Consider the following 54,147-nt stretch of genomic DNA (forward strand, 5'->3'; position numbering starts at 1 on the left):
ACACGGATGAGCACTTTCAGAGATCAGATCTGGGCACTTTCACTGAGCGCCGTCACTTTACCCGTGATATCTATCGGGTTCGGCTTGTTGAGTAAATCCTCGTAGTCACCTGTCGTGGCTACCTCAGCGAGGTCAGGTAGGACAGGAATGACCGTTGTGTCGGGTAGAGCGTGTACGTCAGACGCATCGAGCACCACGTCGCCGATCTGCCCGTTGACCGTGTTGATGGCACCTTCGCCACCTGGCGCGCCGGGAGGGCCTTGCTCGATGGCTGAAACAACTGTGATGGTCTCGCTGTCTACAACGACACTGCGTACATCATCACCGTCCTGTATCTCGACGATCGTTCGACCGGATTCTTCTACGACGACAGTGTCACGGTCATTCATTCCGCGTCTCCGCTGGATCAATGGTCACAATGCCCTTGATGAGACGGCGGTCCTTATCGCCTACCAGCTTGAGGTCGTAATTCGCTGTGTCCCAGTCGTACAGCTCGGTTATGGCGTCGGGTATCGCAAGCTTTACTCGACCGAGTGTCGGCTCCATGGTGAGGTAGGTACTCAAGTCTTTGAGAAGTTTGCCCTGCTTTGTACGGACCTGCATCTTCGGTACGTAGCCGGTGATGTCGATTGGTGAGTCGTCCGGATTCTTCCACGTGAAGGTCCGCTCGAAGTATGTTCCCTGTTCAATGGTGAAGTGGTAGATGCCTGCTGTCATATCTAGTTCTAATATGAAGCAGACATGTCCACACTTCAAGTCTAGATTGGATCAGACACCCTGTAATAGACTTCCTGCGCGATGATTCTATGAACAGCCTCAGCCAGCCTGGGAAAGTACGGCTCCAAGTATATGACCTGAACGGCATCCTGACCGAGCCCAAGATGCGCAGTCAGCCAGAATAGATCGGAGGATGAATTAAGACCCACTATCTGCGCACTTCGAGCCCTGTTTTGAATGCCGTGTGAGAGCGGGCTCTTAGCTTGAGTAGTGCCTCTGTTAACTTGCCACTCCGCAGTGAGGATCGGGAGAAAATCTTGCGCGTCCACTCGCTCCTGCGCGGCACTTTTAGGTACCACCAACGCTTTGTCGTACTGGTCTACACCCGTAGCGTCGAATAAGCGCGAGCGCCACTTGTCGGACTTGAATTTCTCAGCTGTTCGATTTTTGCGGAATAAGGTCGAGTCGCGATTATTCTCAATGATGGACGTTTTCTTCACATAAATGATGCCCCCGTTGATGTCACTAAGGAAGCCATTGCCAGGCCCCAGGGTCCATGCATGTCCGATGTACCGTGAACCAACAAAGCTGCCCTCCCCCAACTGTCCTGAATGAAGGGGGTAGTCTGCCGTTATAACTGGTAGCGACGGAATGTTTGCGGACTTGATCTTCGCGATGGCTGAGCCAAGGTCTTTAGCAAGCTGTTGAGACGCTGCTGGCGCAAGCTCGCGTGAGATCCGCACACCGTCGGATACGCGTGAACTTTCCACTCGGGCACGGTCTGCGTGCTCGTAGGAGATCTTCTTGAACTCGTCGTCAAACCCCACCAGCTACTCCTACCTGTGCACTTCGTCCCTATCGGTCTAAAAGATATCGCAGATCAGTCTCGGAGTACCGGCAACAGGACACATCTGCAGTTTGCGTGGAGTGGACTTCCCTGCACATCGTCGTAGTCGAGGTTGATCGTCTTGCCATCGTCCCCCTCGAACACGTCGCCCTTCGTAAAGAAGTTTTGCTTCAATCCAATCACCTGGCCGTGCATCGGACGACAGAACTTGCACACACGTTCGTCTAACGCCGTGTACCACTCCTTCGCTTCGACAACACCGCTCTGTGTCCATGACTCCAAGTCTGCGAATGACTGCGCCCGTGTGACTTCGGTGCGAGCGATGCGATCCGCCCTATAAGTCAGCGCCGATCCAAACACCTTCTCGATACGGGCACGAAGCTCGAAGCTGGTCTCTCCTGCCTGGATGCCCTGACTCAGCTCTGCGCGAAGCTGCTTCTCCGTCTCGTCGTTGACGTCCTTCGCGATCTTGTTACTGCGGTTCTTGTAGTAATCCTGGATTGCCTGGTTGAACGTGTTGAAGAGCGACGGATCGAGAGCAACCTGCTGCATGGCGACCTGGCCGGTCTCAGCGATGATCGCGAGGAGATGTGGTGCAAGCACACGTGCCATCTCGATGTCTAGGCCGTCCCAGTCGACGACGTCCGAGAGCCAATCCTTCTTGGTATATCCCTTTGTCGGTGTGGGCGTGGTATCGAGTTTTCCCAAGACGATCGACCGCTGCACTTCGAACTGCTGCCGAAGCGTCTGCATCACAACACCCTCGAAGTACCCACTCCGAGTGCGGTATTGATCTACCTTCTCGTCAGGACTCAAGCTGCGCGTGACGGTTTTGGGACGCTCTTCTTACCCTCAGCCGGTGCATCAGTTGGAGGTGTGTCTTTATTTGCGCTCTGTGAAGCCGTCTCAGGCGCTGTGGACGCCGCGAGCACGTCAAGGGACCTTAGAGTGCCCGGTGCGTAGATCTGCGCGCCCAGGCCTCCTGGAAGCTCGTCCATCCCGTACTGCTCGCGAACCTCATCGATGGTCATCCATGCATTAACGCCAGCGGATGCCTCTTTGAGCTTGGCTTCCTTGTCCTCAGGGACCGGGCTGATGAAGTCGAGTTCCAGTGTCGGATCGAAGACTTGAATCCAGCTCGTGTTCTGCAACTCGACCCAATCCTCGATGCGCGGTAGGACGTTGTTGATCGTGTGCGTGTACATCGCCCCGTCCATGATCGAACGGTTAGCGTTCTCGATCATCCCGACCACGGCCGGCGATGTTTGGAACATGGCGAATATCTCGTCGCGTGTGAACTTGCGGCTTGCGAGGAAGTCGAGATCCTGCTGGGACACCATGTACGGCTTAGCTTCACCGTTCTCGACGAGGAGGTTCTTGTAGGCGTTCTCGCTACCCGTGTGCTGGTCGCTGAACTGTGCCTTCCAGCGCTTATATGACTCGTCGCTCATCACTTCTTTGGTCGAGAAGATCAAGCCTGGTCGAGCGTTGTTTGCGAAGAAGCGACGGTTCCAGTCCTTCATCTGCTCGTCGGTATCGATCGTTGCTGCTGCGGCTGTGATGATCGATTGCCCGTAGTACGGGTTGCGAGGGTCAGGGTTCAGGTCACGCATGACGGAGGTGATCGGGTAGGTCTTGTTGTCGAACTTGACCGTGCTCTGGCTGAACGTCTCACCTAGTTTGAACTCGACGAGATGCGCCGGGAGTACGTGGAGCGAGTCAGGCAGTTGACCCTTCTTCGGCTCGAATGGCTGATCGCCCTTCATCATCAGCTCGTAGCTCTCACCAGCGAAGTTCATGTAGCTGAAGTGCAGACGTCGCATCTGCTTGCCCTTGAGTGAGCCGTTAGGACGCTTCAGGAGATTCAGGACCGGATGGTCGAAGAGTTCGGTCCGATCGCCGTTCTTGTCCACCTTGTAGAGGGCGAGCTTCACGCGTGCAGTCGGGCGCACGATCGCATCGTTAGCAGTAAACGCCCATCCGAGGTTCGCGGTGATCGCCTCTTGCTTCGTGCGATAGTTCTTGATGCTGTTCCCACCGTCGAACGCCTGAAGCGTGTCGTTGAGGTGAGGGATGAAGGACTTGTTCTTGCCCAGCAGTGCTGCTGCGAGGCGATACCGAATTGGTGTGTTCTTTTTGGCCATGTATGAAGTTATGGAGCTCTATGGTTGTTCTAACTTTGATATTAGAACAAAAACAACAAAGAGCATAGACCAAACGGGTGTACTAGCCTTAGCGGTAGCTGCTGTTAGTGCTCCAAACATCAGCGTTTCCCTTGCCATTAAGCTTCTCAAGGAACCGAGTCGAGGAGTAGACAGCATTACCCGGAACAACATTAGGTCCAATCCGAAGCGATGGCCGAGGCTTGGAGGGGAACCCTGGATGCGTGGCGTCAAGGAACTTAAACTCGATAAATGCCCGTATCCCCTCTCGTCCGGGCGCGTATCGAAGGTCGGCTGCATCTGGGTCATGGTCAACCTTGAGAAGACGCCACTCCTTCTCATCCTTGAACGACTGGTTTTTTATGAAGTGCCCATAAAAGCGAAGATCGGCCAAAATTGCATCGCCAGAAGAGACAGTTGCTTTCGCAAAGTCCCCAGGATTACTTAGATGCCTGGTAGCCGTTCGATGTTTATCTAAATGGTAATCAAAGATCTCATTGACTAGGACCTCAATTTCGTCGTGATCGTAAAGGCACGGCGCGAGAAACCAGTCCTGTTTAGTCGCTGCAGAGGAGATTACGTCTCCCGGTATACCCACGCAGTACCCGCCAGAACGATCGCAGTACGCCCGCCACTGCGAGAGGGAGTCGCCTTCTGGCGTTAAAGAAACAATAAACGATTTAGGGCTATTCTTTAAGAAGTAAGCGTAATCACGCTCATACACCCACTTTGCAAACAGGCCGTCATTTCCAGTCAACGTTTTGTACAAGTGATGACCGCCAGCGACGTTTTGGAGATGTTGATAGGCAAGCTTTAGTTCTTTTTCGTCGTTCATTTGTTCAGGCAGACCCGCCCAAAAAGACCGACTCTCTATGATTGACATTGCCGAAGCAGCGCTAGTGTACTGATACAACATGTCGGGAATGGCAATACCAAGTAGCGCCTTCGTGTTGGGTAGCTGCTCTATCGGAATCAAGGTATCCGCTCTCTGGTCGTTTTAGTCGTGACAAGCATACAGCTCTACGCTTGCCGCACCCTGAACTCCTTCTTCTGGGGATTCGCGACCCGCTCGTAGATCGCGGCCAGTACGTCAGGGGCGTCGTCGTGCTTGTTCTTGCCCTTCTTCTGGTAGCTGGTTAGCTGCTTGTAGAACTCTGGATACTTGTACTTCCAGTTGTGCGGCATGAAAATGTGGCGGCTGACCCACGCACTTGACGTGAGGATGCGGGCTTCCTTGTTCTGCGTCTGTGCTTGCCACCGAACCACGCATCGCTTGTTCCCATGGACGTCTTTGAGTAGCCGTTCTATGTTGCGAGCGAAGCCTCGGCCACCGTTGTTGCTCTCGACGATCGCCTCGTGTACCTCGTCTGCATCGAGCATTGCGGCCACGGCAGGTTCTGTCTCCTCCATCCCCTCGTCAGTCATCACCACGTCGGTCACGTACACATCACCATCGACTTCGATGTAATCGACAGAACACAGGAAGTCAGTGCCCTTGTCCGCGGTGTCGGTGTAGTTCGTTTTCTTGTGGTCTCCTGCTGGCAACGACTCGTAAAGACCAAACTCCCCGTACAGACGACCCTTGATGTCTATCGGCTTCTGGTTGTAGTTGGCCTCCACGATGTCGGTGTTCATCTCTTTGGTCTTGAGCTGGTAGTCCGACTCGTTCAGGATGTCTTCGCAGAGCATTGAGCCGTCGTCGTTAACTGCCTTGTAGGTGACGTGCTCGACATCCTCGTATGAATCTAGGACTCGGCCGGCTAGATCATTGGTCGCCCACCTGGTCATGATGATGATGATCTTCCAATCCGCACCCTCGGTACGGGAGATCATCGTGTTAGTGAGCCAGTCCCAATGCTTCTCGAGAACCATCTCGTTGTAGGCCTCGTCTGAGTTCTTGATGATGTCGTCGATGAGTACGACCTTCGCCCCGAAGCCGGTGGCTGTGCCTGTAGGTGACGTAGCGAGGTAGCTCTTCTCGTTGCTTCCTTCGAGCGACCAGATGCTGGCACTGGCCTCGCCGTATTTGACCTTGGTCTTTGGGAAGATCTCACCGTAGACCGTCCGACCACCCGCGCTCTGCTCCTCGATCGTGTTGCGGACCTGGCGAGCGAACGTCGTGGAGAGTGTCTCGTTGTAGCTCCCGGTCATCACCTTGAGCGCGGGGTCTTGGCCGAAAAGCCACTCGGTGAAGTTCTTCGCCGTGAAGCTTTTGCCGTGGCGAGGGGGCATGTTGACCACCATGAAGCGCTTCTCGTTCTGTTCCATGAACCCCTGCAAGCGGCTACAAAGGTCTTCGAGGTACGGGCGATCATTCGTGTAGAACTTGGAGTACTGATTGCAGCAGTACTCGTAAAAAATGCGCCGTGACAGCTCGTTACGAGCCTGCACCCGAACAGCGTCGGGGATCATGCCTATGCGCCCTTGGCGAGCTTCTTCAGATCCTCGACACTCAGCTGCTTGTACGGCTGGATCGTCTCACCGTTCGTGGTGTGGTCGAGTTCCTGCTTATCCTTCCAACCCCAGTTGTTCTTGAGGCTGAACGCAGCCCCGGACGATGACTTGCCGAAGAGTGCTTCCTCTGCGAAACGATGCACCTTCTCCTTGGCGTCCTCTAGCGTGTCAAGAAATTCTTCGCGTTCACCGTAGTCAAGCAGGGTCTGGCGAGACACACCTAGCGCGTGAGCCAGGCCAGACATCGTGTAGGGGCGCTGGTCAGTGATGGTCTCATCGTCAGCCCAGAACTGCGTGCCATCTGCTCTGGTTTGCCTGACTTTGATTTTCGCAATATGCGGGTCACATGAAAAGAAATACTGCTCGATCTTTTGCTGCAGTTCCTCGACAGTCTTAATCTTCATAGGTCGACCGACTTTATTCTTTTCCTTAGGGTCTATTGGCTCAGCTATCATATGGATTAATATTAACTCACATTATCCCGCATGTCACGATTCGGTAACGGACTAACGCGTTTCAACCGGCCCCGTCGGTAGCGAGTGGTATTGTTCTTCTATCGAGGCAGCCAATCCCGGCTAGCCCGTAGAGAGGAGGCCAACAACGAACCAATGGAGATAGTACTCCTAGCTGCGGGAATATGCAGCACAGTAGTTTCGCTAATTCAGATTGCGATAGATATCTACAAGATCAAAAATGGTCTTTAATTCTAATATAAGTCTGACAGGTCATTATTCCCGTCGGGATTGAGTGGCGTGGCCGAGGTATAGCACCAGCTCAGAGCTGGGAGCGCCTCGGCCACTTTCATGCGGGCCTCAACACCTATACCGACACCCAATGGCTCACGGTCGACTTCTCCCGTGCGTACTGGATCGCATAGCTCACGTAGGCCAATTTTTCGCCCTCAGTCGTGATCCCCCATTGACTCACCGTTCCCTCGACGACCTGGCGCACGTTCATCCCCGCTGCGATGTAGTCGGCGCTGTGGTGCGGTGAGGACGGATACAGCACGCGTAGGTCGATGAGCACGCGTTCCGGTGGAGAGACGCGCTTGATGGGGTTGAACTGATTAGATCGGACCACCAGTCCAGAGTAGAACAAATTTTCGATTCTTTGGTACCGTCATCCATGGCAGGTCCGATGGGCAACCACTCCCCTGGTTGTCTAGCTGGGAAGCGTCGGGCCTGCCATTTTCGTGTGTTGAAACGGTCTGAGTGGTTCGCTCCGCTAGGGTTCTCGCCGTGGAGAAGAACGAGCTGTACTACGGAGACAACCTCGAAGTCCTGAAGCGATACATCAAGGATGAGACTGTTGACCTGGTCTATCTCGATCCTCCGTTCAACTCAAACCGCAACTACTCGGTCATCTTCAGTCGGCAAGACAAGGTCGATGACGAGAACTCCGCACAGATTGAAGCCTTCGAGGACACATGGCACTGGACATCTGAGACGGAGATCCAGTTTGACGAGTTCGTGAACGATGCACCTCCGCGAGTAGCGGACGCAATCACGGCCTTCCGAACGCTGCTCGGCGAGAACGACGCGATGGCGTACCTGGTCAACATGGCTCCGCGCCTCAACGAGCTTCATCGAGTTCTCAAGAGCACCGGGTCTCTGTATCTGCACTGCGATCCGACGATGAGCCACTACTTGAAGATCTTGCTTGACTCCATCTTCGGTGCTCAGTTCTTCCGCAGCGAAATTATTTGGAAACGAACCGGTTCTCATGGCTCCGCGAAAAGATACGGACCTGTACACGACGTGATCCTGTTCTACGTGAAGAGCAATCAGTCGACATGGAACAAGATCTATGGCCCCTACGACGACAGCTATATAGAGGAAAAATTCAATAAGGTTGGCGATAATGGACTACTCTTCCAAGACATTTCCCTGACTGGTCCTGACGTCCGGAACGGTGAGAGCGGTCTACCATGGCGTGGCATTGATCCGACACAGCTCGGTCGCCATTGGGCGCTCCCAGGGTTCCTGGTTGCGAAAGGGATCATCAGCGGAGAGGGAACAACGCAGGAACAGCTCGACAAGCTGGATGAGGTTGGCCGCATCTACTGGACGAGCAAGGGTAATCCTCGGCTGAAGTTCTACGTGGATGATGCCCAGGGCATGCCCCTATCTGATGTATGGACGAACGTTGCGCCGATCAACTCGCAAGCTGCCGAGAGACTTGGATACCCCACCCAGAAGCCACTCACTCTGATGGAACGGATCATCAGTGCGAGTAGCAACCCGGGTGACGTAGTCCTCGACCCATTCTGCGGATGCGGCACCACGGTCGACGCTGCGCAGAGACTAGATCGTCAGTGGATCGGCATAGATGTCACCTACATCTCGATCGACCTGATCAAAAAGCGCCTGCAACACACCTACGGCGACGGTGTTCTGGAGACATTCCGTACGAACGGCATTCCGTCGGACCTTGCAGCTGCTCGCGCACTATTCTCGCAGTCTCCCTTCGACTTTGAGCGGTGGGCGGTATCGCTCGTCAATGCGAAGCCTAATGAGAAGCAGGTGGGCGACCGGGGAATCGATGGCGTTGCGAGGTTCCCCCTAGGACAGAAGGGGAAGATCGGCAAGGTGCTCGTGTCGGTCAAGGGAGGCAAGAACATCAACCCAGGCATGGTTCGCGATCTACTAGGAACAGTCAACACGGAGAAGGCAGCCATGGGCATCTTCCTCACACTGACTGCACCCACTAAGGGTGTCACCGACGCTATCAATCACGGCGGTGTCTACACCCACCCCGCAAACAATCAGACCTTCCCCAAGCTTCAGACATTTACGGTCGGCCAACTATTGCAGGGACAGAAGCCACAAATGCCGGCTACCTACCTGCCCTACATTGAAGCTAAGCCCAAACTGGACACAGCAAGCGATGAAGGACTGTTTGAGGTCTAGGTGATGGGATTCGTGACGTTCATAGCGTTCTTCGGTGCGATCTTGGCTGGGATGGTGGTGCTGGTGGCGATTTACCAGGTGCTCAGAGAGTTCAGCCTTACATCGGCAACGAAGGCGTCGAAACGAGATGCGCTACAGGTGTCGGGGTGGTTCGTCGCAATCTTCGGATGTATCACTGCGGCGTGCGTGCTGTACCTGTATTTCCGGTGGACTTAGTTTGCTCGCTGAAGCGCAGTAGTCTGCTCACTCCAAAATTACTGCTGTACCGCTTAAAATCGTTCTGCGAGAATTAGTTTCATGGGAACACGGGATCTTCACGGTTCGCACTCTCACCGCGGCCATACCTTCGAGGTGGAGATCGCAATTGTGGACGTAAGGCGGTCGTTGTCAATCGACCTTGCTCGTCTCTACTCACCAGCGCGTACAACCGACTGGCTCGTACGGAGCTATTCGTCGGTCGGCGTCATGCCGCCAGTGCATTGGACGGGACTCACCGCTCGCTACCGTGGATACGGCGAACTCGCGTTCCGATGCGAGCACTTGCCTGTGGAGGCGTGGAACAACGGATATCGCTGGAGCGGCCTGTGCTCGTGGATACAGATGAACGCCTGGGGTGCAGGCGTGTCGGAGATGAACTGACATGTCTCCTGTGCGCCACGTCCTGCTCCGCGTCGATCGGGATGGGCGTTCAGTGCGGTATGAGCTTTACGCTGAGACAGTCCCTAGGGCGTGGGGTAATCGTTCGATCAAGTTCGTCGATGCGTCGGAGGATATCGGTTGGGCTAAGGGAAAGATCGAGGAGCTGCGTATCCGCAAGATGGACGCTCGGATCTACCCGCCGAGAGGATCGCGTCATCTGCATGTGGTCGAGGAACAAGAAACCGGCTCACTGTAGAGCCGGTGTGGTGGTTAGCTAGATTTCGTGTTCATCATCTCAAGCTTGTTGCGTACGTAGCCTTTGACTACCTCAACTTGGTTGGCGTCTCCGTTCAGGAGAGTGCCGATCGTTTCGAGGGTGGCACGATCGGCGTCGATGCGTCCTTTTTGTTCTCCACGTTGCTCAGCCTCTTGTCTCTGGGATTCAATGTAAGTCTTTAGCTCATGCTCAATGCCATCTAACTGCTTAAACGTAGCGTCGAATGCTGCCCTTTCCAATACTTCTCTCACAAAATCGATCATAGCCTTCTTCCTTGTTTAGATATATACCCGTTAGAGATGACCAGCACCGCCATTAACATGGCTTCCACAATCAAGGCCGTCCAAGTTGAGTCTTTGAAAACAGCGATTGATAACACAGTCCATGCAATAGCTGCGAGGATAACCACGGTTTGAATTCGCGCAACCTTGCGCCAGAGCAAAGCTTGTTCGCGTAGCTCATCTTTGCTCATGTGTGTATCTGGGTGGGGCGTATAAAACCTGTCTAGATCGTCCGCATGTTCTTGTGGTGTCAAGCTCATCTCTACTCCTCCTCTTTAGTTTCGTTTAGGGTTTGTTCTAGCTCTGCGTGCCTATCAAGCAACTGCTGAGGAGCAGACACACCTACATCCCATATACCTATTGCTCGACGGACTTCATCCAGCCGCGCCTCTGTCTCTCTGCGGGTAATGTAGTCGTTGATGAGTTGCGTCAGGGTAGTGAGTGAGTGTCCACCATAGCCACCTTTGAATCCGAGTAGAGCCTTCTCAAGTTCGTTGTCTTCGATAGGAGCTGGCTCTGGGTTATCTACTGACATCTTCGTTTAATCCCTTACCAAATTCATTATGTTATCGAATATTTCTACTGACTTCTTTCCGCCGATAACAATAAACGGAATACCGAATAAGTACATTATTGCTAACCCCACTAAAATAAATGGTAAAAATATCAAAGATACTATAAGTCTTAAGTTACTCATCTTCATGCTCTCCTTCTGTCTTATTGTTAATAGGTGCAGGATTCGAGACTCTTATCATCTTTGGATTTTGCACCCTTACTCCGAGTGGTCCGTAGTTCATGATTTATATACCCTCCTTGCTATATCTTTCCTGCCGTGACAACTCAAACAAAGTGTTTGTAGGTTCGACAGTCTGTTGTTTTTTAGGGTTTCTGGTGTATTCCTACCGGCCCCATCAATATGGTCTACTGTAATGTCTCTGTTGAATGCTTTGTTATGTTGTTCGCGTGTCATACTGCACTCGACGCATTTCTCTCCATCCCTTTGTATGACTTTTTCTCGGTTTCCTCCAAATTGGTGGGCTTCTCTGCTGATCTTGTATGCTTTTTTGGCTTGTAGCCTGACCTTTTCTCGATCACGCATCCTGTAAGCCATGGTAGATTTGTGTCGACATACTGTGCACCCACGATTACCTTTGGGACTAATGTACGTGTTTACCTTATCAAACAAATGTCCCCGCTTGCATACGTCATTCATCACGACTTCCTGTTTGGTTTCTTAGGCGCAACTTTCGTCGTAGTGAATTGCGGGCCATTGCACCTTGCCGCTGGGTTACACCGTCTTGCGAGTATTCCAGCTCGTCGACGCCAATCAATTTATCGCCGTGCGCTTGCTTCTGTTGTTTAACGATACTCTCCAGCCACAATACAAAATCACCTGCTGCAACAGTTGGTGCTCGTGGGTCTGCTGGATGAGCGATCACTTTTGATAGATCTGACACTTTCATGGCTAATCTTTCTCGTAGCTCTTCATCACTCAATAGCTTTGGTTCTTCTGTAGTACTGCTACTCATCACGTGTCTCCTGTGGTCTCCCCGCCTTTAAAATCTCATCGCTCGCTTTGAACACCTGCCGTATTGCCGCGTCAATAGGATTCTCGCTGCGCATGTAGTGCTGCACGTATCCCCGGCTCTCAGCCACGTTCATGCGCTCCTGCAAACCCAGCTCGTTCAGCACAATCACTGCACCTGCCTCAGCTTGAAACTCCTTGAGGCCCCGGTGCGTCTTGTACTCGGGCAACTGCTCTGGCGTTGTATGCCCTTGTTGTATGTGTTGCAGCTCGTGGAACATCGTCTTAAGTGGATACGGTGCGATCTCTGATACTGCGAACTCACGGCCGGTTGAGTAGCCAGCGGTGTCCCCGTCGAACAGCTCGAACTTCACCTGCTTGATCGCCAGTGCACCGAGCGCTCGTTCCTTGTCCCACCCAGTCGGTTCCTTCTCGGGAAGTACGTCACCCTCGGTGTCACACAGCGGGAACACCCGGTTGCGCACGATGAAGCCTGTGAGCCGACTTTCCTCTTCCCCGGTCTTCTCGTTCTCTACCTTGCGCATCGTGGGGATCATGATCGCTTTGGCTTTCGAGCCCTTCTTCACACGACGGCCTAGCTCGTTCCACTTGCTGAATGACGCTACGGGTTGAGGAGAGACGCCTTGTGACATGAGGAGCGCGAGGTTGCCCATCGAGTAGGAGTGGAAGCGCTGGTAGTTCTCAAGGCTGCCTGGTGGCATTGTGAGAAGGTCGTTCAGGAGTGAGGCCCAACGGATCTCGGGTTCAGCCTGTGTACGTTCGGCAGTTGGGGCGCGGTTATAGGAGCGCGCCATCTAGCTAATGGCCCCTAGACCGCGTAACACAATTTCAGGTCTAACAATTGCTAAAACGTCAAATATCAGGAGTGCGCTGGCTATGAGCGCAACGATCGGTAGGGATCTGGTAGTCGGTTGTCGTCGTGGTTCGCGTGCTGACATCTATACATTGCCCTCCCCGTTCTCAGGATCAAGCGGACACCCTGACGCATGGGGTTCTGCTATGTGAGCCGAACAAGCTTTGCAGCGATCGTCACTATCTTCCTGGTACTCGACCGGCGCAACGATCCACAGTTCAGACCAACCATCCACCCCGTCTCTGTCCTCCCGCCCCTTCACATACGCGTCTAGGTACGCAAGCGCCTGCTGGTCGTCAGGGTCTTTCGCTTCCCGGATGTTCGCCTCGATCTCGGCCTCCAAGCCTTCCCCAATGCGCCCGGTGGTCACGAAGCTGTGCATGTCGCTGGTGGCACCCGCGTCCCACTGTGCAGCGATAGTGCGAGCCGTAGCGTGGTCAATGTGCTTCTGGCTCATCTCAGCGGTCATTTTCACCATGAAGGTGATGTTCTCGTGGTCTCTTAGCTTTCTGTTGAATGGATCTTCGTTCACATCACCCTGTCTTTCTTGGTTAGTTGTTGTCTTCTGTTGTGCGCACCAATGATTCGTGACTTACACGGGTTACAGCGTGCGTCCCTGCCGTCCACGTTGCGGCTGTTGCTCGTGTACCGGTCTGGCGGTTTCGGCTCGCTACAGACGCAGCAAATGCGTTGGCCGGTAACGGGATCGAACGCTGAGGTATGACGTCCCCTGGTTTCCACCGGAAGATCACTACGCGCTGCTTCGATCTGCGGTGTCAGCGTGATCCCACGGCTCGCGAGGAGCTGTGCGTAGTAGCTCACTCGCTCGTCTCCCCCGCACCCTGCGCCGGGTCGTACACCACCACCTTGGGGTTGAAGAAGTCGTCTGACCACTTCCAGGAGAGGGCACGTGCACCGAGACGGCGAGAAAGCTCGACCTCTTCATTGTCGTAGTCGAAGTCGGCCGCACGTTCCATGCGGGCCATAAGTTGGCGATCTGTCAGGTGGGCGAAGCGTTCGGAGGTCATGACTGACCCTCGGGTGGTAGTTCTGCTCGTAGTTCTTTCAGACGTTCTGCTATCGGACGGACGTGCATCAATTCGTCTATACGTTCCCGAATAAGTAGCTCTTGAATACGTTGCTTCGCTTGTAGTTTCGCCTCATCCCATCGATGCTCGACAGCGTCTAGTGACTCAAGGATGTCGTCGAGTTCTTGGTCGGTCATCCCTGAACCTCGCTCATCACCTTCCCTGCAACCATCTCGATGATCGCTGCCTCTGCGCGCTGCACAACGACGTTGTGGGTAGCGCGGGCATCCTCGTCGTGTGCGAGACGTAGCCAGGAGCGGAGGGACTGGGTCTCTTCTTCGGTGAAGTGAAGTGTGGTTCCAGTGCCTTGCTGGCTGACAGCGAGACCTCCCTCGATTTTCCGGACAAGGGCTCGTTCGATGGAGTCATAGTCTGCGGGTTTTGATTTGCGGCTAACAAGACTCATCGGATTCCCCACAGGTTCGCGATGTCATCCGAGATCTCGCTGCCTACTCCACTGCACCCTGCCGCCTGCAACACGTTGATCACCTTGCCGGTCTCCAGCGTGTACGTGCACGACGTGACGTGCTCCTGCACCTCGATCTGCACTGCCACGATGAGTCGCGGGTTCACTGTCTTCACGGGAGCAGGTTGAGGCGCTGGCGTAGGTGCAACAGTGGCCGGCTGCGACTGACTCGCTCGGTTGCTCTGCGCTTCTACCTTGCCGTCCACGACGACTACCTGTTTCTGGACCTCGTGGATCGTCTCCGTGTTGGCCGCGGTCTGCTGTTCCACGCCGTCTACACGGTCCTTGGTCTCGGCGATGTCGTTCTCGTTCTTAGCGATACGGGTCTCGTGGTCGTCGAGCTTCACCTTGACTGGGGTATCTTCCGCTGTGGTGGGCGCGAACTGGTTGAAGGCTGCGACCGATGAGGTGGTGGCGATGATGACGCCAGCGGCGGTGAGAAGCTGGACGCGGCGTGTGAGGTTGCGTGGGTTGAGGGAGATCATTGGATATCTCCGAGTTTCACGAATACGGCTACGCCGAATGCCACTGCGATGAGGGCGAGGACGATGGCTATTCCGTGTTTCTTACGTTCGTTAGGGTCTTGCATTGGGTTCTCCTTATTTAGTTGTTTATCATTCAGCGCAGGCCAGCCAGCACATCGAGTGTGTACTTAACTCGCTGTACTGAAACGTGCACGTTAGGGGTCTTGCTCGGCATGTATGTCTAGTGTTTTGCCGCCCCATCTGGGTTTGTCCCGCTTTCAAGTTGCTATACCTAGAGATTGCAATCTCGTCTTAGTCCTGACATACTGGCCAGTCTGCGCTTAATCATCGAGCATATGAGGCTGATAGCAATATGCAGTCCTCGGAATAGTTTGCTAATAAACAAACTCTTTAGAACCCAGTCCCCTGCACAGGGCCAAGGCGGGATCACTATCAGCTTCATATACTCGATATTTGTTTACTTGTTTAGGTACGTTCTTATAATGCGCCGAACTAACCAATTTTGCAATACTAATTCACGCAATTAGTACATATCAATAACCTGCACTAGAGGTAGCCATGCGTTGTAATATGCACACTACCGACAGAACGTCCTAGTAATCCCCGTTACTCACTGTCATACTGAGGGCAATTATGCAACGTCAACAACATAGCTTCGACCTCAGCACACTGTTGAACCGACGCTTAGATGTTGATCCAAAGGGCGTCCCCCGTGTCCTCAGCGAGTTGCAGCAAGAGCGCCGGGACTCACAGCACCGCATCCGCTATATCCGCCAGCTCAAGCAGTACGACCGGCCAGCACGACCCCGAACAGTCAAGCCTGAGTAGTCTTCGTCACGACGTAGACGTTCCACTTCTCTTTGGCTTTGCGTCCAAGCTGTTCCAGAAACCCTATGTAGTCGTATTCGCTAGTTGTTCCCTCGATCAGCGCAAACAACACGTAGTACGGCTCTACCGTGTTGTTGATCGTCACGTTGTATGAACCGGCTCCGGGAGGATTCAGTAGCCACGACACGGAGCCGTGTCCTTCCTCGGTAACCCATGAACGGTCTTGAGTCTTATCGACCGTTACGCCGAAGTACCGTTCTAGATTGGATAGCAACAGCGTTGAAGCCTCGCGCCAGAGTGTGTCGATGTCGACGGTGGTGCCAGGCTCGATGCCGAGTATCAACTTGTGCAACGTCATATTGAACTGCTCTGGCTCTATAGCCGCAGGGGCGCTAGTCGCTTCTTCCGTGGCCGTATGAGCAAAGCTGTGCCAACCCACGGTGTAGGTATCACTTAACTGCTGCGCGACCTGCTGCAGCGGTGTCAGTAAGTCGTACATCTGACCACCTGTGCCGGTGTAGATCTTCAGCCAGACCTTCTCATCGGCACGCACGTTGTCGACCGACAGCTCGATCCTGCCCACAGACTCAGGATTTAGCTGGAACTCAACGGTAAAGCCGCCGCCAGCGCGACGGGATCTCTTGCCAGTCTCCACGTCAACCTCGATACCCAACGCCAGCAGCTCAGGAACCAGGCTGCGTAGCGCCGCGTGGGACAGGTCAACCGCGCCTATTGTGCTCTGAGAGACAAGGTCAAAGCGAACCTCGTAGAACAGCACCGCTCCATGAGAGGACTGCTTCTGAGCAGGCACAGCTCTCGCTTGCGCCGACGCGGGGCTGATAGCACCCTCCCAAGTCGCAGCAATCCCATCCGCCTGATCGAACGCAGTCTCGTACTTGACGCCAGGGCCATAGCGATCCGACAACGTCTTCTGCACCTTGATCAGGACCGCTGCGTAGTCAGCTTCTGTCATCACGTCGTCGCGCAGAGCGAACATGATGGTGTGTGGCGGCTGTGCATCTTGAATGGTCACGATGAAGAGGCCGGTACCGTCAGGGCTGAGTTTCGCCACCAACGTCGAAGAGTCGGCGGTATCAGACTGCCTCGGCTCTTCCTCGCTCCGAGTGATCCCTAGCTCAAGCAATTCCTCGTACACGGCCTCAGCCCCAGCGACCGCCACCTTCCCGACCTTTGCGCTGGAGAGGTGCGTGATAGTCAGGTGCAGGACGTGGATCACTACTTACCGAGAACGTTCCGCGCACGGTTTCCTCGTGATCCGACTTCCTTCTCCAGCTTCTGCACCAGTTCCTTGTCGATACCGTTGAGCTTGTCCAGACCCTGCTTCTCAGCCTTCTTGAGTGCGTTCTCATACTGCTCAACCGTTGCCATCGAGTCCCCTTCGTCAGGTGCAGAGTCCTGTGAGGTTACTACGGGAGGGCGAGGAGCGCTGTAGTACGAGTGACTGACTAGAAGTTGTTTCGGTAGAAAGCACCGAGTTCCGACTGATAGTCAGCTTCGAACCGTTCAGCTTGATTCCGGTTTCGAAATTTCAGCGTGTCTTCTCTTACCATCTCGGATAGTCGCCTCTTGTACATACGACGCTTCTTTCCACTCAGCATCTTCGAACCTTTCTCTTTGTTGCACGGAGCGCAGGACAACACCATGTTTTTATACTTATTGGTGCCTCTGCGGCTCATAGGGATAATGTGTTCGACGTTAATCCGTGCGGTGCGCAGGTCTGTTTGACAGTAGTAACAAGTACCTCTCTGCCGCGCAAACTGCTTCTTCCACCAGAGTTTGAACCGCTCTGTTTTTCGTAGTTCCAAATATTCCTTGTAAGTTTGTGACGACCACCTCGCTGGTTTCCGTGACTTCTTCTTGGCTGCCTCAGGTGGGCGCACCTTAGTGGTCGCGGCCGTACGCTGTGGTTTAGGAGCGGGCGCGTCCACCTTGAGCGGACGGCGATCTGTTGCTCCATACGTAAGAGTGATGTCAACGGGCTTGTCGAACATCCGCCTTGCCCTGCTTACGAAAGAACTGCTTCCTCATTTCACGGATACGCTCACGGTTCCGCCGTCGCTGGTCATCTGATAGCTCGGTCGTCGCAGAGGCCAACTGTCGCTGTTTCCGCGTGACTATCGTCATGGGATCTTGCAACACGGCTTTGATACCGGAAGTCCTGTAGAGATTGCCGTTGATGACGACTATCTCGACACCATTCACCATGGCCTGTTGAACAGAAGCGCCGGTCTTCTCGTCCACAATCAGCGGTTGGTCATCGAAGAACTTTACAATCATGAGATCACAGCCACTCTTGGCGTCACACCTCCGCGCCGTTTACCCCACAGCACGAGGTCAGACAGTTTCGATTGCAACTGAACAAAGTCGGCTATACGCGGGGCGTACTGATCCTCGTGAGTGAGCTTCACGCCTGTAACGAGCTGCTGAACCTTCTCAGTTCCGTGCTTCTTGAGCAGGTTAGAACAAGCAAATCGGTTCTTCTGAACGTTGGCTTCAATGGGATAGCCCACGGTTTCTTCCCAGAACTCGAACAACGCGTTGATGTTTTCATTAGGCTTCTTGGTCGACGAGCTGTTATCTACATCTTTATCTTTATTTTTATCTACATCTTTATCTTTATGAATAGTAAGCTCATTGTGTTCTACTATTAAACTACTATTGCCGTCATCAGAGGTAGAAACGCCAAAACTGTCCAGAACACCCTTCGGCACATCTGCATACTCACGTTCAAGAGCCTGCATAGTAAAGCGTCCTTTTTTAGGTAGGACGTATGCACTTGCCGACAGCTTTACAAAGCGGCCAGAAAATAGCACCATACCTTTCTCCTGTAGCTGAGTCTTACACACACTCAATTGCTTCTCGTTTAATCCACTGCGTGCAGAGAGCATACGATCGCTGACCGCATAGATGTCCGACACCCCGCGTTCAGGTGCGCTCATCAGTAATAGGTAGAGGAGCTTGGTGTCGATATTCAGCTCGAAGAAATCGTCGTCATCCCATAAGTTCGTTTTAAGAATTGCTGTTTTCATAGGGCAAAGAAATACCCCCTTCCTGACGGTTGGGGGTTAGAACCTTTAACAGTACTATTTAATCAAATCTACCCCGGCACGTCAACTACATTTGTGTTGGTGAAGCAAGAGGCGTTAAAGGTTCTTGCTATCTTATCCATTTAAGCACAACGTGGAAATTAATCAATAGGCCAAAGCACATCCCCGAACAGTGCTCCTTCATGATGGTCTGCGTAGGAGCGGTCGCTTGCGTCGTCGAAAGCCATGGGCGAACAGTGCTCGCAGGCACATACCTGCGGGTTGCTAGTTGAGAACGGCGATATACATTCCCAGGAGCGCCGCCATTGCCACGAACCAAGCCGAGTTGGTCGAGACGCTGTGTGTGTTCGCATAGCGCAGTGTGCGGCGTCTACGACGGCTTGTGCGCTTTACTGGGTGGCTGGTGCGATAGACGCGACGGGTGTGGGCATGGACAAGGATCTCGCCGGTGTCGGTGTCCGTTAAGCCAAAGGGGGTGTTACGCAGCATCTTTATCAGTTTTGCCGACCCTCAAATCGCCTATTATGCTTAGATACTCCAGACTGTCAGGATCATTATCGTAGATGTCGATGTATTCAAGTGCGTTCTGGATTGCATACTTTTTAGCCTTTACAAGGCTAGCAAACATCTCAACATGCCCACTCGGATCGATGACTCCGTATTCTCTCATTGCTCGGCCGCCTCGACTAGGTGTCCATACGCGTCCACCTTTTCCTTACCCCAGGCAGCAGCACGTTCCTGCCATTCCTGATTAGCGTTTATTTCAGCTCGGTTTGATGTGAATCGACTGAATGGGCGACCCTCTACGATCTGAGCGTAAAGCTGTCTTACTGTTCCAATTCGCGTTGATGCTGTTGTGTTCAATTCTTCATACCTCGTTAGTTGTACTATAAGTATATATAAATAAGACCTATTAGTACATACTTATTCAACATAAAGCGTTGTAGTTATCGCAACCCTTGAGGAAAGTCCGACAACAGGCCGAAGTAAAACACCCGATCCCCGTCGATCACCGCTGACGTGTTAATCCACCGCCGCAGCTGCTCGCCGCGCTGTTCATCCGTCACGAGGAAGATCACGTCTGGAAACACCTTATACACGTGCCTGTCGTGCCGCTTAGCGTTCCGGTACCTCTCAAGCTTGTCGATGATCACCGGGCGGTTCTCAGTGCCGAGATCTACCTCGATAGCGAAGTGCCGCCGCTTACGCGTCTTGAGGTTGTCGAGTTCTAGGTACATGTCTGGCCGTATCGAATAGCCCTCTACCTTGCGGTACGCCTCGTCCTCTACTTCTAAGTAGTGGATACGGAGCCACTGCTCCCCTGCCTCATCCAGCTCTTCTTCTGCGTCGAGCAATGCAATGTAGACATCCGCTATGGCCAGCGCGTGATAGTCCACTGTGCGCCGTACGGGATAAGACCCGGTCCGGAGCATCCGCCATCCCTGCGAGCTAAGTCGGTACACATACTGACCGCTCCCGCCCTTAGCTCCGCCCGGCACACGGTGCTCAATCCGCACGATGAGTTTCTGGTCGACTAAGCGGCGCAGCGTGTTGCGCATGGAGGTGCGGGACTTGGAGTTACGGAAGCAGATGCGATCCACCTGGCTGCTGGAGAGCATCGAGAACCGCGAAATCACCCGGAGAACGTGTGCGTCCCGAGCAAGTAAGTTCATAGGTACAGCGTACCGGCGAACTGTCCGGCGGCGAATCTCAGCGTTCTCCCTGTTCAGAGGGCGCGCTGGCTTGATCCGACCCACAAGCTTGGCACGGGGTTGAGACATAGCAATTCATGAGATGATTTAAGCATGTTTTGTCAATATCGAGTAGTGCGAGTTATCCACAGGCCGGTAATTCACTTTGCATTAAATTACTATTGCAATATTAATTGAATTGATACATACTAATAACAGCCGAAGACGCGACACAGTAAGTAGGTCGGACAGTCTCAGAGGCGGAGTTACTATCATCAATCCAATGCAGGAAGGGGGATCACTATCACCACAGGAACACTATATGCCTACCAATAAGCCAAAGTATTACCGCGCAGAGCACGTGAAGAGCATGAAGCTAGTGAACGTCCCTATGACCGCCGACACACTTGTCAAGAGAGCACTGCAGCTGACTGCAGCACAAGTGAAAGAAGAACACGGACTGGAGTCATACGGGATCGGAAACCTCGTCCTCTCATTTGCTCTTCGCGATCCATTATTCAAACAGAACCTAACCAAGCTACGAAAGGAGGAAGACGAACGTGGCGGAACCAGAAACTACCACCGAGAAGAAGAACTTGAGCGATCAGCCGGCCTCTGAGCTAACACAGGCTCTAGCAGCAGGACTGGTGGCGTTTCAAGCTGCCGTCCCGACGATCGAAAAGACTCAGACTGCATCAGTGCAGATGAAGAGCGGCGGTAAGTACTCCTACAACTACGCCGATCTAGGCGACATCTGGAAGGCAATTAGGAAGCCTCTGGCAGACGCCAAGCTGGCAGTCACTCAGACACTGTCTGGCGGTCTCGATGGCAGGACACTGCTCACGACCACTGTGTGGCACGAGAACGGCGAACGCTACAGCAGCGAACTCTCGCTCGACACCAAAGACCGCACGCCTCAGGAGGCCGCGTCCGTATTTACCTACTACAAGCGCTACACGCTCAGTGCGGTTCTTGGTATTGCTACCGAGGAAGACGATGACGGTAAGACTGCATCTGATACCGCAGTAAGTTCACGGAAAGACACCCCGCGTCCGTCGACAACGAAGCCAGCGAGTGACAAACAGCTTGGCCTACTGCGATCGCTCATGGATGCAGCTGGAATCGACAAAGCAGCCATCACAGCACGAATCAATCTCATCGAGACGAGCGCAGAAGCATCACAAGCAATTGAGAAGATGCAAGAACGTCTTAGCTCCACAGAGGAGTCAGCATGAGCACCTACGAGTGGGAACCCGTAGACCTCGACTTCTTCTCACAAGAGATGGAGCGTGAGGCACAAGACGCCCTCTACGACGAGGAGTTCGCAGTGATGGCACCATGCAGGAGCTGCCTACAGATACACGCAGTGAACGAGGACCACCTGTGCGCGTCGTGCGAAGAGTTCGACCACTCGTTATCAGGGGCACTCACCGCACTACTAAATAGTTAATGCGCTGCTCAGCAGCGGAGAACAATCATGGCGAAGACGCCAACAAAGATCGAAGTAAAGAGTAAGCGGACATACCGCAAGCGGGTAGCAGTGAAGCACCCGAAACCAGAGGCCACTGTAGTCAACGGGGTCCAGAAGAAGAACCCAGTCCCTACAGTGCAACCAGCGTTCGCGACGGAGGAAGAGGCACCAGCTAAGCGGCCACTCGGTCGACCTCGCAATGAGGTGGGAGCACTCACTAAGGTGAACGCGAAACTGCAGCGTGAGATCGACGGTCTTAAGAAGGAACTACGCGAGGCGCTATACGCCCGCGAGTTCGCGGAGCAGAACGCAGCCGACTACAAGACGTTCATCAAGCGAGTGCGTAAGACAGTGGCAGGTCGCTATCTGGTCCACCGTGCGAAGCGGCAGATGCCGTGGGTGAAGTTGTAAAAACCACGTCAATTACGGGATTGTTGTTCTACGCCCTATTCGGCAATATAAGAACATGACGATAGACGTAAAGGGACACAAGGTACAGATAGACAAAGAAGACTTGGCGCTGGTAAGCCAGTACAAGTGGCACATTGGCAGCACAGGATACGCAGTGTGGCGCGGCGTGAAGAACGGCAAGAAGCAGACCATTCGGATGCACCGGTTGATTACAAGGTGTCCGGCTCGAATGATCGTCGACCACAAGAACCACGACCGGCTCGACAATCGACGTAAGAACCTACGTGTATGCACTCAGTCGGAGAACATGCGAAATAAGAGCAACCAGGGCAAAGGGTATTGGTTTCAAAAGCAGAACAAGAACTGGGTTGTCGAGGTCAACGGAAAGCACATAGGTTGCTTTTCATTGGAGAAGCAAGCGATCGAAGTCGCGGCGCTGGTTCGGAGTGGCGGCACATACGTTAGACCGGAGCGGACTCACTGTAAGCACGGACACTCGCTCGACGATGCGTACGTGTACGGCAAGACAAAGCTCTGTCGCACATGTCAGTCGATTAGATCAAAAGCGTACTTCAAACGATCTTACGTTCCGAAGCCTCGCGCACAAGTAACTATCTGCTCCCGTGGGCATGACAAGGCCGTTGAGGGGGCGAACAAGGGGTACTGCCGAAAGTGCGCAAGAATTACAGCAAAATTATGGAAAGAGAGACAACAGAATGAGCGGAAGACCTAACACTAAATGGTTAGAGACCATGATTAAGAAACTCGGAAGCAGAGAGGCAGTTGCCGAACGTCAGCGAGCTATCGGACGCAAGGGTGGTACAGCTGGACGGGGTGTCAACTATAAAGGCGGTTTCGCCCATCCCGATGCTGATCCGCGTAAAGCGGGAGCTATCGGTGGTTCCATCAGCAAACGACGCAAGAAGCCTGCGATCGACTCAGAAATCACCGCCCCGCTTACACCAGCGGCAGACAAGAGCTAACGAGTCCAGCTCGTCATCCTGCTTCGCCTGACGGAAGTACATCGGCATCGTCGTCGTACGTTCACATACAGAACATTGCAGTGGGTCAACCCCATGCTTCACCAGTTCATTAAGAACACGGCGACGGAGCGGGTCTTTGCGAACGGCAGTAAGACGCTGAGGGCGTGGGCCGACGAAACGGTTGAGAGCCTTCTGAACGGAGCGGAGGTGCTGACGGTCTATACCGAGCACTTCCATGAGTTCCGGCGCAGTCTTGTACTCCCCCGACTCAGCGTAGGCCAGGAGTTCATCGAGATCGTAGGGGCGGGGACGAGGCATGTATAAGTAACAGTATAAAGGAGAAATTTAAATGGCCAACAACAATGTAGTAGTCGGAGGTGCGGTCCAGGGAGACATAACAAGCTGTAAGATCGAGAATCAACAACTCTCGACTTTAAAGAGTTCAGCGTTCTCAATACAACAGACGACGACTTACATCACCTACGATGTGTGCAACAAGAAAAATCTCGCAGAGTACAAGGTCCCGGAACTTACCGGATTTGGCATCGGACTGATCCTTATGGGCTTGATCGTCCTACTGGCAGGTTGCGTATTCGCCTTTGCATGGTTTACTGCGGAGTATTAGGTAGTTCGCGATAGGGCACATCGTGCAATGGGCATTTCCAGACCCAAAAACCTGCTAGTCGGACGTTAGCTAACAGAGGTCGAGCGTCGAAAACCTAGCCACACCATCAGATCGACTGTCTCGTCAAACGTCATTTGGTATTGACCAGCAGCACTGAACGTGGCGAAGCTCGTTACTAGACCATCGGAACAATTCTTGCGCAAGGACGCAACAAATAATTGGCTTGTTGCCACTTTTCCACAGTAGTAGTTATTACAACGAAGCTTGACAAACGTTCGTGTCACACCCCGCCGCTATCCTCCCCCACATGGAGCACACAGCGCAGGACATCGCAGCTTGGATGATCGACGAGATCAAGAAGGATGGCGGCTACGTCGAGCACGAGTGGGTCTCGTCTGAGATCGCGGAGCGGTTCGGCAAGGACTGGGACTACTACAGCGAGAACGGCAACCCTGCCGTCGACCCGCGCATCCTGAAGGAGTTCCGCAAGCAGCACGGCGGGACGATCGAGTGGGACAAGAGCGCGAAGAGCTGGTCACTCATTTAATAGAACTAACGCGGCAGTGGCCGCAAGGAACAACTGAATATGGCAAACCAAGATAGGAAAGTCGCCTACGTTAAAGAGAAAGTGCGTGTCGTTTCGGATGGCCCGCTTTCACGCCAAGCAAAGATCAGCATCGGCGGAATTGGCATACCGGCATACAAGGCGACCATCACGCTCGAAGCTGACGCGATGGCTCGCATAGTGATCGAAGCTCCAGTTGATCGGTTAGATGTCGTCGCCCTGCAGCGAGACACAGAGATCAAGCTGATCAATGGGGACGCCGCATGAACGCCACCCAAACCCACGACTCCCCCGTTCGTCACGACCCAGCCTCCCAGTGCGGACGCATCCTCCGCCACCTTAAGCAGCATGGTCGCGTCACGAACATCGAGCTTGTGCAGAACTTCCGCATCCTCCGTGGCAGCGAGCGGATGCGTGAGCTGAAGTCTGAAGGCCACGAGATCCGAAGCGTTCGCCTCAACCGCACGACGTGGGTTTATATATACGAGGGTGAAGCGTGATGAGCCGGGAGATTAAGTTTAGAGCGTGGGACAAAGAAAAGAAGATATGGGTTACGAATGGTGAAATAGAGTATTCTCTATCCGAAGCTGATGTCGTTGTTTGCCCAAATACAATCGAACATATTGGCGACTCAACCCACGACATGTATGTTTCCGGCAGGTTCGAAGTCGTTCAATACACCGGCCTAAAGGACAAAAACGGCATCGAGATATACGAGGGGGACATTTGCAAAGTGAACAAATGGCCTGAAGAAGAAAGTGAATTAAGGATTGTAACCTATAATGCGCCCAGCTTCTGGCTTGCTAAAACTTTAGAGGACAAAGTAGACGTAGATTTATTCAGTACGCCAGGCACATATGAAGAAGTAGTTGGCAACATCTACGAGAACCCTGGACTGCTAAAGGCTGGTGATGTCTGAGCGTCCCATCCCCCACGAGAATCTGATGTCCACCGCCCGCTACTCGCTCACCCGAGCCATCGAGCTGCTACCCACCCGTGACCGAATCAGTGACACTGAGCTGGCGAACTTAGCAGAGACTGCCGACGACATGATGACGACGCTCGCCACGCTCGGCCAAGCCGTCAAGGACGAGCAGGCACGGAGGTCACAGCGATGACCGGCCTCGCACTGCTCAGCACAGTCGCTCTTGGCCTGTTCATTCTCACGCTACAGATCGTGGCACGCATGATTTGGTAGCACAGTGTGGATAACTTAGCGCGAATTAGTATTGCAAAATAGAACGCTTTCACTCATAGTAAAAGCGGGAGACAACAGTTGACCATGAACCAAGAACTTTCACAATTTGAGCTTCATTATGAAAAGACGCCCATGCGCCCTGCGTTCCTCAAGTTCACAGGTATACACCGAACTATCGAGCGCGGTCGTAAGCGCCATCAGCAGATGAAGCTCATTGCATCCTCGTTCAAAAGGATGCACAAGAAGTAGTTCTATCAAGCGCGCGATGCTGATAACGACGTACGCCCCAGACGTAACCGGGGCTGCGACCGGAGATGATAACTCCCGCCAAGATTACGAGGTTGACAGCCCATTCAGGTGACGGCAACTCATCCGGCCTATCGACACCTTTGAACTTCGTTATTAGCTTCGTGCGCTTGATATAGCTCACCAAGTAGTAGTGGTTGCTCGTTCGCGACCGGGTAAGGATTGAAGGGCAGCCAAAAGGGAGACCTGCGGCATTGTGCGGCTTTCGAGCCAATCACCTGCGCGGGCCAGTTCAATCCGGGAAGCGACGGCCAGGACGGCAGTAGTCCATCCCAGGCAACCACTCGCAATGATCCACCACCTCTGTGCGCTATGCGAGGGCGCACAGAGACCCAGTTCTATAGCTGAGGCACCTGAGCTGTAGAACTGGACGCAGGAGCTTGACTCGTGCGTCGTACCTTCCACAAACACACCCAAAACCGCCGGCCTATCGATCCTTGGAATTCCACCTCCTTTGTCGGCGGCCAAGCCTGCTCACTGAGCGCTACATATCAAACTCCCTCCTTGCATTGGATTGATCCGTAGTCCACCACGTTCAGTGGGCCAGCTTGGCTTACAGGAGATAACAACTAAACAGGAACCACCGCATGTCACTGAATCACGAAGTCCCACATCACATTGACCACCTAGCCGACACGGTGGACTTGCGGCCTGTCATCGCATCACTGGCAGTACAGCTTGCATTCGAGGACATGTATCAGGAAGAGCAGGAACGCTTGATCACGCGACCTGAGTTGATCGCGAACATGGAGGCGTTGGCACCGGTGATCTTGCAGCGAGGTACGGCGTAATGGACCAGGAGCTATTTGGACTGTGCAAGGAGGTGTATGAGTTAACCGGATGGCAGTCAAAGAACAACGATTGGATCGTTTACTGCAGTGATGACTTTGACGATAAGACTGAGGAAGTTACAATCCGTCTCCAGTCATCGATACATGACGACTTTATAAATGATGCGAAACGCGTAGCACCTGTGTACACCTCAGACTATCTACTTGCAACGCTTCCTAGGGTCATCGATCTTGATGATGGAGAGCGACGTTTGACGCTACAACCCATGGGAACAATAGGTAACTGGGATGCCTCGTATGACCTAGTCGATGTAGCTGACGACTCTCGTTTCGATAGCTTCGACCGCTCACCTGTGAAAGCACTTCTCAAACTAACCCTAGCCCTTGCAGAGGCAGGTGAGCTGTCATGACCGAGCGCTTCGACCCCACCACTGAGCAGTACGAACTCCTCTCCCCTCGTGACTGCTATGCCGAACTGGACAGCAGCGAGAAGCGTGACCTACGTGCGCATCTGAGCCGCGTGGTCATGGCGAACCTAGCGATCATCAGTGAACTCACGGACATGCTGGTAGTCGATGGTGAAGAGAACAAGAGTCGGCGCAAGCCGATCACTCTGCCGGAACACTGGTTGGAGAGTCCGTCGTGAAGAAGATCGTCATTGCTTTCGACTGCGACGGGACTCTGCTCAACAACACCAAACAGCAGATGATCGCGAACGAACGTGTGCGGGCGGGACTCATCTGGATGTCGAGCATGAAGAACACACACATCGTCGTCTGGTCAGGTGGAGGCGAGATATACGCACGCCAAGTCGCCGCAGCACTTGGCGTCGCTTCCTACGTCGACAGCTACGCAGGTAAGAACCCTCAGCGCACTGTTGGAGTCACCGAGACAGCAACTAGGCACGTCTTTAAACCGGACATCGTTCCTGATCTTGCCATCGACGACATCCAAGACTGCGACCTCGGCGTGCTCAATCTGATTGTGAGAGAGAAGTAGTGAGCTATCCGATTCCACTGGAGAGCGACGAACAACATACATTCACCGAGTGGTTGAGCATGGTCGCATTGCGCTTCACATCTGTACCGAACTCAACGTGGACCAAGAGTCATCGGCAGAAGGCTATGAACCACTTCACTGGGCTTCGAGCCGGCTTCCCCGATCTCATAGTGCTCATCCCACCTGAGCGGTCACGTGACGGCGAGGGCTACCTGATAGCCGTGGAGATGAAACGACGGCAAGGCGGGAAGATCTCGGATGTGCAGAAGGGATGGCTCAAAGCTCTGAACAAGGTAGATAAGCACGTCGTAGCCACTGTCGCACGCGGCGCAGATGAGGCGATCGATTTCATCCTGGGGTACATCAAACCGGTACCGGGGATGAGGGACCCGTTCTAGCGAATCGCGAGCAGACCGCTGTGTCCATCCGGACTCAGCGCCATTCTCACGATTGGAAGCACATGACCACCATCAAGGGCGTCCTCATCCCCGCTGCTGAAGACACTGCCATCGAACTCGTCGAGATCGAGCGCGGCAACTACAAGGATTTTCAGAAGTACGTCGGAGGCATCTTCGACGCAGTGAACCTGTTCAACCCCGACTGCTCGGTCTTCGTTCATGACGAGGGCCTCATCTTGGGACACGAACTCAACCGGCGCGGCACGCTTCTGTGCTGGGTGCACAACGTGCTCTACAAGGACGCGCAGCAACCACTCGTCGGGGATGTTCTCCTCGTCGGCAGGCCGGATGAGGAGGGCGACACCCTTGGGTGCCCCCAGGAGTTGATCGACCTACTCATGAACACCGAGCAGTACCGCTATGAAGTGCTCAACCACGGTGAGACTCAGTGGGCGGGGAACGGCGTTCGCTACGACAACTGGGTCGACGCCTACAACGGCGGTCTGGCACTGGCCCAGCGTTGGAGACTCGTAAACCACGTGCGGGTGACCGCTGCCTGATCGTTCGAGAACAACAAACCCCGGCTCTTAACTGAGCCGGGGTGTTTTCTAGCTACATAAAGTGGAAAAGTCCCGCATCTCCGAGCTTGTGGCTCAAGAAGATGCGGGACCGACTAGTAGGGATGGGAGTGAACTCATGATCAGTCCGTCGAGGGGCGATACCCCTTACGCCTTCCGCGAAGCTGGTCGAAGTGGACGAACTTGTCCTCCGATACTAGTTTCGCGAATTCGGCGGCGGTGGAGTAGACCTCTTTGGACGTGCCGTCAGCGAATCGGTATTCGAGCGTGACCAGGTTGCCGACGACCTTCAAGGCCTTCAACTCTTCCTGTGTCGCGTCGAACTGCCGCGCCTCTTCGTGGTTCGGATGACGAACGACGACGTTGACGACTTCTTCGTCGGAGATAACCGCGCCGGTTAGGTCACTGGTTCTGATCTGCTGATACCCGATTGTTCTCACCAACTTCTATCTAGTGCGATGCGCTAACCGGTCGGCTAGACATTGCCCTATTAATGACACAGTTGATATTTCAAGTAAAGACCAAAAGTTTTATAATAGAGGTAGATGACCAGCGGCTTTAACCTCGACGCCTACCTAGCAGCATCCACCCAAGCGAGTGGCGTTCCGTTGAAGGTCAAGCATCGCAGGACTCTTGTGAGCATTAGACGACTGCTCCGCCAACCGAACTAGTTGTGTACTCATATCGGCGGGTCAACCCGATACTTAAGTGTCCACATGGAATCGTGATCGCCGTTTCGGTGATAATCTCCATCACTCATCATCTGCACGGCAACCAAGACACTCTCTCGGACATGAAGATCGTTTACGATCCAGGTTAGCTCAACCTCATCCCCTTCAGCGAAATCAACGTCGAGGAAGGTGAATGTTCTATCCAGAACTTTGAGAATCCATTTAAGACCACGTCCCTGCGGGTCAGTGCCGATGCAACGAAACCTAACGACGTCCCCTGGTCGCAAGATCAATCCGGTGTTATAGCCGCTGGCCTGCGTAATACCGTGTGTTTGGTCCGTCACCTGGTTGATGTCTGGATAGTAGTTCAAGTCGGGACCCTTCTCGCTGCGGTATTTAGTGACTAAGTTTCTAAACTCGCCAGATATGCCGTGGACGAGGGATACCTCAAAGGGCAGCAGGTCGCGGCTGTGCATCGCCGGGTTCCTAAAACCCTCAAGTCTGTCCATGTACACGGTGAAGTACTTCTGCTTCCCGAGCGCAGGAGCAAACTTGTCCCACTGGTGATCGATAATGCCCTTGATTTGATAGAACTCGAGGTACGCGATCAGGTCGTCCGATCCAAGAACACCGCGACGTTTGGCCTGATCGGCAGTCCGCTTTGCCTCAAGCTTCTCTATATCGACGTCCTTGTCGGTGCGCCACTCCTCCCCGATCACCTCGCGAATCAGATCCCGTAATACCTGTTCTACGAAGTTGATGGCTTCAGTCGGCTGCACCCGCAAAATGCTACTGGACACCCGCCGCATGGCCTGGCAGGATTGCGCGTCCTGGCCTCTGTGGGGTACATAGCGATACAACATTCGTCCAGGAACAGCACACCCCTGTGCGCTCGACTGACCGCACCCGGTTTGGCCATGCCGGTGCCCCCACCGACCAAAGCACTCACCGTGGTCGAATGATGTGGGGCGATGAACGGCGGCGACGAGATCAACGGGCGATCCTCGGTCAACGTTCCCGCCACGGAGTGAATCGCCGTCACCTCCAACGACTCCTCATCGGTCAACGGCGGCAGTATCCCCGGAAGCCGTTGCGCAAGCATCGTTTTACCGATTCCAGGTGGTCCCGTCAACATGATGTGATGAGCTCCCGCCGCCGCGACTTCGAGAGCCCAACGAGCATCCTGCTGGCCCACGACCTCGCTCATGTCGGGGTACGTCGTGCCGTCGTCGTACACCGCGGGCACTGGATGATCGAGGACCGTCTCACCGCGCAGCCAGGAGACAACCTCCTTCAACGACACCGCGCCGAGAACCTCGATGCCGTCGACGAGACCCGCCTCGGCCAGTGTGGCCAGCGGCACGACAACCCGCTGCCATCCGGCCCGCTTGACCGCCAATACCCCCGGCAGAACCCCACGCACTCCTCGAAGACGACCGTCGAGCGCCAACTCGCCGAGAAATACAGTTTTCTCCAGAGCGCGACGCGGAATCTGTTTGTCCGCGTCGAGAACGGAGAGCGCAAGGGCCAAATCGTAAACCGACCCGACTTTCGGCAGTGTCGCCGGCGACAGAGCGAGTATCACCCGCGAGTCGGGCCACTTGCCGCCCGAATTGCTCACGGCGGCTTTCACTCGATCACGCGACTCGTTCAGCGCCGTATCGGGTAGACCGACCAGGTGGACCGCAGGAAGTCCGCGTCCGATGTCGGCCTCGATCTCCACCACCTGACCGTCGACACCGCTCACCGCGACCGAAAAGGCACGCCCCAGCGCCATCAGAAGGCTCCGCGCAGATGCGAGATCACCGGATCACCCTCGCGGGTCATCAGAATCGCCACGACGTCGAATCTCATGCGAACCCACGGGCTACCACGCTCGTCGAGCCACGCCAACGCCAACCGCCTGATCCGCAACTGCTTCGGGTACGTCACCGACTCTGCAGGCGTTCCGAAACCGGTGCCGGATCGCGTCTTCACTTCGACGAAAACCATGGTGTCGCCATCTTTGGCCACGATGTCCAATTCGCCGTATCGACTGCGCCAATTGCGATCGATCACCTCCATCCCACTGTCGGCTACGTGCAACGCAGCCAGCGCTTCCCCTCGCGCCCCCAATTCCGAATTCGACTTCGACATCGTCGCCCCCCTGCGGTCATCGGTTCGCCGACTGCCGAACCCAGATGCGACTGTGCACCTTCTTAGGAGCGGATTTCTCGCGAACCAGCAGGTCGACAATTGCCCTGTGCACAAACAATGGACCTGTGGACGAACGAGACTTTGCGCCCGCCGAGACGCCGAATATGTCGGACCGATGTGCATTCGGCGGACACAACTGTGCCCCGGTCGCAGACAGGCTACGAGCCTGCGCGCCGGGGCACCGCCGATGTTCTACCGATCGGTGGATGTTCTACCGATCAATGAGCAGCATCGTATGCGTTCTGCACTTCCTGGCTGATACGCCCACGTGCGCTCACGTCGTGCCCGTTTGCACGTGCCCAGGTCCGGATGTCCTGCAGATCCGCCTTACCGCGAGCCTGGCCGCTCGGCGCTTTGCGACCTCGACGGGCAGACACCTTTTCTGCGTGCTCGATCCAGAACGCAAGCTGCTCGTGCAATTCGTTCGCATGCTTCAGGTTCAGATCGATGCGGTACTGGTTGCCGCCTATACCGAATTCTATGGTCTCTCCCTGGCCGTCTTTGATGACGGAGCCGTCGACATCATCGATCATTTGGACGAGTGTCTTGCGCGCCATGTCCGAACCTCTAACAGTGAAGGGAATATGCTGATAATGGCGTTTCTACCACTGAATACTGCCGAATACAAAAGATTCCTGAAATCCACAGTCGGATTTCAGGAATCAAGCGTTGTGAATCAGTCGCTTCTCGAACCAGAATCAATTGGAAAAGCAGTGCAGGCCATTGGATTTCAGCAAATCAATTCATCCAGTACCGTTCATTGCGCAAGTAAGGCCCAGACGACTTGGCCGACGACGAGACACACTGTCGCAGCCCCGATCAACTGTGCGAACATCACCAGCTTCGTGCGGGACCGACGACGACCGACGACGTACATCGCGGACGCAATGAGCAGCAACCATAGTGTCGGTGTCACGTGCGTCTTTACTCGGGGAGCCTGAGGTCGGGCTTTTCCAGCTCTTCGATGTTGACGTCCTTGAAGGTGATCACCCGAACGTGCTTCACGAAACGAGCGGGGCGGTACATGTCCCACACCCAGGAATCGGACATTCGCAGCTCGAAATAGATTTCTCCATCGGCATTGTGCGGGATCAGCTCTACCGAGTTCGCGAGATAGAAGCGACGCTCGGTCTCTACGACGTAGTTGAACTGGCCGACGATGTCTCGGTACTCCCGGTACAGCGAGAGTTCCATCTCGGTTTCGTACTTTTCGAGATCCTCGGCACTCATCGGTTTTCTCTCATCCTGTCCTCATAGCGTGAAAAGCAATCATCGCGCACTCGGCTCGTCGCAGTCCATTCGGCCCGGGGACGGAGCACCCTCTCGCAGCCGACTTCCGGCCGCGGAAACATTGGCGTAGGACATTCGGTGCTCCGCGCACGGCCCAAGCTCCGCCAGCGCGGCTGCATGTGCCTTCGTGCTGTATCCCTTGTGGACAGCGAATCCATAGCCGGGAATGCGCCCGTCCATCTCGACCATCACACGGTCGCGTGAGACCTTCGCCAGAACGCTGGCCGCTGCGATGCACGCCGCTGTAGCGTCACCGCCAATCACGGGCAGTGACGGCGCAGGGAGGCCGGGCACCCTGAAACCGTCGGTCAGCACGTAGCCAGGCGTCATTCCGAGACCTGCGACCGCGCGCCGCATTCCCTCGATATTGGCAACATGCACGCCGATTCGATCTACTTCCTCGGCTTCGATGAACACCACACACCATGCGCGTGCCCACCGCTTGATCTTCGGGAAGAGCTCCTCCCGACGCCTCTCGGTCAGCTTCTTGGAATCGTCGAGGTCGGCGAGCGAAGCGTACGGTTTGGGGCCCAATACGCAGGCCGCGACCGTCAGCGGTCCGGCACACGCCCCTCGTCCGGCCTCGTCGACCCCGGCGACGGGTCCGAGGCCGTTTCGGTCGAGGGCAGATTCCATCGTTCGCAGGCCCGACGACCTGCGAATCACAGGCCGAGGCGGCCACGGCGGGCGGCCACGCACACGACTGTTGGTACCGGTCATCGCTGCGCCCCGGCTCACTGCCCCTGAATGTCCGGCGAATCGAGGGTGCCGAAGCGCGAGGGCGGCAGCGCGATGAGGAATGCCTTGCCGATGACATTGTCGACCGGAACGGTGCCCATCAGCTCGTCCGTCACATGAAACCGTGAGTCGGCCGAGTTGCTGCGGTTGTCGCCCATCACCCAGAGGTTCCCCTCGGGCACGGTGACGGCCGAGAAACACCGACCGGATTTCAATTCGGTGTCACACGTCAGAACATCGGGCGTGAACGGAAAGTCCATCTGTATGTACGGCTCGTCGAGTGGCTTACCATCCACGAGCACCCTGCCCTGCTCGTCGCAGCACTCGACAGTCTGTCCACCGGTGGCGATCACACGCTTGACCAAATCGTTCTCGTCGGGAGCAACAATTCCGATGAGAGAACCCACCTCCTGCGCACCACGAACGACTGCATTCGACGAGCGCGTGGACACGAACTCACTGTTCCACGAGTCCGGTCCGCGGAACACCACGACGTCACCGGGCTGTGGATCTCCGAAGTGGTATCCGATCTTCTCCACGACTATCCGGTCACCCGTACATCCTGCACAGCCGTGCAGGGTCGGCTCCATCGATTCCGACGGAATGAGGTAGACGCGGGCGATGAACGTCTGCAGAAGGAAGCTCAGAACCAGAGCAACCAGGATCAAGATGGGCAGTTCACGCCAGAAAGATCGGGGCTTCTTCTCACGACGCCTGGTCTCGACGTCCTCGCTGTGCGAGTCGGACCGGCCGTGAGGATCCTGCAGGGAATCTGACACCGCACCAGATTAGCTGCACGCTCTGGAACGACAAGCGCCGCACCGACCGTGACGGTCGATGCGGCGCTCGAGTACGACGCTGGAGGTAACGCTGCTCTCAGCGCTTTTCCTTGATCTTGGCAGCCTTGCCACGCAGATCGCGAAGGTAGTAGAGCTTTGCGCGTCGGACGTCACCGCGGGTGAGGACGTCGACCTGCGCGATGTTCGGGCTGTGGACCGGGAAGGTGCGCTCGACACCGACGCCGAACGAGACCTTGCGAACGGTGAAGGTCTCCCGGACGCCACCACCCTGGCGACGGATGACGACGCCCTTGAAGATCTGCACGCGCTCCTTAGAGCCTTCGATAACCTTGACGTGCACGTTGAGCGTGTCGCCGGGGCGGAAATCAGGAATGTCGCTGCGCAGCGACTGCTTGTCCAAGAAGTCCAGAGTGTTCATAGGTAGGGCCATCCTTGCGTTCTTCGCACGAGTAGAGGAACCGAGCGGCACCACGACTTCGTGGCACTCGGCTGGTTCGTACTCCGATTAGGTCTGCGCCTGGTACAGGCAACCCGTCCATCATGCCAGATCACCCGGCAGGTCGCGAAATCGCGTCGGTGGTCGGCGACGGGTCGACAGGAGCAGGCGCCGCGTGGACAGTCCTGTCGAGCTCGTCCTCGGTGGCAGTCAGCACATGGTCGAGGTTCGGCTTGCCCGCAACGAGATCCTGAATGTAGATCTTGATTCGAATCGCAGGCCGTCTGATGGTTCGCTCACGCCGGAGCGCACGCTCCATCTTCTTCGGTCGTAGCGTGTACCTCCACCGCGCCCACGGCGCACCGGGCCGGCTCAGTCGCACAGCACCGACAACGAGAATCGGAGCGAAGAACAACCCGATCAAACCGCTCCAGATCTTTCCTTTGAGCAGCACGACCGCACACAACCCCAGGTGCCCGAACGCCAGTGCCACTAGCGCGAACCTCATCAGCGGATCCGGGTCACGCCTGATGTCGGTGACGTTCAGTAGCTCCAGCGGGTGGAAGCCGAGCAGGAGTAGTCCGGTCCCTGCGACGGCGACGAACACCGCATCGACCGATGCCCTCCCCTGCTCCGACCAGTAGACGTCCTTCAGGTAGAAGATCAGCGCAAATTCGTCCAGCACGAGTGCCGAGCCGACTCCGAAGAGCGCAGCGAGCACTGCACCGGTCTCCTGGGTCCCGTCTTCGAACACCGCGATGAGCGAAATACCGGAGACGAGCATCAACACGATTCCGAACACCACGTGATGGATGTGCTGCCCACCCGGCGTGATGTTGCCCGGCCACCACTTCACTTGGGCCCGAATCATTCTGACGCTCAGACGTATCAGCAGGAAGCCTCCGAGGAACCCCAGTAGGAAGCACAGCAGAGGCAACCGTCCGTGCGCGATGATCTCGTGATCCAGCCATCTCACGCCGGCATCCAAACCTTTCCGACCCCGCCGATTCCAGTCGAACCCCGAAGAGCTCCGAGCCTACTTGCCGAACCCTGCCTTCCGTAGCGCGTCGGCCATCGAACCGCCCGCGGGCGCGCTTGCCTGCTTGCTTCGATTGTCGCGGCCGGATCGGTTTTCGCCACGCGGCCCGCTCTGCTGACGACGATTCTCGCCACCGGTGCGGGGCTTGTCCTTCGCGGTAGCACCCGGTTCGTCGTCGAGACGCAAGCTCAGCCCGATGCGCTGACGCGGGATATCGACCTCCATCACCTTCACCTTGACGACATCACCGGACTTGACCACCTCGCGGGGATCCTTCACGAAGTTGTGCGACATGGCCGACACGTGAACGAGCCCGTCTTGGTGCACACCGACATCGACGAATGCCCCGAAGGCAGCGACGTTGGTGACGACGCCCTCGAGCGTCATACCCGGACGCAGGTCGGCCACCTTCTCGATTCCGGCCGCAAACGTGGCGGTCTTGAATTCCGGTCGCGGATCTCGACCCGGCTTCTCGAGCTCCGAGATGATGTCGGTGACGGTCGGAACGCCGAATCGGTCGTCGGCGAACTGCTCTGGCTTCAGCGACCGCAGCAAAGAGCTGTTGCCGATCACCTCGCGTACGCCGACGCCGGCGGAGTCGACGATGCGCCGAACGACCGGATACGCCTCGGGGTGCACGCTCGATCGATCGAGCGGATCCTCGCCGCCGGAGATACGAAGGAATCCCGCACACTGCTCGAACGCCTTCGGGCCGAGTCGTGCCACGTCCTTGAGCTTGGTCCGGCTGGAGAACGGCCCGTGCTCGTCGCGATGCGCGACGATGCTCTCCGCCAGCGAGCCTGCGATGCCGGAGACCCTCGACAGCAGCGGGACGGACGCGGTGTTGACGTCGACGCCGACAGCGTTCACAGCGTCTTCCACCACCGCACCGAGGGACCGAGCGAGCAAAGACTCCGAGATGTCGTGCTGGTACTGGCCGACCCCGATGGACTTCGGATCGATCTTCACCAGTTCGGCCAGCGGATCTTGGAGACGTCGTGCGATGGACACTGCGCCGCGGATCGAAACGTCGAGCTCGGGCAGCTCGCTCGACGCGTACGCCGACGCCGAGTACACCGAGGCTCCTGCTTCGGACACTACGATCTTCGTCAAGCCGGCCGCCGGGTACTTCGCGATGAGTTCCGCAGCCAGTGAATCGGTCTCGCGCGAGGCCGTGCCGTTGCCGATGGCGATGAGTTGCACCGAATGCTTCGCCGCCAGCGCTGCCAGTGTTGCCAGCGCCTGATCCCATTTACCCTGCGGCTTGTGTGGATAGATCGTGTCGTAGTCGACCACCTTGCCTGTCGAATCCACGATGGCGACCTTGGTTCCGGTGCGGAATCCGGGGTCCAGGCCCATCGTCGCCCGATTCCCGGCGGGCGCTGCGAGAAGCAGGTCCTTGAGGTTCGAGGCGAATACGTCGACGGCATCCTTTTCGGCGGACTGACGGAGCCTCATGCGAACGTCGATCGCCATCGTGACCAGAAGTTTGGTCCGCCACGCCCACCGAACTGTGTCCAACAACCAACGATCGGCCGGACGGCCGCGGTCCGCGATGTCGAATTTGGCGGCGATTCGACCCTCGTAGATCGTCGGAACTCCAGGAACCGGCTCGTCCTGGTCGGGTTCGAGGCCCAAGGAGAGCACTTCTTCCTTTTCGCCGCGCAACGCCGCGAGGATGCGGTGCGACGGCAGGGATGTGAACGGTTCCGAGAATTCGAAGTAGTCGGCGAATTTTGCGCCCTCGTCCTCTTTGCCTTTACGGACCGTCGAGGTCAGCTTTCCCCGCGTCCACATCAACTCACGCAGCTCCCCGACGAGGTCTGGATCTTCGGCGAAGCGTTCGACGAGGATGGCGCGCGCACCGTCGAGCTGTTCGGCGTCGTAGCCGGCGGGATCGGTGTTCGGATCCGAGATCAGGGCGTCCGCGACAGGCTGGTGTCCTGCTTCACGAGCGATCTGCGCTTTGGTCCGCCGCTTGGGCTTGAAGGGGAGGTAGATGTCCTCGACTCGCGCCTTGGTCTCGGCGAGCATGAGCGACTGCTCGAGTGCATCGTCGAGTTTGCCCTGGGCACGGATGGATTCGATCACGGCATCGCGCCGCTCGTCGAGTTCACGGAGGTAGCGCAACCGTTCCTCGAGGTGACGCAACTGAGCGTCATCGAGCATTCCGGTCACTTCCTTGCGGTACCGCGCGATGAAGGGGACCGTCGAACCGCTGTCGAGCAGATCCACGGCAGCAGCCACCTGGCCCTCGCGAACATCGAGTTCCTCGGCTATGCGCTTGTTCACAGTTTTCAGAGCACTCGTCACGGCGCACGACCCTACAGCTAGGCTGTGACACGAAGTTCGACGGACCAGAGTGGGAGACCTCGAAATGTCCAGGCCGATGCAAGTCCTGGCAGTTTCGTGTGCGGCCCTCGTCGCTGCGGTAGCAATTCTGTTCTCCGGATGTAGCGTTCCCGACGATTCCCCGAGCAGCATGACTGCCAGCACCACCGAGTCACCGTTTCCCGACACGGACACCGTCGCCGATCTCGACCTCGGCGCGCGCATCCCAGAGGCTGTTGGATCGGCCGTCGGTCGCGGTGCGCAAGTAGACTTCGCCCTTCTCGACCGCCGGACCGGCGACTACTTCGCGAGCGGAGACACCGAACAGGTCGAGACCGCATCGGTGTCGAAACTCTTCATCGCCGACGATGTGCTGCGCGGCGCGGAGATAGCCGGGGTGCCGGTGTCCGCGGACGACTTGGAATCGATCGCGTCGATGCTGAGATCCTCGGACGACAACGCCGCGAACACTCTTTGGTACAAGTACGGTGGCATCGACATCATCAACCGCGTTACCGAGCGCTACGGCCTCACTGCTACGGCGCCCCCGTGGGACGGTCTCTGGTGGAACACCACGACCTCGGCGGCAGAACTCGTTGCGTATTACTCGAGACTGCTCGACGGCGTCGGCGGTCTGTCGCCTGCGTCGACGGCAACCATGATCGGATTTCTGCGCGAGTCGAGCCCTGTTGCAACGGACGGATACCAGCAGCATTTCGGAATCGTCGACGGACTTCCCGCCGAACCCGTCCGAGCCGTCAAACAGGGCTGGATGTGCTGTATCGCCGATCGCTGGATACATCTGTCCACCGGAACGATCGGCGTCGACAACCGGTACATCGTCGCGTTGATCTCGCGCGAGGAGATTCACTACGAGGACGACATGGACAACTACCCGGACACAGCGGTGGTCGACGTGACCGACGACAGTAGCGCTCGGCACGCACGGGACACCCTGACGGGTTTCGTGAACATGCTGTTCCCCGATGGTCTGATCGACTAGTCCTGCAACAGATCCGGCCGTCGTTGCTCGGTACGTTCCAACGACTGCCGCGCGCGCCATGCTGCGATACGAGCGTGATCCCCCGACAGCAGAACGTCGGGGACGGCGAGGCCACGCCACGTCGCCGGACGGGTGTAACTCGGACCTTCCAACAGACCGTCGGAGAACGAGTCCTCTCGATGAGACTGTTGATTGCCGAGAACCCCTGGCAGTAGCCGGACGACGGCCTCGCTCATGACAAGTACGGCGGCCTCGCCGCCGATCAGAACGTAGTCTCCGATGCTGACTTCCTCGACCCGAACACGAGTTGCTGCGTCGTCGAACACACGCTGGTCGATTCCTTCGTACCGACCGCAGGCGAACACCAAATGCTCCTCGCGCGACCATCTTTCAGCAACGCGCTGGGTGAACGGCACGCCCGCCGGGGTGGGTACCACCAGCAGCGACTCGGCGGTGAGGACATCGTCGAGCGCGTCGCCCCATACCGTCGGCTTCATCACCATGCCAGGCCCACCGCCGTACGGGGAATCGTCGACGGCCTTGTGCACGTCCTGGGTCCAGGAACGTAGATCGTGGATGCCGAGCGACACAAGGCCCTTGTCGATCGCCTTGCCCAGCAGGGCAGTGCGCAGTGGGGCGAGATATTCGGGAAAGATCGTGACTACATCGAGTTTCACGTTTGTCTACTCCGGGTCCAGCAGACCTTCGGGCGGATCGATGACAACGACACCGTCGGCCAGTGATACCGAAGTGACGATGGCTGCGACGAACGGTACGAGTATTTCCGCGCGGGACCCATCGGTGGGCCGAATCGACAGCAACTCCCCCGCTGCAGAATGCAGAACCTCGCGAACTACGCCGACGTCGGTGCCATCCAGCAGCCGAACCGTCAAGCCTTCCAATTCATGATCGTAGAACTCGTCCGGATCCTCCGACGGAGGCAGATCATCCGATTCGACGACGAACAGAGTGCCGCGCAACGCATCTGCCTCGGCACGGTCGTCGATTCCTTTCAGACGCAGCAGAAGCCGCCCGGAGTGATCCCGGGCGGCTTCTACCGTGTATGCGACGGTGTCGGTCTGCGTCCGAGGTTTCCGTCCACGAAGGACAGCTCCGACAGCAAAACGCTGTTCGGGGTCGTCGGTGCGAACATCGACGACGACTTCACCTTTGACGCCGTGTGACTTCGCCACACGGCCGACAACGAGCTCCATGTACTTCTCTACTGATCGGTGTCGACGACGTCGACGCGAATTCCGCGTCCGCCGATTCCGGATACGAGCGTGCGCAACGCGGTTGCCGTGCGGCCTCCGCGGCCGATCACCTTGCCGAGATCGTCGGGATGCACATGCACCTCGACGGTGCGCCCACGGCGTCCGGTGATCAGTTCGACGCGAACGTCGTCAGGATTGGCGACGATACCGCGAACGAGATGTTCGACGGCGTCGGCGACAACGGCACTCACTTCTCAGCAGCCTCGGCGGCCGGCGTCTCTGCCGTCTCGGTAGCAGCGGCGTCGTCGGCCTTTGCAGCGTCATCGGCCTTTGCAGCGTCGTCGGCCTTGGGAGCCTTCTTCTTCTTCGCCGTGGTGGCGTCACCGAGCGGTTCGGCGTCGGCCTGAGCCAGCGCAGCGTTGAAAAGATCGAGCTTCGAGGGCTTGGCCTCGGCGACACGCAAGGTGCCTTCCGAACCCGGCAGACCCTTGTACTTCTGCCAGTCACCGGTGATCTTGAGCAGTGCCTCGACCGGCTCGGTCGGCTGCGCGCCGACGTTCAGCCAGTACTGAGCGCGCTCGGAGTCGATGTCGATGATGCTCGGGTCCTGCTTGGGCTCGTACTTGCCGATGGTCTCGATCGCACGGCCGTTACGGCGGGTGCGAGAGTCGGCGATGACGATGCGGTAGTGCGGTGTGCGGATCTTACCGATTCGCATGAGCTTGATCTTGACAGCCATGAAAAATGAAGCCTTTCGAGTTGGTCACGTCGCAATTCTGCGGTGCGCGTGGACTGCGCACCCGGTTTTGCGTTGATGGGTGTTGTGACCGCCGTTCGGTACGTAACCGGTGGACGGGCGAACAGCGTCCCATTGTGCCAGACGATCGATACCGACAGTTAATCGGATGTCACGACACCAGCAGGACAGCGAGCGCCGGCAAGGTGTTGTTGACCGAATGCGCAACGGTGGACGACGCAACCGATCCTGATCTCATCCGGGCGATCCCGATGGCCAGCCCGCCCCATACGAGCACCACGAACCGCCACCCTTCGCGGTGCCAGAGTGCGAACAGGACTGCGGTCACGACCAGCACGACCCATTTGTTGCCCAACCATGCGAACCGTGTCAGCCGGAGTGATGTCGCTCGACGTTCGAGCGCGCCCCACACCATGCCGCGAAACATGATCTCCTCGCAGAACGGAGCGCCGAGCCAGATCCAGAGTGCGAGAACGATCTTCCACGGCAGTGGGATGCCGAATAGACCAGCGAGCGGCGCTTGGTCATCGAGATCCGTCTGCGCGAGCACGACGAGCGCGAGAACGATCCCGCCGCCGAGTGCGACCGCGCCCCAGGCGAACCCCGATTTGAGTTGACTGCCGAATTCCGTCGACGACGTCGGTAGGCCGAAATCCACGACGGGGCCGTTGCCTCGATAGAAGCTGAACAGCATGGACACAAGCATCGCGACCAGGCTCGGCATCATGATCGCCAGCACGTAGACGCCGGTGATATCGGTGTCCACAACGAGTGGCAACACGAGGAATCCTGCGAGGTTGAGCAGCAGCACGGCCCCAGCCGCAGGGATCCCCCACCGCTGCCCTGGACGACGCCGGGACGCGGCGACCTCTGCGCGCCAGTACCCGTCGGACAGACCCGACGTCGGGTGATGCACCGGGTTCATGGGCGCCATTCCGGCCCAACTCGGCGGGTGTTCGTGGTCGGGCGAGTCCGACGGCGTCATCGCGACCGTCGCGGCACACCGCGCAGCACGATCACATCGGGCGTGGACAGAACGTCGGGGCCGGTGCGGGGATCGACGGAGTAGACCAGAAGGTCTGCCGGGGCGCCGTGCTCGATGCCTGGCCACCCCAGCCAGGATCGTGCGCTCCAGCTCGCTGCACCGAGCGCCTCCGTCGCGTTCATCCCGATCCGGGTGAGTGCGTCGACCTCGTCGGCGATGCGCCCGTGACGGATCGATCCACCTGCATCGGTCCCCGCAAAGATGGGCACCCCTGCATCGTGCGCCCGCCCGATGGTCTCGGCAACCCTGCCGTGCAACTCCCGCATGTGCCGGGCGTACACCGGATACTTCGTCGCCGACGCCGCAATGTCGGGGAATGTCTCGATGTTGATGAGCGTCGGAACCAGCGCAGTACCGTGCGAGACCATCATCGTGATGGTCTCGTCGGTCAGTCCCGTGCCGTGCTCGATGCAGTCGATACCTGCTTCGATCAAACCGGGCAGCGCGTCCTCGCCGAACACATGGGCGGTGACCCGCGCCCCCTCGGCATGGGCCGCATCGATCGCGGTCCGCAGGATTTTGTCGTCCCAGAGCGGTCGCAGGTCGCCCACGCTGCGATCGATCCAGTCACCGACGAGCTTGACCCAGCCGTCACCCATACGGGCCTGCTGTGCAACAGCATCCGGCAGTTGCGACTCGTCCTCGATGTCGATGGCGAGTCCAGGGATGTACCGCTTGGGCGAGGCGATGTGCCGGCCGGCTCTGATGATCCGCGGAAGATCCGGGTGATCGTCGAGTTCGCGGGTGTCGACGGGCGATCCGGCGTCACGCAGCAGTAGCGCCCCGACGTCGCGTTCGATCTCTGCTTGCGCGATGGCACCGGAGAGATCCTCGTGACCGCCACCGTATTTGATGCCGACGTGGCAATGCGCGTCCACCAGTCCCGGGAGGATCCAACCGTCCTCGGCCACGACCTCGGCACCGGGCACGGGTTCGAGCGAGATGACGCCATCCCGTATCCACAGTTCGACGGGGCTGCCCGAGGGCAGGACTCGGCCCCGGATCAGGTAGGAGTCCGCCACTTGGCCTACTTCTTCGGCAACTTCAACTGAGACAGGTCGATGCCTTCGAGCCCGGGCGGCATTTGATCGAGACCTTTCGGCATTCCGGACAGGTCCGGCATCCCTGCTGGCATGCCACCGGGCATACCCGGGAAGCCTCCGCGGATCTTGGGCTGCGTCGGGCCACGACCGCCCTTCTTGCCCTTCTTGCCCTTCTTGCTGCGAATCTGCTTGCGTGCGCCGGGCATTCCCATACGGCCGGCCATCGCAGACATCATCTTGCGAGCCTCGAAGAAGCGGTCGACGAGTTGGTTGACGTCGGAGACCTTCACACCGGATCCGTTGGCGATGCGCAAGCGCCGGGACGCATTGATGATCTTGGGATCGGTACGCTCCTGCGGCGTCATACCGCGGATGATGGCCTGAACCCGGTCGAGCTGCTTCTCGTCGACGTTGGCCAGTTCCTTCATCTGTCCTGCACCGGGCAGCATGCCCAACAGATTGCCGATCGGCCCCATCTTTCGAACGGCCATCATCTGCTCGAGGAAGTCGTCGAGGGTGAGTTGGCCGGAGCCGATCTTGTTGGCGGTGGCCTCGGCCTGCTCGGCGTCGAAGTGCTGCTCGGCCTGCTCGATGAGGCTGAGTACGTCACCCATTCCGAGGATGCGGCTGGCCATACGGTCAGGGTGGAAGACATCGAAGTCTTCCAGCTTCTCACCGGTCGACGCGAACATGATCGGCGCACCGGTGACTTCACGGACGCTCAATGCGGCGCCACCACGCGCGTCACCGTCGAGCTTGGTCAGTACGACGCCGGTGAAGCCGACGCCGTCACGGAAGGCCTGCGCTGTACTGACAGCATCCTGGCCGACCATCGCGTCGAGTACGAACAGGGTTTCATCGGGTTCCACCGCGTCGCGGATACCCGCGGCCTGATTCATCAGCTCGGTGTCGATACCGAGGCGACCGGCCGTGTCGACGATGACGATGTCGAACTGCTTGCTGCGTGCTTCTGCGACACCGGCGCGCGCGACCTCGACCGGATCCGCAGCCGAGACACCGAGCGCGTTCTCGCCCCCGCCGATGGATGTGCCCGGATGTGGCGCGAACACTGTTGCGCCCGCACGCTCTCCGACGATCTGCAACTGACTGACCGCCCCTGGGCGCTGTAGGTCGCAGGCAACGAGCAGTGGCGTATGACCTTGATCGCGCAGCCACTTGGCGAGCTTTCCCGCCAGGGTGGTCTTACCCGATCCCTGCAATCCCGCAAGCATGATCACGGTGGGAGGCGTCTTGGCGAACGTCAGCCGCCTGGTCTCGCCACCGAGAATCCCCACGAGTTCTTCGTTGACGATCTTGACGACTTGCTGAGCGGGATTGAGGGCCCCGGAGACCTCGGCACCCTTCGCCCTGGTCTTGATGCGCGTGATGAACTCGCGGACGACCGGCAGCGCCACGTCCGCCTCGAGCAACGCGAGTCTGATCTCGCGGGCCGTGGCATCTATGTCGGCACCGGAGAGACGGCCCTTGCCCCGCAGGTCCTTGAGGGTTCCGGTCAACCTGTCGGAAAGGGATTCGAACACCGATTGCACTCCTGAGCCGATAGAGAGTCGAGCCTGTTGGTAAAGCGGAACTTCGGCTCCAGACTAGCGCCCGACGGGTCCGCGCGTGGACAGCGAGGCCCTCCTCAGGCGTTGCGCGCTGCGTCGCTCCACGTGACGGCCGCGCCCCGCGTCGCCAGCCACTCGGTTGGGTCGACCTTCACACCCGAGACATCGTGCACCTCGAAGTGCAGGTGCGGGCCGGTCGACTGGCCGCGGTTGCCGACCGTTGCGATCTGCTGGCCCGCTGTGACGTGCTGCCCCGGCGCCACCGAGAAAGAATCGATGTGTCCGTAGACCGTCTCGGTGCCGTCGGTGTGCAGGACCTTCACCCACAGACCGAAGCCGGACGCAGGCCCTGCGGCCGTGACCTGGCCATCGGCCGCGGCAAGGACCGGGGTACCGATCGGCGCAGCGATGTCGGTGCCACCGTGGTGGGTACCCCAGCGCTGACCGAAACTGGAAGTGAGAACACCTGATACCGGCTGGACGGCCTTGGCCCCGAGAGGCTTCAGCCCTTGCAGGAGATCCTGGGCTGCGGCGCCGACGTCGGGAAGTCCGAAAGCGGCCAGTTCGGGAGTGTTGGGAATCTCGACGCCCGGAGGCAGCTCGAAGTTTTCGGGGAGTGTGATGCCTGCCGGCAGTTCGAATCCGGCAGGGAGCAAGTTCTGGGGAAGCTCGAACGGCAATCCTGCGGCGGGTGCCGCCGGCGGTGGTACCGGCGCCGCCGCGGCGGTGCCGGTACCCATCTGCGCTGCGCCTGCAACGATCGCTCCGGTGGCCGCCACGATCGTGGCGGTCTTCATCCCCGAGTCTCTGGAGGACTCCTTGGCCCGGTGACGTCCGCGCGGAGCGTTCGTATCCGGAGCGTTCGTAGCCGGTGCGGCCGGAACTTCGATGTTCGACCGGCGGTGGGCTCCCACAGTTAGTACCTCATCAGTCGTCGGCGAGGCTTCTGTGACGGCCTGCGTACAGGCGTTCCAGAACCGTTGCGCTCTCGTTCATGTATGTCTCGGTGGCGAGCAACATAACAAAATGATCTCGCCCGAAGACACCGTAACCGAATCTTTATGAAAACTCACATACGTGACCGGCCCGGCACGGTGAACGACGACCTCGCTACGTTCCTTCGGGCTTCTCCGGCGGTTTCGGAGGTTCGGGGGCTGGTACGACCGCAAGGATCGCCCGCTCGATTTCCTCGCGGGTCGTTCGACTGTCCGAACCGCGCAGATCGAGGCAGAACGCATCCACCACCGAGGTGCCGAGTGTTGCGACACGAGCCCATCGAACGTCGGCACCGAGTGACTCCAACGCCGTTGCCAGACGGCACAGGAGCCCGAGACGGTCTTCTGCGCGCAGTTCGAGCACGACCTGCCCAGGATCCGTTCCGTCGAACCACAGCACCCGAGGCGGAGCTTGCGCGTACACGACGGGAACCGAGGAATCGGTCTCGTCGTCCAGCGGTGCCGGCAATGCGTCCTGCTCCTTGGCGTCGAGCATCGCCACGAGATCGAGTTCTCCCGCCTGAGCGCGGATGATTTCCTGTCGCAGCAGACCGGCCTGCGGAGGGGCTCCGAACAGTGGCGCGACAGCGAAGGAGTTGACCGCCGAACCATCGTGACTGCCGAGGGACGCGGACAACACTCGCAGCGAATGCAACGCGAGGACGCCTGCCGCATCGGACAGCAGCCCACGGGTATCCGGCGCGACCACGGTCACCACGTACGTGTGGGAACCATCCGTCGGTTGAAGGTCGACGTGGACGCCGCCCTTCTCGGCGAGAGCCACGTGCGCCGGATCGAGCGGATCGGGCGTCGGCAGTGTCTCCCCCGCCATCACCATGCGGCACCGTCTGACCAACTCGCGAATCAGCGACGCCTTCCAATCGCCCCACACTCCGGGCCCGGTGGCCAAGGAATCGGCTTCGGCCAGCGCGTGGAGGAGTTCGAGTAGCACCGAATCGGCACCGAGCGTAGCGACGACGGTCTCCACGGTCACCGGATCGTCCAGGTCTCGCCTCGTCGCGGTGTCCGGCAACAGCAGGTGATGCCGAACCATCGCGCTGAGCAGCGCGACATCGGAGGGCCACAGACCCAACCGGTTACCGATCTGTGTTGCCAGCTCGGCGCCGACAACACTGTGGTCGCCCCCTCGACCCTTCCCGATGTCGTGAATGAGAGCTCCGAGCACAAGGAGATCCGGCCGCGCGACGCGAGTGGTCAACGCAGATGCGTAGGCCGCCGTCTCGACGAGATGTCGATCCACCGTCCACGTGTGGACGGCGTCGCGAGGCGGTAGATCGCGCACCGCGCCCCACTCGGGGATCAGACGGCCCCACAGACCGGTTCGATCGAGCGCTTCGATAGCTGCGATGGCGCGCCGTCCCGACCCGAGCAGGACGAGCAAGTCGTTCAGTGCTTCCTTCGGCCATGGTTCGCGCAGCTCGGGTGCACTGTCCGACAGTCGGTTCAGAGTCGACGCCGACATCGGCATGCCGGTCTGAGCCGACGCGGCAGCGACTCTCATGATCAGACCGGGGTCCTTGTTGGGGCGTGCGTCGCGAGCGAGTACGACCTCGCCTGCGTGCTCGACGACGCCCTCGTCCAGGGGGCGACGAACGGGAACACGTCTGAGCCGCGACAGACCACGCCGCGGCAGCGAGTTGCCTGCGGTGCGCAGTCCCACGTCGACGGAGTAGCTGATGGTTCGTGCCGAATCGCTGAGCACCCGCGCCAGGTCGAATCGATCTCCGATTCGCAGCGCGGCCCCGATCTCGTCCGCATCCTGCGCGCGCAGCTGGTCGCGTGCGCGACCTGCGACGCGATGCAACTCGGTACGTACGTCGAGCAGCCGACCGTGCGCAAAGGCAAGGCCTCCACCTGGAGACTCGGGCCCGAGTCCGGGCATTCCATCGGTCAGCTGGGCGATCGACAATGCGTCGAGAAGTTGTACGTCGCGAAGACCACCTCGTCCGCTCTTGAGGTCCGGTTCCGCGCGGTGGGCGATCTCCCCACTACGAGCCCAGCGCGACCGTGTCTGAGTGATGAGGTCGTCGAACCTGGTTCTGATGCCGGTACGCCACTCCCGACGCACGCCACCGATGAGCAGATTGCTCAACTCGACGTCCCCGGCGATGTGGCGCGCTTCGAGCATCCCCAACGCCGCAGTCATGTCGGTTGCCGCTACCTGCAGCGCCTGCGGAACGGTACGCACGCTGTGATCGAGTTTGATATGGGCGTCCCACAGCGGGTACCACAGTTTGTCGGCGACATCGGCCACGATCTCCGGGCTCATGTCGTCGTGCAGAAGAATCAGATCGAGATCGGAGTACGGAAGCAGTTCGCGGCGCGCCAGGCCCCCGACCGCCACGATCGCGAAGCCCGAGTCGGGCTTGATTCCGAGTTCGGCTCCCTTGGTGGTCAACCAGAATTCGTGTAGATCGACCAAAGCTTGGCGAAGCGAGGGCGCGTCGAGACGGCGATTGCGATTCCCACCGTCGAGCAATTGTTTTCTTGCACGCGCCAAATCTGCTGCGGCGTCGTTGGTGCCCTTCGGTGCGGAGCCCTTCGAGACCGAAGGCCCCGATCCTGCAGCTTTCGCTGAAGAATCGGGGCCGCCCGTCCGCGACCCGTGTGGGTCAGAGTGCATCAGCGCCGCGTTCTCCGGTGCGAACTCGGATGACCGATTCGACCGGGGAGACCCAAACCTTGCCGTCACCGATCTTGCCGGTGCGTGCAGCCTCGACGATGACCTCGACGACCTTCTCGACGGCCGCGTCGTCGACGACGACCTCGACACGCACCTTCGGCACGAAATCGACGGAATACTCCGCACCGCGGTAGACCTCGGTGTGGCCTTTCTGCCGTCCGTACCCCTGTACTTCACTGACCGTCATGCCAAGCACGCCGGCTTGTTCGAGGCCCGTCTTGACGTCCTCCAACGTGAACGGTTTGACGATTGCCGTGATCAGCTTCATTTTCTGCTTCCCTTCACAAGCTCATTTCAGTGCACGGTTGCATGCTGAGCGACTTCTCGCTCCTATCTCTACCCTGTCAGGCGAAGTCGTACGCAGTCTCGGCGTGTTCGGCCTCGTCGATTCCGTTGGCCTCTTCCTCTTCCGAGACGCGCCAACCGAGGGGCTTGAGCGCGAAGGCAATGACCGCGGTGACAATTCCGGTGAAGATCAGAGCGAACGCTGCGATGACTATCTGCACGACGAGCTGCTTGTAGTCACCACCGTAGAACAGGCCGGTCTCGGACCCGAGCAAGCCGATGGCGATGGTTCCCCAGAGTCCTGCGACCAGGTGAACGCCGACGACGTCGAGCGAGTCGTCGTAGCCGAACTTGAACTTCAGACCGACTGCGAGTGCGGAGAGAACACCGGCGATGACGCCCAGGATCATTGCGCCGACCGGCGTGAGGGCTCCGGCAGCGGGAGTGATTGCGACGAGGCCTGCAACGATGCCCGACGCGGCACCGAGGCTGGTGGCATGTCCGTCACGGATACGTTCTGTGATGAGCCAGCCGGCGATCGCGGCAGCGGTGGCCGCAGTGGTGTTGACCCAGGCGAGACCGGCGACGCCGTCCGCCGCGAAAGCCGAACCAGCGTTGAAGCCGAACCACCCGAACCACAGCAGTGCGGCACCGAGCATCACGAACGGCAGGTTGTGCGGGCGGAAGGCGATCTTGCCGAAGCCGATGCGCTTGCCGATGATGATGGCGAGAACGAGGCCCGCGATACCAGCGTTGATGTGAACGACGGTGCCACCGGCGAAGTCGATCGGAGCAACGGAGGCGACGAGACCACCGTCACCGTCGTCGGTGGTGCCGAAGATCTTCGCTGCGAGGCCGTCCTCGGAGCCCGAGAGCAGTCCGCCACCCCAGACCATGTGTGCCAGCGGGAAGTACGCGAGCGTGACCCAGATGCCTGCGAATGCGAGCCAGGTCCCGTACTTGACGCGGCCCGCGATCGAGCCGGAGATCAGTGCGACGGTGATGATCGCGAACGTCACCTGGAAGGCGACGTCGATGATGTTGGCGTAGCCCCACGGTCCGGCGATGAAGTTGCCGTCCGCATCGGTGATCGAGTCCTTGAGTCCGAAGAACTCGAAGGGATTGGCGAATAGTCCGCCGATGTCCTCGGTGCCGTACGACATCGACCATCCCCACAGGACGTAGATGATCACTACGACGCACATCGATCCGAACGACATCATCATCATGTTCAAGACGGACTTCTGTTGCGACATACCGCCGTAGAAGAACGCCAGACCCGGCGTCATCAGCAGTACCAAAGATGCTGCGATCAGCATCCATGCGGCGTTGCCGGAATTGGCCAACAAATCCTCGGGACTCACGTACACCCTCCTTCTCCTGCACACCGGTTGGTGCGCGGTTACGGACAAAGAGTGGTTTCAAGAAGTTTCATCCATGACACTCGGGTGTTTCGCTCATGTGAACGCATGACCCGAAACTGTTGCTAAAAAGTTTCGTGCAGGCATTTCACAATTTCGGGAATTTCCGGTTCGCCCGTTTCCGTGCCTCTCCTCGGCCGCCCGGTCGGCTTCACCGAGACCGACTCGACGCACCGAGGCTCGCTTTCAGGCGTTACCAGAGAAACCTGTGTTGCGATTCGAGACCTTCCCGTGATCTCAGCCCAAGAGCGCGTCGACGAATGCTTCGGGTTCGAACGGCGCCAAATCGTCGGCTCCTTCACCGAGACCGACCAACTTCACCGGCACACCGAGTTCACGTTGCACCTGGAATACGATTCCGCCCTTGGCTGTCCCGTCGAGCTTCGTCAGGACCACTCCGGTGATGTCGACCACTTCCGCGAACACCCTGGCCTGAGTCAGACCGTTCTGGCCCACGGTCGCGTCGAGGACCAGAAGGACGTCGTCGACACGCGCGCGCTTCTCGATGACCCTCTTCACCTTGCCGAGCTCGTCCATCAGGCCCGACTTGGTATGCAGGCGTCCAGCGGTATCCACCACCACGACATCGACACCCTGCTCGATACCGCGCGTAACCGAATCGAACGCCACCGCAGCAGGGTCAGCCCCTTCTTTTCCTCGGACGACATCCGCGCCGACGCGTTCGGCCCACGTCTGTAGCTGGTCTGCTGCGGCGGCCCTGAACGTGTCGGCGGCACCGAGCAGAACCCGCCGGCCGTCGGCCACGAGGACCCGCGCAAGCTTGCCGGTGGTAGTTGTCTTGCCGGTGCCGTTGACACCCACGACGAGCAGAACTGCGGGAGTGCCGTCGTGCGGCAACGCTCGGATCGACCGATCGAACTCGGGGTGCAGCTGCGAGATCAGGATCTCCTTGAGCAATGCACGCGCATCCGCCTCGGTTCTGATGCTCCGCGACGCCATCTGCTCGCGCAGCGAGAACATGATCTCCTCGGTTGTCGCTGAGCCGAGGTCCGCGATCAGCAACGTGTCCTCGACTTCCTCCCACGAGTCCTCGTCGAGGTCCCCACCGCCGAGCAGACCGAGAAGGCTCTTGCCGACCGCAGACTGAGAGCGCGACAAACGCCCGCGGAGACGATCGAGCCGGCCGTCCGTCGGAGCGATGTCGTCCAGAACAGGGGCCGAAGGTCCCGGCGCAGGCTCGGGCGTCGGCGTCGGCGTCGGCGTCGGCGCAGGCGTCGGCGTCGGCGTCGGCGTCGGCGTCGGCGTCGGCGCAGGCTCGGGCGTCGGCGTCGGCGTCGGCGTCGGCGTCGGCGTTGGCGCAGGCTCGGGCGTCGGCGCAGGCTTCGGCCTCGGAGCCAGGTCCGGTTCGACGGTTGCCGTGCCCTGACTGAAGGAGAACCCGCTACCGGCCTTGTATCCCCCGGACCGATCCTTCTGTCCCTCTTCGATCGTCGGCGCCTCCGACGACTTCAGCGACACCCGGCGTCGTCGAGACAACACGAACCCGGCAACGAGCCCGACCACGAGAATGGCCAGAACAGCGGCAATGATGATCCACGCTTGGGTACTCACGGGATCCATCCTGTCAGGACGCGTCGTAGCGTCAGCTGGAGGGCGTCGTCACGACCTCGTCGTCGTCCTCGGTGGCGCTTGCGATGGTCTCCACTCGGTCGCGGTTCAGACGCTGCGAGATGACCGTGGTGATTCCGTCACCGCGCATCGAGACTCCGTACAGGGCGTCGGCAACTTCCATCGTCGGCTTCTGGTGAGTAATGACGATCAATTGCGACTTTTCCCGCAATTGCTCGAACAAACCGATCAGTCGCCGGAGATTCGTGTCGTCCAACGCCGCCTCGACCTCGTCCATGACGTAGAACGGCGACGGCCTCGCACGGAAGATGGCGACGAGCATGGCAACCGCCGTCAAGGACTTCTCACCACCCGACAGCAGCGAAAGGCGCTTCACCTTCTTTCCCGGCGGCCGAGCCTCCACCTCGATACCGGTGGTGAGCATGTCCCCGGGATCGGTGAGGATCAATCTCCCCTCGCCACCGGGGAACAACTTCGCGAACACACCGGTGAACTCACGCTCGACATCCAGCCAGGCGTCGGTGAACACCTGAAGAATCCGTTCGTCGACATCGGCAACGACGTCCAACAGATCCTTGCGGGCGGACTTCACATCTTCGAGCTGCGTCGAGAGGAAGTTGTAGCGCTCCTCCAGCGCGGCGAACTCCTCCAGGGCCAGCGGATTCACCTTGCCTAGCGTCGCCAGATCCCGCTCGGCCCGCTTGGCCCGCTTCTCCTGGGTGAGTCGATCGAACGGCATCGGCGCGGGCGCAACGACTTGCTCTCCCCGCTCCTTCGCAGCTTCGTATTCGGCAACTTCGAGTTCGGTCGGCGGGAGCACGGTGTCCGGGCCGTACTCGGCGATCAGATCGTCGAGACCGATCCCGTGCTGCTCGAGAATGGTCGCCTCCAGCTGTTCGATTCGCAAGGCGGCCTGCGCGCGTGCAACTTCGTCGCGGTGAACTGCGTCGGTGATCGATGCCAGCTGGCCCTGCAATGCCCTGACCTGTTCCTTCACCCGGTCCAGTTCCGCGGTGGTGTTCGCTCGCTGCTCCGCGAGTTCGTCTCGACGTGCCGCCGCAGCGGCGACGACACGTGCCAGCCGCTCTGCTACCCGATCTCCAGCCGATGCAACGGATTCCGCCACCGCGGCAGCGTGGCGACGAGCGACCATGTCGCGTTCGGCGCGAGCGCGCGCCTCACGTTCTGCACGGGCAGCTCGCCGCAGCGAGTCGGCCTTGCCGCGAACGGACTGGGCCCGCTCTTCCGCGGTCCTGACGTTCAGTCGCGCCTCTACCTCCACCGACCGAACCTCCGACAGCGCGGCGGCAGCTGCCTCGCGCGCGAAGGTCGAGTCCTCGGATTCCGGTGCGCCCGCGGTTCCGGACTGCTCGTCTTCGGCCATACGCAGGCGCTCTTCGAGCTCGGCAAGAGCGCCGAGGGCTTCCTCACGTCCGCTCTCCGCCTTCGCTCGCTGCTCGGACAATCGAGTTGATTCGGCCTGGGCTGATCGCGCCAGCTGTCCGAGCCTGCCCAGCTGCTCGTACACCGCCGCCATGGCCGCATCGGACTCGTTGAGCGCAGCAAGCGCCTGTTCGGCGGACTCTCGACGATCGGACTGTTCCGCGAGTGCACCCGACAGCGCAGCTTCCAGTTCCGCCGATCGGCGTTCGGCCGCAGCAAGTTCCACAGCGGAGGTGTCGATCGCAGCCTGAACTTCCAGCGTGCTCGGTCGCCTGTCCGAGCCGCCGGACATCCAACCGGAATCGACGTAGTCCCCAGCAGTGGTCACCGCCCGAACCCCCTCGGCGGCGCGCGCGAGGGTCCGCGCGTCGTCGAGCGAGGCGACGATCACGACGTCGCCGAGCAACGCTTCCATCGACGCCGCCAGCGAGTCCGGGTATCGAACGACATCGATTGCCCACCGCGCACCCTCCGGAAGAGATACCGCGCGAGGAGGCGTCACACCGGACCGTTGGACCTGCTCGCTGTCAAACACGATGGCCGCGCGTCCGCTGTCGGTGTCGTGCAGCACTCGCACTGCGTCCCGCGCACGGTCGAAGGATTCGGCGTGAACCGCGTCGGCGACGGGTCCCATCGCGACCGCGACGGCCACATCGAACCCCTCGTCGACGGTGATCTGCTCGGCAAGCAGACCGGATACTCCGGCCTGGCCTTGTTCGATCAGCCATCCTGCGCCGTCTTTGCGTTCGAGGCCCATGGTCAGTGCCTCGATACGCGCCTGGAACGACGCAACCCGCTTCCCCGCGATCCGATCTTCGTTCTGTAGTTCGGTCACACGCGCATCGGCACTGCGCAGGGCGGCAACCGCACGTTCGTAGTGGGTGTCCAGGCTCAACTCGCTGGCATCGAGTCCGGAAATCTGGTCCTGGACGCTTTCGAACT

At 58.1% G+C, this 54,147-nt stretch carries 72 protein-coding genes and 1 pseudogene (1 of these 73 only partly in view); 22 read left to right on the plus strand and 51 right to left on the minus strand.

All coding sequences use genetic code 11. The features are described from left to right. Positions 1–23 precede the first annotated feature (23 nt). The 9 genes from ACODSO_RS15905 to ACODSO_RS15945 form a co-directional block, all read right to left on the minus strand. The gene (locus ACODSO_RS15905) at positions 24–389 is read right to left on the minus strand and encodes a hypothetical protein (protein WP_489037706.1); all 366 of its coding nucleotides are present in this window, start codon (positions 387–389) and stop codon (positions 24–26) included. After that, positions 382–717, minus strand: a complete 336-nt coding sequence (locus ACODSO_RS15910) for a hypothetical protein (protein WP_489037707.1) — start codon at positions 715–717, stop codon at positions 382–384. The genes ACODSO_RS15905 and ACODSO_RS15910 overlap by 8 nt, the downstream gene beginning before the upstream one ends. A gap of 41 nt (positions 718–758) precedes the next feature. After that, the gene (locus ACODSO_RS15915; protein ID WP_489037708.1) at positions 759–1,544 is read right to left on the minus strand and encodes a hypothetical protein; all 786 of its coding nucleotides are present in this window, start codon (positions 1,542–1,544) and stop codon (positions 759–761) included. Between the two features lie 53 nt (positions 1,545–1,597). Continuing rightward, positions 1,598–2,317: a phage head morphogenesis protein gene (locus ACODSO_RS15920; protein ID WP_489037709.1), complete on the minus strand. Its 720-nt coding sequence runs from the start codon at positions 2,315–2,317 to the stop codon at positions 1,598–1,600. Between the two features lie 59 nt (positions 2,318–2,376). Next, positions 2,377–3,708: a phage portal protein gene (locus tag ACODSO_RS15925; protein WP_489037710.1), complete on the minus strand. Its 1,332-nt coding sequence runs from the start codon at positions 3,706–3,708 to the stop codon at positions 2,377–2,379. 88 nt (positions 3,709–3,796) lie between these two features. Continuing rightward, complete coding sequence (locus ACODSO_RS15930; RefSeq protein WP_489037711.1) at positions 3,797–4,702, minus strand: DUF2971 domain-containing protein; 906 nt, start codon at positions 4,700–4,702, stop codon at positions 3,797–3,799. Positions 4,703–4,746: 44 nt separating this feature from the next. Continuing rightward, positions 4,747–5,970, minus strand: coding sequence for a phage terminase large subunit (gene terL, locus ACODSO_RS15935; protein WP_489037712.1), 1,224 nt, complete (start codon positions 5,968–5,970; stop codon positions 4,747–4,749). Positions 5,971–6,140: 170 nt separating this feature from the next. Next, positions 6,141–6,584 (minus strand): terminase small subunit, encoded by a 444-nt coding sequence (locus ACODSO_RS15940; protein WP_489037713.1) that lies wholly within the window; start codon positions 6,582–6,584, stop codon positions 6,141–6,143. A 415-nt stretch (positions 6,585–6,999) separates the two neighbouring features. After that, on the minus strand, positions 7,000–7,260 hold the full coding sequence (locus ACODSO_RS15945; protein ID WP_489037714.1) for a hypothetical protein: 261 nt from the start codon (positions 7,258–7,260) through the stop codon (positions 7,000–7,002). A gap of 158 nt (positions 7,261–7,418) precedes the next feature. On the opposite strand from ACODSO_RS15945, the gene ACODSO_RS15950 reads away from it, so the two are divergent. The 3 genes from ACODSO_RS15950 to ACODSO_RS15960 all read left to right on the plus strand — a co-directional run bounded on the left by ACODSO_RS15950 (position 7,419) and on the right by ACODSO_RS15960 (position 9,728). After that, complete coding sequence (locus ACODSO_RS15950) at positions 7,419–9,089, plus strand: DNA methyltransferase (protein ID WP_489037715.1); 1,671 nt, start codon at positions 7,419–7,421, stop codon at positions 9,087–9,089. Positions 9,090–9,092: 3 nt separating this feature from the next. After that, a complete protein-coding gene (locus ACODSO_RS15955) occupies positions 9,093–9,305 on the plus strand; it encodes a hypothetical protein (RefSeq protein WP_489037716.1) in 213 nt (70 codons plus the stop codon). 81 nt (positions 9,306–9,386) lie between these two features. Beyond that, a complete protein-coding gene (locus ACODSO_RS15960) occupies positions 9,387–9,728 on the plus strand; it encodes a hypothetical protein (RefSeq protein ID WP_489037717.1) in 342 nt (113 codons plus the stop codon). Positions 9,729–9,998: 270 nt separating this feature from the next. On the opposite strand, the gene ACODSO_RS15965 is transcribed toward ACODSO_RS15960, so the two are convergent. From ACODSO_RS15965 to ACODSO_RS16045, 17 genes are all read right to left on the minus strand, one after another. Further along, positions 9,999–10,268, minus strand: coding sequence for a hypothetical protein (locus ACODSO_RS15965; protein WP_489037718.1), 270 nt, complete (start codon positions 10,266–10,268; stop codon positions 9,999–10,001). Further along, a complete protein-coding gene (locus tag ACODSO_RS15970; RefSeq protein WP_489037719.1) occupies positions 10,265–10,546 on the minus strand; it encodes a hypothetical protein in 282 nt (93 codons plus the stop codon). Before ACODSO_RS15970 ends, ACODSO_RS15965 begins: the two co-directional genes overlap by 4 nt. A gap of 2 nt (positions 10,547–10,548) precedes the next feature. Continuing rightward, a complete protein-coding gene (locus tag ACODSO_RS15975; RefSeq protein ID WP_489037720.1) occupies positions 10,549–10,821 on the minus strand; it encodes a hypothetical protein in 273 nt (90 codons plus the stop codon). A gap of 258 nt (positions 10,822–11,079) precedes the next feature. After that, positions 11,080–11,499, minus strand: coding sequence for an HNH endonuclease (locus ACODSO_RS15980; RefSeq protein ID WP_489037721.1), 420 nt, complete (start codon positions 11,497–11,499; stop codon positions 11,080–11,082). Beyond that, positions 11,492–11,815 carry a hypothetical protein gene (locus ACODSO_RS15985; protein WP_489037722.1) on the minus strand — a complete coding sequence of 108 codons (324 nt, stop codon included), beginning with the start codon at positions 11,813–11,815 and terminating at the stop codon, positions 11,492–11,494. Before ACODSO_RS15985 ends, ACODSO_RS15980 begins: the two co-directional genes overlap by 8 nt. Beyond that, positions 11,808–12,533 carry an ArdC-like ssDNA-binding domain-containing protein gene (locus tag ACODSO_RS15990; protein ID WP_489037723.1) on the minus strand — a complete coding sequence of 242 codons (726 nt, stop codon included), beginning with the start codon at positions 12,531–12,533 and terminating at the stop codon, positions 11,808–11,810. The genes ACODSO_RS15985 and ACODSO_RS15990 overlap by 8 nt, the downstream gene beginning before the upstream one ends. Before the next feature lie 237 nt (positions 12,534–12,770). Then, the gene (locus ACODSO_RS15995) at positions 12,771–13,217 is read right to left on the minus strand and encodes a hypothetical protein (protein ID WP_489037724.1); all 447 of its coding nucleotides are present in this window, start codon (positions 13,215–13,217) and stop codon (positions 12,771–12,773) included. 286 nt (positions 13,218–13,503) lie between these two features. Further along, positions 13,504–13,713, minus strand: coding sequence for a hypothetical protein (locus tag ACODSO_RS16000; RefSeq protein WP_489037725.1), 210 nt, complete (start codon positions 13,711–13,713; stop codon positions 13,504–13,506). A 193-nt stretch (positions 13,714–13,906) separates the two neighbouring features. Next, positions 13,907–14,179, minus strand: a complete 273-nt coding sequence (locus ACODSO_RS16005) for a hypothetical protein (protein WP_489037726.1) — start codon at positions 14,177–14,179, stop codon at positions 13,907–13,909. Continuing rightward, positions 14,176–14,724 (minus strand): hypothetical protein, encoded by a 549-nt coding sequence (locus ACODSO_RS16010; protein WP_489037727.1) that lies wholly within the window; start codon positions 14,722–14,724, stop codon positions 14,176–14,178. Before ACODSO_RS16010 ends, ACODSO_RS16005 begins: the two co-directional genes overlap by 4 nt. Before the next feature lie 814 nt (positions 14,725–15,538). After that, positions 15,539–16,732 (minus strand): hypothetical protein, encoded by a 1,194-nt coding sequence (locus tag ACODSO_RS16015; protein WP_489037728.1) that lies wholly within the window; start codon positions 16,730–16,732, stop codon positions 15,539–15,541. 56 nt (positions 16,733–16,788) lie between these two features. After that, positions 16,789–16,941 carry a hypothetical protein gene (locus ACODSO_RS16020; protein WP_489037729.1) on the minus strand — a complete coding sequence of 51 codons (153 nt, stop codon included), beginning with the start codon at positions 16,939–16,941 and terminating at the stop codon, positions 16,789–16,791. A gap of 77 nt (positions 16,942–17,018) precedes the next feature. Next, a complete protein-coding gene (locus tag ACODSO_RS16025; RefSeq protein ID WP_489037731.1) occupies positions 17,019–17,564 on the minus strand; it encodes an HNH endonuclease in 546 nt (181 codons plus the stop codon). Beyond that, a complete protein-coding gene (locus tag ACODSO_RS16030) occupies positions 17,545–17,850 on the minus strand; it encodes a hypothetical protein (RefSeq protein WP_489037733.1) in 306 nt (101 codons plus the stop codon). Before ACODSO_RS16030 ends, ACODSO_RS16025 begins: the two co-directional genes overlap by 20 nt. Then, entirely contained in the window at positions 17,847–18,602 is a 756-nt protein-coding gene (locus tag ACODSO_RS16035) for a hypothetical protein (protein ID WP_489037734.1), read from the minus strand. Before ACODSO_RS16035 ends, ACODSO_RS16030 begins: the two co-directional genes overlap by 4 nt. Before the next feature lie 496 nt (positions 18,603–19,098). After that, a complete protein-coding gene (locus ACODSO_RS16040; RefSeq protein WP_489037736.1) occupies positions 19,099–19,290 on the minus strand; it encodes a hypothetical protein in 192 nt (63 codons plus the stop codon). A gap of 277 nt (positions 19,291–19,567) precedes the next feature. Further along, positions 19,568–20,293 (minus strand): replication-relaxation family protein, encoded by a 726-nt coding sequence (locus ACODSO_RS16045; RefSeq protein ID WP_489037738.1) that lies wholly within the window; start codon positions 20,291–20,293, stop codon positions 19,568–19,570. Between the two features lie 340 nt (positions 20,294–20,633). Here ACODSO_RS16045 and ACODSO_RS16050 point away from each other — a divergent pair, with 340 nt between their 5' ends. The 18 genes from ACODSO_RS16050 (at position 20,634) to ACODSO_RS16135 (ending at position 28,618) form a co-directional block, all read left to right on the plus strand. Further along, complete coding sequence (locus tag ACODSO_RS16050) at positions 20,634–20,930, plus strand: hypothetical protein (RefSeq protein ID WP_489037740.1); 297 nt, start codon at positions 20,634–20,636, stop codon at positions 20,928–20,930. After that, positions 20,872–21,546, plus strand: a complete 675-nt coding sequence (locus ACODSO_RS16055; protein ID WP_489037742.1) for an ERF family protein — start codon at positions 20,872–20,874, stop codon at positions 21,544–21,546. Before ACODSO_RS16050 ends, ACODSO_RS16055 begins: the two co-directional genes overlap by 59 nt. Beyond that, entirely contained in the window at positions 21,543–21,761 is a 219-nt protein-coding gene (locus ACODSO_RS16060) for a hypothetical protein (protein WP_489037744.1), read from the plus strand. Before ACODSO_RS16055 ends, ACODSO_RS16060 begins: the two co-directional genes overlap by 4 nt. 243 nt (positions 21,762–22,004) lie before the next feature. Next, positions 22,005–22,193, plus strand: coding sequence for a hypothetical protein (locus tag ACODSO_RS16065; protein WP_489037746.1), 189 nt, complete (start codon positions 22,005–22,007; stop codon positions 22,191–22,193). 196 nt (positions 22,194–22,389) lie between these two features. Then, positions 22,390–22,926, plus strand: a complete 537-nt coding sequence (locus ACODSO_RS16070) for an HNH endonuclease signature motif containing protein (protein WP_489037879.1) — start codon at positions 22,390–22,392, stop codon at positions 22,924–22,926. 343 nt (positions 22,927–23,269) lie between these two features. Next, complete coding sequence (locus ACODSO_RS16075; protein ID WP_489037748.1) at positions 23,270–23,500, plus strand: hypothetical protein; 231 nt, start codon at positions 23,270–23,272, stop codon at positions 23,498–23,500. Positions 23,501–23,525: 25 nt separating this feature from the next. Then, positions 23,526–23,801 carry a hypothetical protein gene (locus ACODSO_RS16080; RefSeq protein ID WP_489037749.1) on the plus strand — a complete coding sequence of 92 codons (276 nt, stop codon included), beginning with the start codon at positions 23,526–23,528 and terminating at the stop codon, positions 23,799–23,801. A gap of 307 nt (positions 23,802–24,108) precedes the next feature. Continuing rightward, positions 24,109–24,348 carry a DUF6953 family protein gene (locus ACODSO_RS16085; RefSeq protein WP_489037751.1) on the plus strand — a complete coding sequence of 80 codons (240 nt, stop codon included), beginning with the start codon at positions 24,109–24,111 and terminating at the stop codon, positions 24,346–24,348. Positions 24,349–24,387: 39 nt separating this feature from the next. After that, positions 24,388–24,633 carry a hypothetical protein gene (locus tag ACODSO_RS16090; RefSeq protein WP_489037754.1) on the plus strand — a complete coding sequence of 82 codons (246 nt, stop codon included), beginning with the start codon at positions 24,388–24,390 and terminating at the stop codon, positions 24,631–24,633. Beyond that, a complete protein-coding gene (locus ACODSO_RS16095; RefSeq protein WP_489037756.1) occupies positions 24,630–24,866 on the plus strand; it encodes a helix-turn-helix domain-containing protein in 237 nt (78 codons plus the stop codon). The genes ACODSO_RS16090 and ACODSO_RS16095 overlap by 4 nt, the downstream gene beginning before the upstream one ends. Continuing rightward, positions 24,866–25,285 (plus strand): YopX family protein, encoded by a 420-nt coding sequence (locus ACODSO_RS16100; protein WP_489037758.1) that lies wholly within the window; start codon positions 24,866–24,868, stop codon positions 25,283–25,285. The genes ACODSO_RS16095 and ACODSO_RS16100 overlap by 1 nt, the downstream gene beginning before the upstream one ends. Beyond that, complete coding sequence (locus ACODSO_RS16105) at positions 25,278–25,484, plus strand: hypothetical protein (protein WP_489037760.1); 207 nt, start codon at positions 25,278–25,280, stop codon at positions 25,482–25,484. Before ACODSO_RS16100 ends, ACODSO_RS16105 begins: the two co-directional genes overlap by 8 nt. Positions 25,485–26,457: 973 nt before the next feature. Further along, positions 26,458–26,661 carry a hypothetical protein gene (locus tag ACODSO_RS16110; RefSeq protein ID WP_317798745.1) on the plus strand — a complete coding sequence of 68 codons (204 nt, stop codon included), beginning with the start codon at positions 26,458–26,460 and terminating at the stop codon, positions 26,659–26,661. Further along, a complete protein-coding gene (locus tag ACODSO_RS16115) occupies positions 26,661–27,071 on the plus strand; it encodes a hypothetical protein (RefSeq protein WP_489037763.1) in 411 nt (136 codons plus the stop codon). The genes ACODSO_RS16110 and ACODSO_RS16115 overlap by 1 nt, the downstream gene beginning before the upstream one ends. Then, a complete protein-coding gene (locus tag ACODSO_RS16120) occupies positions 27,068–27,307 on the plus strand; it encodes a hypothetical protein (RefSeq protein ID WP_489037765.1) in 240 nt (79 codons plus the stop codon). Before ACODSO_RS16115 ends, ACODSO_RS16120 begins: the two co-directional genes overlap by 4 nt. Further along, positions 27,304–27,660, plus strand: coding sequence for a hypothetical protein (locus tag ACODSO_RS16125; RefSeq protein WP_489037767.1), 357 nt, complete (start codon positions 27,304–27,306; stop codon positions 27,658–27,660). Before ACODSO_RS16120 ends, ACODSO_RS16125 begins: the two co-directional genes overlap by 4 nt. After that, positions 27,660–28,058: a VRR-NUC domain-containing protein gene (locus ACODSO_RS16130; RefSeq protein WP_489037769.1), complete on the plus strand. Its 399-nt coding sequence runs from the start codon at positions 27,660–27,662 to the stop codon at positions 28,056–28,058. Before ACODSO_RS16125 ends, ACODSO_RS16130 begins: the two co-directional genes overlap by 1 nt. Before the next feature lie 62 nt (positions 28,059–28,120). Further along, the gene (locus ACODSO_RS16135) at positions 28,121–28,618 is read left to right on the plus strand and encodes a DUF3846 domain-containing protein (protein WP_489037771.1); all 498 of its coding nucleotides are present in this window, start codon (positions 28,121–28,123) and stop codon (positions 28,616–28,618) included. 140 nt (positions 28,619–28,758) lie between these two features. On the opposite strand, the gene ACODSO_RS16140 is transcribed toward ACODSO_RS16135, so the two are convergent. From ACODSO_RS16140 to ACODSO_RS16195, 12 genes and pseudogenes are all read right to left on the minus strand, one after another. Then, on the minus strand, positions 28,759–29,076 hold the full coding sequence (locus ACODSO_RS16140) for a hypothetical protein (RefSeq protein ID WP_489037773.1): 318 nt from the start codon (positions 29,074–29,076) through the stop codon (positions 28,759–28,761). A 239-nt stretch (positions 29,077–29,315) separates the two neighbouring features. Beyond that, positions 29,316–30,086, minus strand: coding sequence for a hypothetical protein (locus ACODSO_RS16145; RefSeq protein WP_489037775.1), 771 nt, complete (start codon positions 30,084–30,086; stop codon positions 29,316–29,318). Between the two features lie 80 nt (positions 30,087–30,166). Beyond that, positions 30,167–31,084, minus strand: a pseudogene (locus ACODSO_RS16150) (YifB family Mg chelatase-like AAA ATPase); the annotation flags it as partial. After that, positions 31,084–31,443: a YraN family protein gene (locus ACODSO_RS16155; RefSeq protein ID WP_489037776.1), complete on the minus strand. Its 360-nt coding sequence runs from the start codon at positions 31,441–31,443 to the stop codon at positions 31,084–31,086. The pseudogene ACODSO_RS16150 and the gene ACODSO_RS16155, both read right to left, overlap by 1 nt. Positions 31,444–31,721: 278 nt before the next feature. Continuing rightward, on the minus strand, positions 31,722–32,060 hold the full coding sequence (locus ACODSO_RS16160; protein WP_489037778.1) for a histone-like nucleoid-structuring protein Lsr2: 339 nt from the start codon (positions 32,058–32,060) through the stop codon (positions 31,722–31,724). A gap of 200 nt (positions 32,061–32,260) precedes the next feature. Further along, the gene (locus ACODSO_RS16165) at positions 32,261–32,419 is read right to left on the minus strand and encodes a hypothetical protein (protein ID WP_489037779.1); all 159 of its coding nucleotides are present in this window, start codon (positions 32,417–32,419) and stop codon (positions 32,261–32,263) included. Positions 32,420–32,427: 8 nt separating this feature from the next. Beyond that, positions 32,428–32,733 carry a DUF2469 domain-containing protein gene (locus tag ACODSO_RS16170; protein WP_068375452.1) on the minus strand — a complete coding sequence of 102 codons (306 nt, stop codon included), beginning with the start codon at positions 32,731–32,733 and terminating at the stop codon, positions 32,428–32,430. A 39-nt stretch (positions 32,734–32,772) separates the two neighbouring features. After that, positions 32,773–33,513, minus strand: a complete 741-nt coding sequence (locus ACODSO_RS16175; RefSeq protein WP_489037782.1) for a ribonuclease HII — start codon at positions 33,511–33,513, stop codon at positions 32,773–32,775. Positions 33,514–33,527: 14 nt separating this feature from the next. Next, positions 33,528–34,310 carry a signal peptidase I gene (gene lepB / locus ACODSO_RS16180; RefSeq protein WP_489037783.1) on the minus strand — a complete coding sequence of 261 codons (783 nt, stop codon included), beginning with the start codon at positions 34,308–34,310 and terminating at the stop codon, positions 33,528–33,530. Positions 34,311–34,407: 97 nt separating this feature from the next. Further along, positions 34,408–34,749, minus strand: a complete 342-nt coding sequence (gene rplS, locus ACODSO_RS16185; RefSeq protein ID WP_338892836.1) for a 50S ribosomal protein L19 — start codon at positions 34,747–34,749, stop codon at positions 34,408–34,410. A gap of 130 nt (positions 34,750–34,879) precedes the next feature. Further along, on the minus strand, positions 34,880–35,734 hold the full coding sequence (locus tag ACODSO_RS16190) for a hypothetical protein (protein WP_489037880.1): 855 nt from the start codon (positions 35,732–35,734) through the stop codon (positions 34,880–34,882). Positions 35,735–35,803: 69 nt separating this feature from the next. Further along, positions 35,804–38,119 (minus strand): Tex family protein, encoded by a 2,316-nt coding sequence (locus ACODSO_RS16195; RefSeq protein ID WP_489037784.1) that lies wholly within the window; start codon positions 38,117–38,119, stop codon positions 35,804–35,806. A 169-nt stretch (positions 38,120–38,288) separates the two neighbouring features. Here ACODSO_RS16195 and ACODSO_RS16200 point away from each other — a divergent pair, with 169 nt between their 5' ends. Next, positions 38,289–39,140: a serine hydrolase gene (locus tag ACODSO_RS16200; protein ID WP_489037785.1), complete on the plus strand. Its 852-nt coding sequence runs from the start codon at positions 38,289–38,291 to the stop codon at positions 39,138–39,140. Here the strand turns inward: ACODSO_RS16200 and trmD are convergent. The 13 genes from trmD to smc all read right to left on the minus strand — a co-directional run. Further along, positions 39,137–39,817, minus strand: coding sequence for a tRNA (guanosine(37)-N1)-methyltransferase TrmD (gene trmD, locus ACODSO_RS16205; RefSeq protein WP_489037786.1), 681 nt, complete (start codon positions 39,815–39,817; stop codon positions 39,137–39,139). The two genes, ACODSO_RS16200 and trmD, sit on opposite strands and share 4 nt — an antisense overlap. 6 nt (positions 39,818–39,823) lie before the next feature. After that, positions 39,824–40,354 (minus strand): ribosome maturation factor RimM, encoded by a 531-nt coding sequence (rimM, locus tag ACODSO_RS16210; RefSeq protein ID WP_489037787.1) that lies wholly within the window; start codon positions 40,352–40,354, stop codon positions 39,824–39,826. 8 nt (positions 40,355–40,362) lie between these two features. After that, positions 40,363–40,605: an RNA-binding protein gene (locus ACODSO_RS16215; RefSeq protein WP_003939023.1), complete on the minus strand. Its 243-nt coding sequence runs from the start codon at positions 40,603–40,605 to the stop codon at positions 40,363–40,365. Beyond that, complete coding sequence (rpsP, locus tag ACODSO_RS16220; protein WP_068375428.1) at positions 40,602–41,093, minus strand: 30S ribosomal protein S16; 492 nt, start codon at positions 41,091–41,093, stop codon at positions 40,602–40,604. Before rpsP ends, ACODSO_RS16215 begins: the two co-directional genes overlap by 4 nt. Before the next feature lie 169 nt (positions 41,094–41,262). Next, positions 41,263–42,096 (minus strand): CPBP family intramembrane glutamic endopeptidase, encoded by an 834-nt coding sequence (locus tag ACODSO_RS16225; RefSeq protein ID WP_489037793.1) that lies wholly within the window; start codon positions 42,094–42,096, stop codon positions 41,263–41,265. Next, a complete protein-coding gene (locus ACODSO_RS16230) occupies positions 42,093–43,178 on the minus strand; it encodes an amidohydrolase family protein (protein WP_489037795.1) in 1,086 nt (361 codons plus the stop codon). The genes ACODSO_RS16225 and ACODSO_RS16230 overlap by 4 nt, the downstream gene beginning before the upstream one ends. A 5-nt stretch (positions 43,179–43,183) precedes the next feature. Beyond that, positions 43,184–44,740, minus strand: a complete 1,557-nt coding sequence (gene ffh, locus ACODSO_RS16235; protein ID WP_489037797.1) for a signal recognition particle protein — start codon at positions 44,738–44,740, stop codon at positions 43,184–43,186. Positions 44,741–44,844: 104 nt separating this feature from the next. Then, positions 44,845–45,681 carry a M23 family metallopeptidase gene (locus ACODSO_RS16240; protein ID WP_489037799.1) on the minus strand — a complete coding sequence of 279 codons (837 nt, stop codon included), beginning with the start codon at positions 45,679–45,681 and terminating at the stop codon, positions 44,845–44,847. A gap of 196 nt (positions 45,682–45,877) precedes the next feature. Further along, complete coding sequence (locus ACODSO_RS16245; protein WP_489037801.1) at positions 45,878–48,406, minus strand: [protein-PII] uridylyltransferase; 2,529 nt, start codon at positions 48,404–48,406, stop codon at positions 45,878–45,880. After that, positions 48,396–48,734 (minus strand): P-II family nitrogen regulator, encoded by a 339-nt coding sequence (locus tag ACODSO_RS16250; protein ID WP_068375411.1) that lies wholly within the window; start codon positions 48,732–48,734, stop codon positions 48,396–48,398. The genes ACODSO_RS16245 and ACODSO_RS16250 overlap by 11 nt, the downstream gene beginning before the upstream one ends. A 76-nt stretch (positions 48,735–48,810) precedes the next feature. Further along, positions 48,811–50,070: an ammonium transporter gene (locus ACODSO_RS16255; RefSeq protein WP_197480787.1), complete on the minus strand. Its 1,260-nt coding sequence runs from the start codon at positions 50,068–50,070 to the stop codon at positions 48,811–48,813. A 339-nt stretch (positions 50,071–50,409) separates the two neighbouring features. Then, the gene (ftsY, locus tag ACODSO_RS16260; protein WP_489037803.1) at positions 50,410–51,753 is read right to left on the minus strand and encodes a signal recognition particle-docking protein FtsY; all 1,344 of its coding nucleotides are present in this window, start codon (positions 51,751–51,753) and stop codon (positions 50,410–50,412) included. 22 nt (positions 51,754–51,775) lie between these two features. Continuing rightward, positions 51,776–54,147: the 3' portion of a chromosome segregation protein SMC gene (gene smc, locus ACODSO_RS16265; protein WP_489037805.1), read on the minus strand. It continues 1,288 nt past the right edge of the window; the window shows 2,372 of its 3,660 coding nt (coding positions 1,289–3,660); its start codon lies off the right edge, out of view; its stop codon occupies positions 51,776–51,778.

Source organism: Rhodococcus sp. FG69 (genome assembly GCF_057808915.1).

What these genes read in the sequence shown, in the direction of transcription:
- rplS (WP_338892836.1), bottom strand. Translation starts at nt 34,749, where the DNA reads ATGAACACTCTGGACTTCTTGGACAAGCAGTCGCTGCGCAGCGACATT.
- ACODSO_RS16045 (WP_489037738.1), bottom strand. Translation starts at nt 20,293, where the DNA reads ATGAACTTACTTGCTCGGGACGCACACGTTCTCCGGGTGATTTCGCGG.
- ACODSO_RS16060 (WP_489037744.1), top strand. Translation starts at nt 21,543, where the DNA reads ATGAGCACCTACGAGTGGGAACCCGTAGACCTCGACTTCTTCTCACAA.
- ACODSO_RS16105 (WP_489037760.1), top strand. Translation starts at nt 25,278, where the DNA reads ATGTCTGAGCGTCCCATCCCCCACGAGAATCTGATGTCCACCGCCCGC.
- ACODSO_RS16115 (WP_489037763.1), top strand. Translation starts at nt 26,661, where the DNA reads ATGGACCAGGAGCTATTTGGACTGTGCAAGGAGGTGTATGAGTTAACC.
- ACODSO_RS15910 (WP_489037707.1), bottom strand. Translation starts at nt 717, where the DNA reads ATGACAGCAGGCATCTACCACTTCACCATTGAACAGGGAACATACTTC.
- ACODSO_RS16225 (WP_489037793.1), bottom strand. Translation starts at nt 42,096, where the DNA reads ATGACGCCGTCGGACTCGCCCGACCACGAACACCCGCCGAGTTGGGCC.
- ACODSO_RS16245 (WP_489037801.1), bottom strand. Translation starts at nt 48,406, where the DNA reads ATGCACTCTGACCCACACGGGTCGCGGACGGGCGGCCCCGATTCTTCA.
- ACODSO_RS16095 (WP_489037756.1), top strand. Translation starts at nt 24,630, where the DNA reads ATGAACGCCACCCAAACCCACGACTCCCCCGTTCGTCACGACCCAGCC.
- ACODSO_RS15965 (WP_489037718.1), bottom strand. Translation starts at nt 10,268, where the DNA reads ATGATCGATTTTGTGAGAGAAGTATTGGAAAGGGCAGCATTCGACGCT.
- ACODSO_RS16200 (WP_489037785.1), top strand. Translation starts at nt 38,289, where the DNA reads ATGACTGCCAGCACCACCGAGTCACCGTTTCCCGACACGGACACCGTC.
- ACODSO_RS15955 (WP_489037716.1), top strand. Translation starts at nt 9,093, where the DNA reads ATGGGATTCGTGACGTTCATAGCGTTCTTCGGTGCGATCTTGGCTGGG.
- ACODSO_RS16085 (WP_489037751.1), top strand. Translation starts at nt 24,109, where the DNA reads ATGGAGCACACAGCGCAGGACATCGCAGCTTGGATGATCGACGAGATC.
- ACODSO_RS16070 (WP_489037879.1), top strand. Translation starts at nt 22,390, where the DNA reads ATGCACCGGTTGATTACAAGGTGTCCGGCTCGAATGATCGTCGACCAC.
- ACODSO_RS16035 (WP_489037734.1), bottom strand. Translation starts at nt 18,602, where the DNA reads ATGAAAACAGCAATTCTTAAAACGAACTTATGGGATGACGACGATTTC.
- terL (WP_489037712.1), bottom strand. Translation starts at nt 5,970, where the DNA reads ATGGTGGTCAACATGCCCCCTCGCCACGGCAAAAGCTTCACGGCGAAG.
- ACODSO_RS16120 (WP_489037765.1), top strand. Translation starts at nt 27,068, where the DNA reads ATGACCGAGCGCTTCGACCCCACCACTGAGCAGTACGAACTCCTCTCC.
- ACODSO_RS16000 (WP_489037725.1), bottom strand. Translation starts at nt 13,713, where the DNA reads ATGACCTCCGAACGCTTCGCCCACCTGACAGATCGCCAACTTATGGCC.
- ACODSO_RS16175 (WP_489037782.1), bottom strand. Translation starts at nt 33,513, where the DNA reads ATGACCGGTACCAACAGTCGTGTGCGTGGCCGCCCGCCGTGGCCGCCT.
- ACODSO_RS15985 (WP_489037722.1), bottom strand. Translation starts at nt 11,815, where the DNA reads ATGAGTAGCAGTACTACAGAAGAACCAAAGCTATTGAGTGATGAAGAG.
- ACODSO_RS16025 (WP_489037731.1), bottom strand. Translation starts at nt 17,564, where the DNA reads ATGTTCGACAAGCCCGTTGACATCACTCTTACGTATGGAGCAACAGAT.
- ACODSO_RS16090 (WP_489037754.1), top strand. Translation starts at nt 24,388, where the DNA reads ATGGCAAACCAAGATAGGAAAGTCGCCTACGTTAAAGAGAAAGTGCGT.
- ACODSO_RS16155 (WP_489037776.1), bottom strand. Translation starts at nt 31,443, where the DNA reads ATGTCGAAGTCGAATTCGGAATTGGGGGCGCGAGGGGAAGCGCTGGCT.
- ACODSO_RS15980 (WP_489037721.1), bottom strand. Translation starts at nt 11,499, where the DNA reads ATGAATGACGTATGCAAGCGGGGACATTTGTTTGATAAGGTAAACACG.
- ACODSO_RS15940 (WP_489037713.1), bottom strand. Translation starts at nt 6,584, where the DNA reads ATGAAGATTAAGACTGTCGAGGAACTGCAGCAAAAGATCGAGCAGTAT.
- ACODSO_RS16080 (WP_489037749.1), top strand. Translation starts at nt 23,526, where the DNA reads ATGGCCAACAACAATGTAGTAGTCGGAGGTGCGGTCCAGGGAGACATA.
- ftsY (WP_489037803.1), bottom strand. Translation starts at nt 51,753, where the DNA reads ATGGATCCCGTGAGTACCCAAGCGTGGATCATCATTGCCGCTGTTCTG.
- ACODSO_RS16110 (WP_317798745.1), top strand. Translation starts at nt 26,458, where the DNA reads ATGTCACTGAATCACGAAGTCCCACATCACATTGACCACCTAGCCGAC.
- ACODSO_RS16050 (WP_489037740.1), top strand. Translation starts at nt 20,634, where the DNA reads ATGCCTACCAATAAGCCAAAGTATTACCGCGCAGAGCACGTGAAGAGC.
- ACODSO_RS16030 (WP_489037733.1), bottom strand. Translation starts at nt 17,850, where the DNA reads ATGATTGTAAAGTTCTTCGATGACCAACCGCTGATTGTGGACGAGAAG.
- ACODSO_RS16075 (WP_489037748.1), top strand. Translation starts at nt 23,270, where the DNA reads ATGCTTCACCAGTTCATTAAGAACACGGCGACGGAGCGGGTCTTTGCG.
- ACODSO_RS16005 (WP_489037726.1), bottom strand. Translation starts at nt 14,179, where the DNA reads ATGAGTCTTGTTAGCCGCAAATCAAAACCCGCAGACTATGACTCCATC.
- ACODSO_RS16100 (WP_489037758.1), top strand. Translation starts at nt 24,866, where the DNA reads ATGAGCCGGGAGATTAAGTTTAGAGCGTGGGACAAAGAAAAGAAGATA.
- rimM (WP_489037787.1), bottom strand. Translation starts at nt 40,354, where the DNA reads ATGGAGCTCGTTGTCGGCCGTGTGGCGAAGTCACACGGCGTCAAAGGT.
- ACODSO_RS16135 (WP_489037771.1), top strand. Translation starts at nt 28,121, where the DNA reads ATGACCACCATCAAGGGCGTCCTCATCCCCGCTGCTGAAGACACTGCC.
- ACODSO_RS16255 (WP_197480787.1), bottom strand. Translation starts at nt 50,070, where the DNA reads ATGCTGATCGCAGCATCTTTGGTACTGCTGATGACGCCGGGTCTGGCG.
- ACODSO_RS16250 (WP_068375411.1), bottom strand. Translation starts at nt 48,734, where the DNA reads ATGAAGCTGATCACGGCAATCGTCAAACCGTTCACGTTGGAGGACGTC.
- ACODSO_RS15905 (WP_489037706.1), bottom strand. Translation starts at nt 389, where the DNA reads ATGAATGACCGTGACACTGTCGTCGTAGAAGAATCCGGTCGAACGATC.
- ACODSO_RS15920 (WP_489037709.1), bottom strand. Translation starts at nt 2,317, where the DNA reads ATGCAGACGCTTCGGCAGCAGTTCGAAGTGCAGCGGTCGATCGTCTTG.
- ACODSO_RS15960 (WP_489037717.1), top strand. Translation starts at nt 9,387, where the DNA reads ATGGGAACACGGGATCTTCACGGTTCGCACTCTCACCGCGGCCATACC.
- ACODSO_RS15990 (WP_489037723.1), bottom strand. Translation starts at nt 12,533, where the DNA reads ATGCCACCAGGCAGCCTTGAGAACTACCAGCGCTTCCACTCCTACTCG.
- ACODSO_RS16020 (WP_489037729.1), bottom strand. Translation starts at nt 16,941, where the DNA reads ATGGCAACGGTTGAGCAGTATGAGAACGCACTCAAGAAGGCTGAGAAG.
- rpsP (WP_068375428.1), bottom strand. Translation starts at nt 41,093, where the DNA reads ATGGCTGTCAAGATCAAGCTCATGCGAATCGGTAAGATCCGCACACCG.
- ACODSO_RS16010 (WP_489037727.1), bottom strand. Translation starts at nt 14,724, where the DNA reads ATGATCTCCCTCAACCCACGCAACCTCACACGCCGCGTCCAGCTTCTC.
- ACODSO_RS16040 (WP_489037736.1), bottom strand. Translation starts at nt 19,290, where the DNA reads ATGAGAGAATACGGAGTCATCGATCCGAGTGGGCATGTTGAGATGTTT.
- ACODSO_RS16160 (WP_489037778.1), bottom strand. Translation starts at nt 32,060, where the DNA reads ATGGCGCGCAAGACACTCGTCCAAATGATCGATGATGTCGACGGCTCC.
- ACODSO_RS15975 (WP_489037720.1), bottom strand. Translation starts at nt 10,821, where the DNA reads ATGTCAGTAGATAACCCAGAGCCAGCTCCTATCGAAGACAACGAACTT.
- ACODSO_RS16170 (WP_068375452.1), bottom strand. Translation starts at nt 32,733, where the DNA reads ATGAGTGCCGAGGATCTCGAAAAGTACGAAACCGAGATGGAACTCTCG.
- ACODSO_RS15970 (WP_489037719.1), bottom strand. Translation starts at nt 10,546, where the DNA reads ATGAGCTTGACACCACAAGAACATGCGGACGATCTAGACAGGTTTTAT.
- ACODSO_RS15925 (WP_489037710.1), bottom strand. Translation starts at nt 3,708, where the DNA reads ATGGCCAAAAAGAACACACCAATTCGGTATCGCCTCGCAGCAGCACTG.